The 57366-nt window shown below is 72.0% G+C and carries 53 protein-coding genes (1 of these 53 running past the window's edge); 20 read left to right on the top strand and 33 right to left on the bottom strand.

The features are described 5' to 3' along the window. The 3 genes in view from RB608_RS18575 to RB608_RS18565 are tightly spaced (at most 2 nt apart) and all read right to left on the bottom strand, a layout consistent with a single transcriptional unit that may run on beyond the window. Positions 1-448, bottom strand: the 5' portion of a protein-coding gene (locus RB608_RS18575; protein ID WP_308089535.1) for an ABC transporter ATP-binding protein. Its footprint begins 344 nt before the window's first position; the window shows 448 of its 792 coding nt (coding positions 1-448); the start codon lies at positions 446-448; the stop codon falls past the left edge of the window. Further along, on the bottom strand, positions 445-2451 hold the full coding sequence (locus tag RB608_RS18570) for an ABC transporter permease (RefSeq protein WP_308089534.1): 2007 nt from the start codon (positions 2449-2451) through the stop codon (positions 445-447). Before RB608_RS18570 ends, RB608_RS18575 begins: the two co-directional genes overlap by 4 nt. Positions 2452-2453: 2 nt before the next feature. Further along, on the bottom strand, positions 2454-3941 hold the full coding sequence (locus RB608_RS18565) for an ABC transporter substrate-binding protein (protein WP_308089533.1): 1488 nt from the start codon (positions 3939-3941) through the stop codon (positions 2454-2456). 284 nt (positions 3942-4225) lie between these two features. Here RB608_RS18565 and RB608_RS18560 point away from each other — a divergent pair, with 284 nt between their 5' ends. Continuing rightward, positions 4226-4735, top strand: coding sequence for a DUF6174 domain-containing protein (locus tag RB608_RS18560; RefSeq protein WP_308089532.1), 510 nt, complete (start codon positions 4226-4228; stop codon positions 4733-4735). A 19-nt stretch (positions 4736-4754) separates the two neighbouring features. Here the strand turns inward: RB608_RS18560 and RB608_RS18555 are convergent, their stop codons facing one another. The 4 genes from RB608_RS18555 to RB608_RS18540 all read right to left on the bottom strand — a co-directional run bounded on the left by RB608_RS18555 (position 4755) and on the right by RB608_RS18540 (position 8978). Next, positions 4755-5840, bottom strand: coding sequence for a MaoC family dehydratase (locus RB608_RS18555; RefSeq protein ID WP_308089531.1), 1086 nt, complete (start codon positions 5838-5840; stop codon positions 4755-4757). Further along, entirely contained in the window at positions 5837-7033 is a 1197-nt protein-coding gene (locus tag RB608_RS18550; protein ID WP_308089530.1) for an acyl-CoA dehydrogenase family protein, read from the bottom strand. The genes RB608_RS18555 and RB608_RS18550 overlap by 4 nt, the downstream gene beginning before the upstream one ends. Before the next feature lie 119 nt (positions 7034-7152). Then, positions 7153-8520: a hypothetical protein gene (locus RB608_RS18545; RefSeq protein ID WP_308089529.1), complete on the bottom strand. Its 1368-nt coding sequence runs from the start codon at positions 8518-8520 to the stop codon at positions 7153-7155. Positions 8521-8708: 188 nt separating this feature from the next. Beyond that, a complete protein-coding gene (locus tag RB608_RS18540; protein ID WP_308089528.1) occupies positions 8709-8978 on the bottom strand; it encodes a helix-turn-helix transcriptional regulator in 270 nt (89 codons plus the stop codon). A 112-nt stretch (positions 8979-9090) separates the two neighbouring features. On the opposite strand from RB608_RS18540, the gene RB608_RS18535 reads away from it, so the two are divergent. Then, positions 9091-10155 carry a hypothetical protein gene (locus RB608_RS18535; RefSeq protein ID WP_308089527.1) on the top strand — a complete coding sequence of 355 codons (1065 nt, stop codon included), beginning with the start codon at positions 9091-9093 and terminating at the stop codon, positions 10153-10155. On the opposite strand, the gene RB608_RS18530 is transcribed toward RB608_RS18535, so the two are convergent. From RB608_RS18530 to RB608_RS18500, 7 genes are all read right to left on the bottom strand, one after another. Continuing rightward, complete coding sequence (locus RB608_RS18530) at positions 10156-11238, bottom strand: hypothetical protein (RefSeq protein WP_308089526.1); 1083 nt, start codon at positions 11236-11238, stop codon at positions 10156-10158. Between the two features lie 11 nt (positions 11239-11249). Next, positions 11250-11459: a DUF6752 domain-containing protein gene (locus RB608_RS18525; RefSeq protein ID WP_308089525.1), complete on the bottom strand. Its 210-nt coding sequence runs from the start codon at positions 11457-11459 to the stop codon at positions 11250-11252. A 32-nt stretch (positions 11460-11491) separates the two neighbouring features. Continuing rightward, positions 11492-13033: a hypothetical protein gene (locus RB608_RS18520; RefSeq protein ID WP_308089524.1), complete on the bottom strand. Its 1542-nt coding sequence runs from the start codon at positions 13031-13033 to the stop codon at positions 11492-11494. A 304-nt stretch (positions 13034-13337) separates the two neighbouring features. Continuing rightward, positions 13338-14312, bottom strand: coding sequence for a glycosyltransferase family 2 protein (locus RB608_RS18515; protein WP_308089523.1), 975 nt, complete (start codon positions 14310-14312; stop codon positions 13338-13340). Continuing rightward, positions 14309-15358: a hypothetical protein gene (locus tag RB608_RS18510; RefSeq protein ID WP_308089522.1), complete on the bottom strand. Its 1050-nt coding sequence runs from the start codon at positions 15356-15358 to the stop codon at positions 14309-14311. Before RB608_RS18510 ends, RB608_RS18515 begins: the two co-directional genes overlap by 4 nt. Before the next feature lie 41 nt (positions 15359-15399). Then, positions 15400-16776, bottom strand: a complete 1377-nt coding sequence (locus RB608_RS18505; RefSeq protein ID WP_308089521.1) for a phospholipase D-like domain-containing protein — start codon at positions 16774-16776, stop codon at positions 15400-15402. A 176-nt stretch (positions 16777-16952) separates the two neighbouring features. Then, on the bottom strand, positions 16953-18071 hold the full coding sequence (locus RB608_RS18500) for an endonuclease/exonuclease/phosphatase family protein (RefSeq protein WP_308089520.1): 1119 nt from the start codon (positions 18069-18071) through the stop codon (positions 16953-16955). Between the two features lie 67 nt (positions 18072-18138). On the opposite strand from RB608_RS18500, the gene RB608_RS18495 reads away from it, so the two are divergent. The 6 genes from RB608_RS18495 to RB608_RS18470 are packed head-to-tail and all read left to right on the top strand — an operon-like array spanning position 18139 to position 24096. Then, on the top strand, positions 18139-19146 hold the full coding sequence (locus RB608_RS18495; protein ID WP_308089519.1) for a formylglycine-generating enzyme family protein: 1008 nt from the start codon (positions 18139-18141) through the stop codon (positions 19144-19146). Next, a complete protein-coding gene (locus RB608_RS18490) occupies positions 19143-20696 on the top strand; it encodes a sulfatase (RefSeq protein ID WP_308089518.1) in 1554 nt (517 codons plus the stop codon). The genes RB608_RS18495 and RB608_RS18490 overlap by 4 nt, the downstream gene beginning before the upstream one ends. Positions 20697-20722: 26 nt before the next feature. After that, a complete protein-coding gene (locus RB608_RS18485) occupies positions 20723-21982 on the top strand; it encodes a magnesium transporter MgtE N-terminal domain-containing protein (RefSeq protein WP_308089517.1) in 1260 nt (419 codons plus the stop codon). Beyond that, positions 21979-22512: a DUF1003 domain-containing protein gene (locus RB608_RS18480; RefSeq protein ID WP_392391016.1), complete on the top strand. Its 534-nt coding sequence runs from the start codon at positions 21979-21981 to the stop codon at positions 22510-22512. The genes RB608_RS18485 and RB608_RS18480 overlap by 4 nt, the downstream gene beginning before the upstream one ends. Positions 22513-22562: 50 nt before the next feature. Further along, positions 22563-23708: a P-loop NTPase gene (locus RB608_RS18475; protein ID WP_308089617.1), complete on the top strand. Its 1146-nt coding sequence runs from the start codon at positions 22563-22565 to the stop codon at positions 23706-23708. 40 nt (positions 23709-23748) lie between these two features. After that, positions 23749-24096, top strand: coding sequence for a sec-independent translocase (locus RB608_RS18470; RefSeq protein WP_308089516.1), 348 nt, complete (start codon positions 23749-23751; stop codon positions 24094-24096). Positions 24097-24216: 120 nt separating this feature from the next. Here RB608_RS18470 and RB608_RS18465 read toward each other — a convergent pair whose 3' ends face one another. Continuing rightward, positions 24217-24753, bottom strand: a complete 537-nt coding sequence (locus RB608_RS18465; protein ID WP_308089515.1) for a hypothetical protein — start codon at positions 24751-24753, stop codon at positions 24217-24219. 111 nt (positions 24754-24864) lie between these two features. On the opposite strand from RB608_RS18465, the gene RB608_RS18460 reads away from it, so the two are divergent. The 3 genes from RB608_RS18460 (at position 24865) to RB608_RS18450 (ending at position 26390) form a co-directional block, all read left to right on the top strand. Further along, a complete protein-coding gene (locus RB608_RS18460; protein WP_308089514.1) occupies positions 24865-25542 on the top strand; it encodes a LysM peptidoglycan-binding domain-containing protein in 678 nt (225 codons plus the stop codon). Between the two features lie 48 nt (positions 25543-25590). Then, a complete protein-coding gene (locus tag RB608_RS18455; RefSeq protein WP_308089513.1) occupies positions 25591-26115 on the top strand; it encodes an Rv3235 family protein in 525 nt (174 codons plus the stop codon). Between the two features lie 146 nt (positions 26116-26261). Then, positions 26262-26390: a hypothetical protein gene (locus RB608_RS18450; RefSeq protein WP_308089512.1), complete on the top strand. Its 129-nt coding sequence runs from the start codon at positions 26262-26264 to the stop codon at positions 26388-26390. Here the strand turns inward: RB608_RS18450 and secA are convergent, their stop codons facing one another. The 3 genes from secA to RB608_RS18435 are packed head-to-tail and all read right to left on the bottom strand — an operon-like array spanning position 26391 to position 31081. After that, on the bottom strand, positions 26391-29270 hold the full coding sequence (secA, locus tag RB608_RS18445) for a preprotein translocase subunit SecA (protein ID WP_308089511.1): 2880 nt from the start codon (positions 29268-29270) through the stop codon (positions 26391-26393). It abuts the gene before it with no gap. Positions 29271-29300: 30 nt separating this feature from the next. Then, positions 29301-29732: a DUF4233 domain-containing protein gene (locus RB608_RS18440; RefSeq protein ID WP_308089510.1), complete on the bottom strand. Its 432-nt coding sequence runs from the start codon at positions 29730-29732 to the stop codon at positions 29301-29303. Further along, a complete protein-coding gene (locus RB608_RS18435) occupies positions 29729-31081 on the bottom strand; it encodes a folylpolyglutamate synthase/dihydrofolate synthase family protein (protein WP_308089509.1) in 1353 nt (450 codons plus the stop codon). Before RB608_RS18435 ends, RB608_RS18440 begins: the two co-directional genes overlap by 4 nt. Positions 31082-31176: 95 nt before the next feature. On the opposite strand from RB608_RS18435, the gene RB608_RS18430 reads away from it, so the two are divergent. Both RB608_RS18430 and RB608_RS18425 read left to right on the top strand, forming a co-directional pair. Next, entirely contained in the window at positions 31177-32886 is a 1710-nt protein-coding gene (locus RB608_RS18430; RefSeq protein WP_308089508.1) for a hypothetical protein, read from the top strand. 48 nt (positions 32887-32934) lie between these two features. After that, positions 32935-34125 carry a glycoside hydrolase family 43 protein gene (locus RB608_RS18425; protein ID WP_308089507.1) on the top strand — a complete coding sequence of 397 codons (1191 nt, stop codon included), beginning with the start codon at positions 32935-32937 and terminating at the stop codon, positions 34123-34125. A 23-nt stretch (positions 34126-34148) separates the two neighbouring features. Here RB608_RS18425 and RB608_RS18420 read toward each other — a convergent pair whose 3' ends face one another. From RB608_RS18420 to RB608_RS18400, 5 genes are read right to left on the bottom strand one after another with little or no spacing between them, the layout of a single operon-like run. After that, positions 34149-34862 carry a class I SAM-dependent methyltransferase gene (locus RB608_RS18420; RefSeq protein ID WP_308089506.1) on the bottom strand — a complete coding sequence of 238 codons (714 nt, stop codon included), beginning with the start codon at positions 34860-34862 and terminating at the stop codon, positions 34149-34151. Continuing rightward, positions 34859-35641 (bottom strand): ABC transporter ATP-binding protein, encoded by a 783-nt coding sequence (locus RB608_RS18415; protein ID WP_308089505.1) that lies wholly within the window; start codon positions 35639-35641, stop codon positions 34859-34861. Before RB608_RS18415 ends, RB608_RS18420 begins: the two co-directional genes overlap by 4 nt. Next, entirely contained in the window at positions 35638-36615 is a 978-nt protein-coding gene (locus tag RB608_RS18410; RefSeq protein ID WP_308089504.1) for an ABC transporter substrate-binding protein, read from the bottom strand. The genes RB608_RS18415 and RB608_RS18410 overlap by 4 nt, the downstream gene beginning before the upstream one ends. Before the next feature lie 25 nt (positions 36616-36640). After that, positions 36641-37666: an iron ABC transporter permease gene (locus RB608_RS18405; RefSeq protein ID WP_308089503.1), complete on the bottom strand. Its 1026-nt coding sequence runs from the start codon at positions 37664-37666 to the stop codon at positions 36641-36643. A gap of 51 nt (positions 37667-37717) precedes the next feature. Further along, entirely contained in the window at positions 37718-38620 is a 903-nt protein-coding gene (locus RB608_RS18400) for an alpha/beta hydrolase (protein ID WP_308089502.1), read from the bottom strand. A gap of 45 nt (positions 38621-38665) precedes the next feature. Between RB608_RS18400 and RB608_RS18395 the strand changes: the two genes are divergently transcribed. After that, entirely contained in the window at positions 38666-39010 is a 345-nt protein-coding gene (locus RB608_RS18395; protein WP_308089501.1) for a helix-turn-helix transcriptional regulator, read from the top strand. After that, on the top strand, positions 39003-39575 hold the full coding sequence (locus RB608_RS18390; protein WP_308089500.1) for a hypothetical protein: 573 nt from the start codon (positions 39003-39005) through the stop codon (positions 39573-39575). The genes RB608_RS18395 and RB608_RS18390 overlap by 8 nt, the downstream gene beginning before the upstream one ends. Positions 39576-39597: 22 nt before the next feature. Here RB608_RS18390 and RB608_RS18385 read toward each other — a convergent pair whose 3' ends face one another. Beyond that, positions 39598-40950 (bottom strand): hypothetical protein, encoded by a 1353-nt coding sequence (locus RB608_RS18385; protein WP_308089499.1) that lies wholly within the window; start codon positions 40948-40950, stop codon positions 39598-39600. Positions 40951-41060: 110 nt separating this feature from the next. Between RB608_RS18385 and RB608_RS18380 the strand changes: the two genes are divergently transcribed. Further along, positions 41061-43580, top strand: coding sequence for a tetratricopeptide repeat protein (locus RB608_RS18380; RefSeq protein WP_308089498.1), 2520 nt, complete (start codon positions 41061-41063; stop codon positions 43578-43580). Between the two features lie 30 nt (positions 43581-43610). On the opposite strand, the gene RB608_RS18375 is transcribed toward RB608_RS18380, so the two are convergent. The 7 genes from RB608_RS18375 to RB608_RS18345 all read right to left on the bottom strand — a co-directional run bounded on the left by RB608_RS18375 (position 43611) and on the right by RB608_RS18345 (position 51369). Next, positions 43611-44501 carry a GNAT family N-acetyltransferase gene (locus tag RB608_RS18375; RefSeq protein WP_308089497.1) on the bottom strand — a complete coding sequence of 297 codons (891 nt, stop codon included), beginning with the start codon at positions 44499-44501 and terminating at the stop codon, positions 43611-43613. Position 44502: 1 nt separating this feature from the next. Beyond that, the gene (locus RB608_RS18370; protein WP_308089496.1) at positions 44503-45120 is read right to left on the bottom strand and encodes a LysE family translocator; all 618 of its coding nucleotides are present in this window, start codon (positions 45118-45120) and stop codon (positions 44503-44505) included. Positions 45121-45169: 49 nt separating this feature from the next. Then, entirely contained in the window at positions 45170-46009 is an 840-nt protein-coding gene (locus tag RB608_RS18365; protein ID WP_308089495.1) for a hypothetical protein, read from the bottom strand. A 20-nt stretch (positions 46010-46029) separates the two neighbouring features. Continuing rightward, positions 46030-47820, bottom strand: coding sequence for a methionine--tRNA ligase (gene metG, locus RB608_RS18360; protein ID WP_308089493.1), 1791 nt, complete (start codon positions 47818-47820; stop codon positions 46030-46032). A 35-nt stretch (positions 47821-47855) separates the two neighbouring features. Beyond that, positions 47856-49055: an N-acetylmuramoyl-L-alanine amidase gene (locus RB608_RS18355; RefSeq protein ID WP_308089492.1), complete on the bottom strand. Its 1200-nt coding sequence runs from the start codon at positions 49053-49055 to the stop codon at positions 47856-47858. Positions 49056-49245: 190 nt separating this feature from the next. Further along, positions 49246-49893 (bottom strand): DsbA family protein, encoded by a 648-nt coding sequence (locus RB608_RS18350; protein WP_308089491.1) that lies wholly within the window; start codon positions 49891-49893, stop codon positions 49246-49248. Positions 49894-49953: 60 nt separating this feature from the next. After that, entirely contained in the window at positions 49954-51369 is a 1416-nt protein-coding gene (locus tag RB608_RS18345; RefSeq protein WP_308089490.1) for a CHAP domain-containing protein, read from the bottom strand. A 162-nt stretch (positions 51370-51531) separates the two neighbouring features. Between RB608_RS18345 and pepN the strand changes: the two genes are divergently transcribed. Beyond that, on the top strand, positions 51532-54105 hold the full coding sequence (pepN, locus tag RB608_RS18340; RefSeq protein ID WP_308089488.1) for an aminopeptidase N: 2574 nt from the start codon (positions 51532-51534) through the stop codon (positions 54103-54105). A gap of 130 nt (positions 54106-54235) precedes the next feature. Here the strand turns inward: pepN and RB608_RS18335 are convergent, their stop codons facing one another. Then, positions 54236-54595, bottom strand: coding sequence for a TPM domain-containing protein (locus tag RB608_RS18335; RefSeq protein ID WP_308089487.1), 360 nt, complete (start codon positions 54593-54595; stop codon positions 54236-54238). A gap of 9 nt (positions 54596-54604) precedes the next feature. Next, the gene (locus RB608_RS18330; RefSeq protein ID WP_308089486.1) at positions 54605-54985 is read right to left on the bottom strand and encodes a hypothetical protein; all 381 of its coding nucleotides are present in this window, start codon (positions 54983-54985) and stop codon (positions 54605-54607) included. Between the two features lie 83 nt (positions 54986-55068). On the opposite strand from RB608_RS18330, the gene RB608_RS18325 reads away from it, so the two are divergent. The 3 genes from RB608_RS18325 (at position 55069) to RB608_RS18315 (ending at position 57289) form a co-directional block, all read left to right on the top strand. Next, the gene (locus RB608_RS18325; RefSeq protein ID WP_308089485.1) at positions 55069-56040 is read left to right on the top strand and encodes a mechanosensitive ion channel family protein; all 972 of its coding nucleotides are present in this window, start codon (positions 55069-55071) and stop codon (positions 56038-56040) included. Between the two features lie 19 nt (positions 56041-56059). Further along, entirely contained in the window at positions 56060-56443 is a 384-nt protein-coding gene (locus tag RB608_RS18320) for a globin (protein WP_308089616.1), read from the top strand. A 120-nt stretch (positions 56444-56563) separates the two neighbouring features. Next, positions 56564-57289: a hypothetical protein gene (locus tag RB608_RS18315; RefSeq protein WP_308089483.1), complete on the top strand. Its 726-nt coding sequence runs from the start codon at positions 56564-56566 to the stop codon at positions 57287-57289. Positions 57290-57366: the final 77 nt, after the last annotated feature.

Below are 57366 nucleotides of genomic sequence, written 5' to 3'. Positions count from 1 at the left end.
GCGCGGTCCCGGTCGGGATCGAGTCGGCCCGCTCGTCGGCGTACTCCGCGATGCCGACCCGGTCGAGCAGCACGTCGACGCCGAGCACGCCTCGCCTGCCCCCCAGCCAGGTGAGCGGGCCGCCGTGGATCTCGTGCGCGACCCGGACGTTGTCACGCACCGACAGCGAGCCGAACGCCTCGAGCCGCTGGAACGTGCGCCCCACGCCGTGCCGGGCGCGACGGTGCACCGGCCAGGAGGTGACGTCGCGGTCGCGGTAGCGGACCCGTCCCTTGGTGGGCTTCTGCAGCCCCGTGATCACGTTGAAGCAAGTCGTCTTGCCCGCACCGTTGGGCCCGATCAGGCCGGTGATCACGCCCCGGTCCGCGGTGAAGGATGCCCGGTTGACGGCGGTGACGCCGCCGAACCGGACCACGACGTCGTCGACCTCGAGGAGAGCCATGCTCATCTCACCTTCTCGATGACGATGGTGTCGGAGGCGCCGTGCTCCGGGCGGGCCGGGCTGCCCGGGACGTCGACGAGGGGTACGTCGACCGAGCCGTCCGCGGCCGTCCCCCCGCGGGGCAGCAGCCCCTGCAGCCGCTCGCCCAGCCGGTCCCCCAGACCGGGCGCGATCCGCTCCCGCAGCCAGCGGCCCACCCGGAACAGGTGGTTGGCGATGCCGTTGGGGTCGCGACCGAGGAGCACCGCGCCGAAGCCGATCACCGCGAACAGCAGGCCGGCCATGCTCGGCGACGCGGCCTGGAACTCGGGCAGCAGCATCAGCGCCACGCCGCCGAGCAGGGCGCCGGTGACCGAGGTGGCACCGAAGACGACGGCCAGCAGGAGCACCAGCAGGGACTGGAAGTAGAGGAAGTCGGCGGCACCGACCGTGCCGCGCAGGCCGGCGAAGAGCCCGCCCGCCAGGCCGGCGATGCCCGCCGACAGCGCGAACAGGCCGACCCGGAACCAGCGCATGTCGAGCCCGAGGGTGCCGCAGGCCGACGGGCTGTCGCGCATCGCGATCAGCAGTCGGCCCAGCGCGCCGCGGCGCAGCACGAGCAGGCCCAGCGAGAGCAGCACGAACGCCAGCACCATGAACCAGACGTAGGAGGTGTCCGACCCGATCCGCAGGCCCAGGATCGAGAGCCGCTCGGCGGCCAGGGTGCCGTTGAACTTGAACGCGAAGTCGGCGTTGAAGATCACCTTGTCCATCAGCACCGCGAACGCCATCGTCGACAGCGCCAGGTAGAGGCCGGTCAGCCGCAGCACCGGCAGCGCGACGAGGGCACCGACCGCGGCGGCGATCAGCGCCGACACGAGCAGTCCGAGGAGGTTCGGCTCGTCGAGCTTGGCGTAGGCGAGCGCGCCGACACCGGCGAAGGTGAACTGCGCGAGGGAGACGTGGCCGCCGTACCCGGTCAGCAGGACCAGCGACAGCATCACCATCGCGTACGTCGCCGCGACGCCGATGAGCAGTACCTGGTTGGGCGCGACCACGTTGACGAGCAGCAGGGCGACCAGGAGGAGACCGGCGCCGGCGCCGATCGAGCTCCGCATCGTGGGGACCGGGGCGGTGACGATGCCCTTGACCTGGCCGATCCGCAGCTGCGCCTGCGGCATCAGCACGACGATGGCGAACAGGAAGAGCGCGGGGATCACCGCGCGGAACGAGTTGAGGAAGCCGTCCTTGGGCAGGTAGGCCACCGCGAGCGACTCCAGGATGCCGAGGACCATCGCGCCGGCGAAGGTCATCGGCAGGCTCTTGAGCCGGCCGATCATGGCGGCGGCGTAGGCGTTGATGACGAGCAGGGTGAGGCCGTAGTAGTCGAGCAGCACGACCGGCGCCAGCAGGATGCCGCCGAGCGCCGCGAGCGACATGCCGATCGCCCAGGACAGGGCCGCGACCCGGTCGGGCTTGCCCCCGAACAGCTTGAGCAGCTCCGGGTTGTCGACCGACGCGCGCATCGCCGTACCGATCCGGGTGCGGCCGAGCAGCAGGTAGAGGCCGAAGGCCACCGCGACGGCGCAGATCAGGGTGACCAGCTGATGCGCGGTGACATAGGTGCCGCCGATGTTCCAACTCGTGTCGGGCCAGAACGGCAGCAGCGCGCGCGGCTCCGGCGGCCAGAGATACTGGGCCAGCCCGATCAGACCGACCAGCAGGCCGACCGTGACCACGAGTGCCACGGACACGGGCCCCTCGCCGAGGCCACGGGTCACGAAGCGCTGGATGAACCAGCCGATCGCCGGCGCCACGACGCCGAGCACCAGGATCAGCGACAGCACGGTCGGGATGCCCTGGCGCTGGGTGAAGTCCCAGAACACGAACGACAGGAACATGCCGAACGCGCCGTGGGCGATGTTGAACACCCGGGTGGTGGTGTAGGTCAGCACCAGGCCGCTCGCCATGATCGCGTAAGCCGCGCCCGTGAACAGACCCAGCAGCACGTAGGCGAAGAGGGAGCCCACGATCAGCCTCCGACCCCGGAGTCGACGACGCCACCGCACATGTAGTCGCCCGGCGAGACCTGCTGCCACCGGCCGCCGGTGTACTGGATGACCTTCAGGCACGGCGGCGAGCTCGGCGTCGAGAGGTTCATCGCGGTGTGCGCGCCGTTGCCCGTCCACGCGGTGGTCGCCCGGAACGCGCCGACCAGGGACTCCCGGCTCAGCTTCCCGCCCAGCGAGATCGCCTTCTCCACGAAGAGACGGGCCGCCGACCAGGCGTAGAGCCCGTAGTAGTTGGGGATGGCGCCCGGCTTCACCTGCTGCAGCCAGGACAGGTACAGCTGCACCTCGGCGTTCTTGGTGTTCTCGAAGAGGTCGTTAGCCGCGTAGACATAGGTGCCCTCCGCCGCGGCACCCGCCTGCTGGACGTACCGCTTGTCGTAGATCGTCGGGTCCTGCAGGAAGAAGTCCGGCTTGAAGCCCTGCTGGGCCATGGCCTGCTGCAGCTTCACCGTGTTCTGGTAGGGCCCCTGGTAGGCGACCGCCCGCACGCCCTTGTCCTTCATCTGCTGGACGTACGGCGCGAAGTTGAACTCCGCCACGTCGATGCCCTGCAGGTAGGTGACCTTCCAGCCGGCGCCCTTCTCGTACCCGGCCGCCATGCTCTTGGAGTTGACCGGCGCGGCGCCGGCGTTGATGTAGAGGACGGCGGCGTTCTTGACGGCGTCGGGGAACTTCTGCGCCAGCCACTTCGAGGCCGCGTCCGGGATCAGGTTGGTGCGGATCGAGTAGGCGCCGAAGCACGACTTGCAGGACTGGCGCTCCGGGTTGACGATCGTCGAGCGGATGTCGGGCAGACCGCAGGAGTCGGCCGTGGCCGCGCCGCCGGAGTCGAAGGCCGACATCGAGCCGACCGCCGCGAAGGCCTCGCTGCAGGCCTTGACGTAGGCCTGCTGGTCGGCGCCGGCGTCGGCCCGGCTGTCGAGGTTGACCAGGGACAGCTTGCGGCCGCAGATCGTGTTCTGCGAGTTGAAGTACTCCACATAGGCGCGCGTCGCCTGCTGCGCCGACTCGAAGATGCCGGGCACCGGTCCGGAGATGTCCGAGACGTTCGCCAGCGCGATCGTGCTGTCGGTGATGCCGGTCTGGTTCTTGAAGCCCTCGCAGGAGGCCGCCTTGGTGCCGCCCGTGGGCGAGCCCTTGCCCTTGGACTTGCCCCCGCCGCCGGCCGCGGCGCCGGGGTCGCTGGAGCCACCCCCGGTCGGCGCACCCGGGTCGCCCGCCGCGCCGGGCGCGGGCGCCTCTCCCCCGACCGGTACGTCGCCGGCGGCCGGGGTGTCACCGGCCGGCAGCCCAGCGTCACCGGTCGTGCCGGAGCTGGTCCCCGTCGTACCGTCCTGACCGCTGGCCTTCGCGACGGTCGCGGGGTCGAGTTGGGAACCGCAGGCCGTCAGCGCCACCAGGACCAGGGCGACGCCCGCGGTCCGGCGCAAGCGGGTACGCGTGCTCATCACCACTGGTCAGCCACCTACTCCTGAGTTGACGACCACGTTCGTCACGCCGAGGAGCAGGCGCGGGCGTCGCGCACGTGCGATTCGGGGCATGCGTGCCTCTCGGGGTGAGCACCACAGGTCGCCGGCCCGGGCGGGCCGTAGCAGGTCCAACGACCCGCCTGTGACTCAGGTCACGGCTCGAACTGCAACTTGTTCCAGTTTTGGCCCGCGGGACGCCGTCCCGGCCACGGGCGCCGGGGAACCGATCGGCACCGTGGGACGTCCCAGGCATCATGAGCACCATGCGTTCGACCGCCGCCCTCGCCGCCCTGCTCGTCCCCGTGCTGCTGACCGGCGCCGCCTGCAGCAAGGAGTCCGACCGTGCCGCGGACCGGACGACGGCCTCGGCGAGCCCCAGCGCCGACGCGACCGGCACGACGACCGGTACGACGACCGGCCCGGCCGGCACCGCGTCCTTCCCCACCTACGGTCCGCAGGACTACAGCTACCACCTCGAGGTGCTCTGCTACTGCCCCCAGGTGGGGACGGTCGAGGTCGTCGTCCGCGACGGCGAGGTCACCGAGGCGACCTCTCTCGACGGCCCCACCGCGGGGCGCGCGGCGCCCGACTTCGCCCGGCTCACCATCGACGAGATCATCGCCATGGCCAACGACCCGCAGGTCGCGAAGGCGAAGGTGGACTGGCCGGACGGCCAGGACCACCCCAGCTCGGTCATGCTCGACCGCATCGCCCAGGCCGTCGACGACGAGGTCACCTACACGATCAAGGACGTGGTGGTCGGCACCGACTGACGGTCTCGCCCGGAGCGGCTCAGCGCGGGATGAACGCCCAGTAGTCGAGGTCGAGCAACACGCCCGGGGCGTACTTCCCGTCCTCGCCGCGCAGCGTCATCGACGTGTCACGGCCCTTGGTCGCCACGAGCCGCAGCCGCAGCGCGCCCACGCCGGGGGCAGCGGTCTCGGCCCGGTCGAGGACCTCGGACCAGGCGTAGACCGTGTCTCCCGCAAACGCCGGGGCGGTGTGCGCTCCGGCGTTGATGGCCGCGACCAGCTGGGCGTTGGCGAGTCCGTTGAAGGACAGCGCCCGGGCCATCGAGATGACGTGACCGCCGTACACCAGCCGGTTGCCGTCGGGACGCGCCTCGACGTTGAAGTGCACCTTGGCGGTGTTCTGCCACAACCGGGTGGCCTGCTGGTGCTCGGACTCGGTCAGCGTGACGCCGTCGACGTGGTCGATCCGCTCCCCCACGACATAGTCGTCGAAGCGGTGCGGTTCCCCGGCCGCGGCGAAGTCGTACGCCGAGAAGTCGAGCCCGTCGGGCACCACCAGGTCGGCCGCGGCGACGGCGGGCGCCAGCTCGGGCACCACACTCTCCGGCGCGGGCGCGGCCACGTCACTCGTGTCGCGCTTGTGGACCATCACCCAGCGGGCCCAGTCCAGCGCGACCTCGCCGCGTTGGTTGACGGCGGTCGAGCGGACGTAGACCACGCCGCTCCTGCCGTTGGAGTTCTGCTTGAGCCCGATCACCTCGGAGGTGGTGCTGAGCGTGTCGCCGGGCACCACGGGACGGTGGAAGCGGCACTCGGCGTACCCGAGGTTGGCGACCGCGTTGAGGGAGACGTCGGGGACGGTCTTGCCGAACGCGATGTGGAACGCGATCAGCTCCTCCACCGGGTGCGGGTCCAGGCCGACCGACGCGGCGAAGACCGCCGACGACGGCACCGCGAACCGGGTCGGGTAGATCGAGCCGTAGACGGCCCGGTCGCCCTCGGTCACCGTGCGCGGCGTCGCGTGCCGGATGACCTGCCCGAGCGTGAAGTCCTCGAAGAAGTTGCCCGGGTTCGTCTTGCCGTCGGTCGCTTCGCTCCCCGGCTGCTTCGCATTGCTGACGCTCACTTGAGCTTGTACTCCTTGAGGAGCTGGCGCCCGATGATCATCTTCTGGATGTCGGAGGTGCCCTCGCCGATGAGCATGAACTTGACCTCGCGCATCAGCCGCTCGATCTCGTACTCCTTGGAGTAGCCGTAGCCGCCGTGGATCCGGAAGGAGTCCTCGACGACCTCGTTGGCGTACTCCGAGGCGACCATCTTCGCCATGCCGGCCTCGACGTCCATCCGCCGACCGGTGTCCTTGAGGCGCGCGGCGCGGACCATCATGTTGTGCGCCACCTCGACCTTGGTCGCCATCTCCGCGATCCGGAACAGCACCGCCTGGTGCTCGGCGATGACCTTGCCGAACGTCTTGCGCTGCTGGGCGTAGGCGACACCGAGCTCGAAGCCGCGCCAGGCCAGCCCGCACGCCCGTGCGGCGACGTTGACCCGGCCGACCTCGACGCCGTCCATCATCTGGAAGAAGCCCTTGCCGGGCTCACCGCCGAGGATCTGGTCGGCGCCGATCTGGTGGCCCTCGAGGATGAGCTCGGTCGTCTCGACGCCCTTGTAGCCCATCTTGTCGATCTTGCCGGGCACCGTGACGCCCTGGGCCGTCTCACCGAAGCCGGCCTCCTTCTCGACGAGGAAGGTGGTCATGTTCTTGTAGACGCTCTCGGCGCCCTCGTCGGTCTTGACGAGCAGCGCGACCAGCGTGGAGCTGGCGCCGTTGGTCAGCCACATCTTCTGGCCGGTGATGGAGTACGACCCGTCGTCCTGCTTCGTGGCCTTCGTCGAGACGGCCGACACGTCCGAGCCCAGTCCCGGCTCGGACATCGAGAACGCGCCGCGGACCTCGCCGGTCGCCATCCGCGGCAGGTACTTCTGCTTCTGCTCCTCGGTGCCGTGCTGCATGAGCAGGTAGGCCACGATGAAGTGGGTGTTGATGACGCCCGACACGCTCATCCAGCCGCGGGCGATCTCCTCGACCACGAGCGCGTAGGTCAGCAGGGACTCGCCCAGGCCGCCGAACTCCTCGGGGATGGTCAGGCCGAAGACGCCGAGCTCCTTGAGGCCGTCGACGATCTCCTGCGGGTAGGTGTCGGAGTGCTCGAGCTCCTGGGCCACCGGGATGATCTGCTCGTCCACGAAGACGCGCACGGCCTTCAGGATCTCGGACTGGTCCTCGGAGAGGCCTTCGGTCTGACAAAGCCGGGTCATTCAGCTCCCTTTCGCTGGTCGTGCCGGAGCGCACTGTACCCGCGAACCGACCGCCCAGGACCCCCCGAACGGCGCCCGAGACCGGTGACGTGAGACATGTCACCGGTCTCGGGACCCGCTCAGATGGTGCGTCCCACCGCCGCGAAGAAGCGGATGAACATCTCGTCGTACCCGAGCTGGTCCGAGCGGATCTGGGCGACCGAGCCGGAGCGCTTCTGGTCCTTGGGGAGCCAGGTCCGGTTGAAGTCGATCCGGACGGCGCGGGTGCCGCCGGACGTGCTGGCGAGCACGAGCGCCTTCGGCAGACCGGTCTTGCCCCAGTTCGACTTCCGCTTGGCCCACGACTTGTGCTTCTTCTTCGTCCCGAGCAGCCTGGTCAGCTTCTTGTCGAGCGAGGTGGCCTTGGCGTGCCCCGTGATGATCTGCACCTCGACGCCGCGAGCGCGGGCGTTCACGATCGCCTTGTAGATCCCCTTGCCGATCTTCTTCGACGCGAGGTGGAGCGCCGATCCGGGCGGAGCCTGGTCGATGGCGCTGCGGGCCAGGCGCATCGTGGTTTTGGCGTCGTCCTTGTTGGAGATCCAGCCGGGCGCGAAGGCGCCGGCCCGCTGACCGACGTTGCCGAGGTCGACGACGACCAGATGATGGTCGGAATGGAGTCCGACCGTGGTCAGGTTCGTCACCGGGAGCAGCGGGTCGCCCTGGTAGAGGTAGGCGTGGTCGATGACCGCACCGCTGTCGTGGGTGGCCGGCGCGACGCCGAACAGGTCGAAGACGTTGGACAGCCCCAGGGCCGCGATCTCGTTGCGCGGGTAGGCGGCGGTGCGGAAGTTCACGTTGACGTCGCCGGCCATGAGCACCGGGCCGTGCGCGGAGAGCGTCTGGGCCAGCGCGGCCATCCGCTGGTACGACGGCACGGTCAGGCCCATCGTGTACTTCGTCGCCGGAGCGAAGTGCACGGCGACGACGGAGAGGGTCTTGCCCTCGGCATTGCGCACGGTGACCCAGTTCGCGTAGCGCACGCCCCAATGCACTTTCTGCTTCTTCGACTTCCCCCACACCTCGGAGATGTTGTAGGTGCCGGCCGCGATCTTGGTCCAGCGGGCGGTGTCCCAGACCACCGCCGTCGCCCCGGTGTAGGTGCCCGGCGTGCGCTGGATGGCGTAGCCAGGAGGCGCGAGCATCGCGTCGGGCCGGCTGGAGACCTCGTTGTAGGTGATGAAGTCCGGCAGCTGGGCGAAGACCTGCCCGAGGTCGGAGGCGGTGGCCGAGGCCGACATGCCGGACTTGATGTTGGCCTGCACCAGGCGGATGCCGCTGCCGGTGGCCGGGTCCGTCGTGGCGGCGGCGCTCTCGAGCCCACCCCGTCCGCCTCCGGTGGTGGCCGCGGCGAGGACCAGGAGGGTCGCCAGGACCGCCAGCGCCGTGACCGTCGCCGGTAGGGCACGGGACCATCGGAGCCATCGGAGCGAGCTCTGGGTGCGCATGGGACCTCCCGAATCCGGTGCCGAAAATGCACCGAGTGAACAATTGCCTCAGGAATCACACCAGTAACAACTTCACCATGGCAATACGGTGCGAATAACTACATCGATGTAATTCGACGAATTACATCGATGTCTTTTATCGAACACCACGGCCCCACCTCGGGCCGCACCGTGATCGGGCGTTCCGATCAGGCGTCCGTGCCCGGGTCCCGCACCAGCTCCCACGGCTGGACGCCCAGGGCGTCGGCCAGGCCGTAGAGCGTGCTCAGCCGCAGGTTGATGGGTCGGGCGCCCCTCGGCGGGGCCTCGGCAGCGCGGCCGGCGGCCTCGATCAGCTGCACGTGGTTCTTGGAGCAGCCGGCCCGGCGGGCCAACGCCTCCTGCGACATCGCCCGGTCCTCGCGGAGCCGGCGCACACGCCGTCCGAGCACGCGGGCGTCGCCGTCGTCCCAGGGCACGGTGACATCGTCACCACGAGGCCCTTCAGGAGAACACCAGACAAGTATGTCCTTCTATAGAATGATGTAACTCACTGTTACCCGACGCGTTGATGTCTGTGGGGGGAAGCAAATGGAGTTCGACGAGTTCGTGGTCGCCTACCACCGTGAGCCGGGGCGCTACCCGCGCTACCAGGCCGAGGTCGAGGCGCGCCTGGCCGACGTGCGCCGGATCGCAGCCCAGTGGGGTGAGCTCCTCTACGAGGCGCTGGCGCTGGGCCGCGCGCCACTGCCGCAGGAGTGGAACGCCTACAGCAACCAGTACTGGCAGTGGACCCAGGACAAGCTCGGGGGCGTGAGCGAGTGGGCCACGCAGTGGGTGACGGCCCGGCTGGACGGGCTGTCGGAGTCGGACGCGGAGCCGGAGGAGGTCACCGCCCTCCTGGAGAGCCTGGCCCAGCTCGGCAGCGAGGTGAACTTCCACCGGATGAACGCCAAGGCGCTCCCCTTCTGGGCGTCCCTGCTGTCCGGGCAGGCGAGCCTGGTCGGACGCGAGACCGTGGAGTGGTGCTGCGTCAACCTGGCCAACGAGGCGCTGCTGCTCGCGCAGGCCCGTGACGACCTCATCGACGAGGACCTCTTCTTCGACCCCGACGCCCGGGCCCTGCGTGGGGTGAACACCGGTGCGCTCACCGAGATCGACGCCTACATCGCCCTCCTCGACCTGACCCGGCGCGACCGCCGGCTCCTCGTCCTGCCCGGCCCGCCCCAGTTCGAGCGGTGGGCCCGCTCCGCCAACGCCGACTTCCTCGTGATCGACACCGAGCACCGGCGGATCCGGGGCGTCCAGGTCAAGTCCGTGGTCGAGCGGCAGCAGGCCGCGCGCTACGACCGGGCCCGGATCACGCTGATCGACGGCGCGCGGGACCTGCAGAACAGCCGGGCGGTGCGTACCGACGCACGCCGCTCCGACCGCCACGTCGTGTCCTGGCCCGGCATGATCAGCGCCCACTACCTGCGCGAGCTGAGGCAGGGGCCGCTCACCGACCGGTGGATCGAGCGCCGGCAGCTGATGCAGCTCAAGTTCGCCGCGCGGCACTTCACCGGCACCGTCACCTCGCAGAACAGGTCCGCCTACGCCGTCGTACGGGACCGGGTCGCGCACGACCTCGCGGCCCGCACCGGCGAGCCGGGGTGATCAGCGGCGGCGCAGGGCTCCGAGCAGTCCGCGCCGGCTCGCGGCCGGAGCCGCCGGCCGATCGACGCTCAGGTCGCGGACATCGGTGAGCAGGGACGCGATCAGGTCGGTGGCGACGGCGGCCACCTCGGCGTCGGTCACCGAGTCCGGTGTCCGCCGCGGCGGCAGCTCGGCCGGGATCTCCAGCCGGGCGAGATCCCCCACCACGTCGACGGGGTGGCTGCGCAGGTAGTCGAGAGCGGCCTCGTTGCGGGCCCGGCACTCGGCGACCCGGTCCGGCTGCGGCCAGAACTTCTCGCCCCGGCGCGGCACCAGCCGCTCGTCGGCGAGATAGGTGCGGATGAACATGCCCCGGTCGCGGGCAGGGCCGAGTGCCTTGCCGGCGACCAGGTGCTCGTTGACCCGGCGCAGCACCTCGGCCTCCACCACGCCCATGGACTCGTTGGGGAACGACCGGCTCAGGTCGTAGGCGTCCGCACCCAGACCGAGCAGCCCGGCGAAGCGGTGCCAGATCTCGTCCCGCGGGGCCGAGGTGTCGAGCGGGAGCACGTGGATCCGCTCGTGGGCGACGGCCTCCGACCAGCGCTGGAGGACGAGGTGCAGGTCGAGGGTGCGCCAGTTCCACACGTCGCGGGGATCCTCGGACACCTCCCGGGAGTAGGTGCTCATCGGCGCCGTGCCACGGTTCTTCAGGCTCTCCTGCCAGCTGGCCGTGAACAACCCCAGCAGGTCGCGCGCGGTGATCACGACGTGCATCTCGGCGGGGGCCAGCTGCTCGGCCATCCGGCACGCCTGCTCGGCGCTCGCCGCGGCGAAGAACTCGTGCGTGACCAGCGCGTCGCCGTCGTACGCCGCGATCTCCTCCCGCAGCCGCTCCCAGGCCGTGCGGTGCTCCTCGGACGCCTTGGACAGCCGCGGATCGTCGCGCACGATCCGGCTGCTCCACAGATGATCGAAGCGGCCCAGGCCGGGCAGCAGCACACCGTCCTCGCGCAGCCGGTCCCGGGAGGACCACACGATCGTCTGCAGGTAGGTGGTGGCGGTCTTGGGCAGGCCGATGTGGACGAAGACGCGACGGGCCACGGACCGACTCCCTACAGGCTCTTGTCGAACGCCTCGATCGCCTCGGCGATCCGGGCCTCGTCACGCTGGGCGATGGGGATCAGCAGCTCCTGGACGACGTCGACCAGCTCGGCCATGCGCACGTACTGGCGCTGCAGCTCGACCACCTCGGCCTCGAGGGCCTCGATGCGCAGCCGCTGCGCGCGCACGGTCGCGAACAGGTTCCAGCGATTCTGTGTCATCTCATCCTTCACCACTGCACTCACGACCGGACTCACCACTGGGCGACCACGACGGCCCGGCCGGCGCGGCCCTCGGCGCCGGGCTCGACCTGCGCCGAGAGGACCGATCCGCCGAATCGCCCGATCGACGCGAGGAGGCCGTCGAGTGGAACAGGATACAAACCCTCCGCGCGCTCGCCCTCCCCCGTGGTGAACTCGGCATGCAGCCGGCCGCCACCGCGCAGGGCCATCGCCGCGAACCGCAGCAGGCCCTCGCGGCCACGCTCGGTCGTGGCGTCGAGGACGTGCCGGGCCAGCATGGCGCGCGGTCCGTCCTGGCGCGCGACCCGGGCGCCCTCGGCGAGGACCGAGCGGAGCTGGGTGAGGCTGATCATCCGGACGTCGAGGCGGGCGCCGTCGCGGCCGGCCCTCCGCTCGGCCTTGCGCAGGGTCAGGGGGACGTAGTCGTAGGCGGTCGTCGGGAAGCCCTCGCGGGCCAAGGCGAGCGCGTCGCTCCCCCGCCCGGCCCCGACGTCGAGCACGTGGGTGTCCGGGACCGCGGCGTCGGCCAGCTGCCGGGCCAGGGCGGAGATCGGCCGGTCGACCGGGCCCTTGCGATGGTCCTGGTTGGTCTGCCAGTCGCGGCGGTAGGGAGACAGGCCGCGGAACCAGTTGTCGAGCCGCGCCTTCGTCTCGGCCGAGGTCTCGAACTTGAACGCCGGGTCGGGGACCCGCCAGTGCGGGCCGTACATCGCCTCGAGCAGCCGCTCGGGCTCGGCCGGCGCCGGGAACTCGTGCCCCGCGAGGGTGACCGTGGACAGCGGGAAGATCCACTCCTCACGGAACTCCACGCCCACCTCGCCCATCAGGTAGAGCCTGCCGTCGCCGGCGAAGAAGCCGCCGAACAGGTCCAGCCCGCGCACCGAGCCGTCACTCTCCTCCACGTCGATCCGGAACGCGCCGCCGCTGTAGCGGAAGGTCGCCATCCCCCGCGCGGCCAGCGCCCGCTGGAGCCGGAAGGACTCGCGCACCACATCGACCGGCGAGACGTGCCGGGAGACGTAGCCGAGGTCGGCGTCGGAGTCGTGCCCGAGGAAGTCCTGCTCACGAACCGCGCCGAGCAGGGTGCCGTACGCCGGGAACGCGGCGATCCCCTCCTCCTCGAGGACGGAGATCACCCGATGCATCGCCTCGAGCAGCGGCTCGAGCTGGTCACCGCTGCGCACCGAGAACTCCGGGTGGAAGCGGCCCGACTTGTCGAGCGCGATGGGCAGGCCCTGCTTGTTGACGAACGCGATCCGCTCCGCCCCCGTGCCGAAGGAGGTCTCCGCGTCGTGCAGCACGGTGCCCGCGACGTGGTCGCGGACCCGAAGCCGGGTGGCGCCGTCGAGGAAGCGGAGCATCCGCTCGGGCCATGCGACCCGCCGCTCGCCGGCATGGTCCGGGGCAGCCTCCTCGGTGTCGCGCAGGCACCAGAAGGACCAGATCCGGCGGTCGTCGAACAGGACGTCGAGCGCACGGTCCTCGACGACACCGGAGAGGCCGAGACCCTCCTCGTCGACCGTCGTGACGGCCAGGATCGGCGCGTTGCTCATGGGGGCCAGCCTGTCAGACGGTGTTCGGTCGCCGCCATGCCAGGCCGGGAGCTACGCCGCCCGAGCGCACGGCCGGCAGCGTGGCGGACGGCGGCGCAGCCGCATCGACCGAAGCCCGCGGTCCGAGCGCACGGCCGGCAGCGTGGCGGACAGCGGCGCAGCCGCATCGACCGAAGCCCGCGGTCCGAGCGCACGGCCGGCAGCGTGGCGGACGGCGGCGCAGCCGCATCGACCGAAGCCCGCGGTCCGAGCGCAGCGAGGGCCGGGCGGCGAGGTCGATATCCGACACGCTCGGCCAGACAGTTCAGATCGTGTCCCGGAACTCGTCGGGGATCCGGACGTACGGTGGCCGGACCAGCGCGAGATGCTGACCAGCGCCCGTGGCCCGCCACAGGTCGCCCTCGTTCTGCACGATCGAAGCGAGCTTCTTCGGGCCGGGCCGGAACCTGCCCAGCTCCCCCTGCGCCTCGGCCTGCTCGACCTGCGCCGCCGCCGTCCGCAGGGCCTCGACGATCTCGTCGGTGGGCCGGCTCCAGCTCGACTTCACGGCCCGGCCCTCGACCACCGCCGCCTGGTGACGGTGCTCGGCGAGCAGCTCGAGCTGGCCGACGTCGGCGAACTTGAGGTGGAACATGAACAGCTCGGGATCCGGCGCGAACGGGTGCCGGATGCCGTGGGAGGCGTGCGCCCAGGCGGCGTCGACCCACTTGAGCGCCGGCTTGCACATGAGCGGCGTGAACCGGGCGAACTCGCGCTGCCGCAGCAGCGACGGGGCGTCGAAGTCCAGGGCCGGCTCGACGCCGACCCGGTGGATCACGTTGTAGCCGAGCACGCCGGCGACCTCACTGCCCGCGCGCGCGGCCGCGAAGTGCCGCAGCGTCGCGTGCTTCGCCGGGTCCGCCACGACGAACTCGTCGGCGTCGGCGAGCAGCACCGCGTCGTAGGCGAAGAGCAGGGACGTCGCCAGCCCGCTCACGATGCCCATCCGGGACGGCTCGAAAGGGTACTTGTCGAGGTACGGCAGCCGCAGCACCGTGCAGGGCAGGTCGTCGGTCGAGCCGTCGACACTGTGGTCGTCGACGACGAAGACGTCATCGACCCCCAGCTGGCGCTGGTAGTGCGCGACCCAGTGCCGCAGCACCGGTCCGCTGTCGCGGCTCATCGTGATGACCGCCACCCGGGGCAGCCCGTCTGCCGACGGGCGCCCGGTGGCGGCCGGTGCGGCATCGGCACCAGCATCGGCACCGGGAGCCGTCTCACGGCGCCCCCGCCACTTCACTCCTGGTCTCCCTCGTCCTGTCCGGCCCGGACCTGTGCCCACCGGTCCAGGGCGATGCCCAGGGCGTCGACCGCGGCCCGCAGCACGTCCTCGGTGGGCAGGTCGGCGGGCTGGAGGCCCGGCACCGGCCGCGGGCGGAGGTCGTCGAGGTCGCCGACGACGCGGTGCTTGCCCTTGCGCAGCCGGGTGACCTGCTCCTCGCCCTTCGCGCGGGCCCACGGGTCGTCGTACCCCAGCCGCTGACCGCCGCCCACGCGCAGCGACAGACCGCGCTTGGCCAGCTGGTGCTTGACCTGCCGGTCGTAGAACGGCGGCAGGTCGCCGCGGCCGTCGGGACGCAGGTGCCGGTTGAGCTCCAGCAGCAGCTGAGCGCTGGGCAGGTCGATGCCCGGGTTGCTGCGGACGTCGAGCCCGATGCCGTCGGGGCTGGTGTCCAGCACCTCCGCGAACCGCCGCCACAGCAGGTCTCCCGGTGCCCCCGGGGGCGGCACCGTGACGACGCTGACGGCACCCTTCTGGAGGCTCTTCGCCCACCGGCCGGCGATCGCCGGCACATCCTGGTGGCGCCAGAACCTGTTCGCCACCCCGGACTCGTCCTTGCGGTCGCCGAGAGCGGTCACGAAGTCGGGCCACGCGGTCGTACCGCCGTTCTGCACCGACTCCAGCCACATCGCGGGCACGTTGCGGCCGAGATCGCGGCAGGTGACGACCGCCTCGACCCGGCTCTCCGGGAAGGTCTTGCGGATCCGCTGGATCTGCTCCTCGTCACGAGGGGCGAGGTACTCCATGGACACCACGGCCGTGCCGGGCCACGCCCGGATCTCGTCGACCAGCTGCTGCCAGGGGCCGTCGGACGGCATGGACGGCTGCCCCGGACCGCCGTGGGCGATCAGCTCCTTGACCGCCCGCACCTGTCGGCGCCACCGGCGCCCGGGAAAGAGCACTCCGCGTTCGGCCAGCAGTGTCTTGTTCTCGCCGAGCACGTTCTGCAGGAAGCTGGTCCCCGACTTCATGGTGCCGACGTGCAGCACCACCCGTTGCGCCATCAGTCGAGCGCCATCAGTTGAGCGCCATCAGTTGAGCGCCATCAGTTGAGCTCGGCCTCGAGTTCGTGGAAAGGGTAGTCCTTCGGGCTGAGGTACTCGGTGCCCGGCTTGACCCGGACCACCGGGTCGGGGTCGGCCGAGTTGACGTAGTTGGCCAGGGTGCGCGGTGCGGCGTTGAAGATCATGTCGACCCAGTCGGCGTACTTCGCGGCCATCGGGGCGTCGTCCCAGAAGATCATGTCGTGCTCGTCGGAGAACCAACCGAGCTGGGTCCAGTTCTCACTGCTGGAGAGCACCGCGCTGGCGCCGGGGTTGCCGTCGAGGTTGCCCTCGACCGAGAGGCCCTTGAGGTGGACGTAGCGGTCCTTGAACTTGTTGGCCGTCGCGCCGGTGATGTAGACCATCTGCTTCGCCGGGACGGGCGCCAGGATGTTGCGGATGTTGCCGGACATCATCATGAAGACCACCCGGACGTCGCAGCCCTGGAAGTGGAGCTCGCGGACCTTGCGCGCGATCCGCGCTCCGCGCTCGTCACCCCACACGGCGTTGGCGACCCGGACCTTGGTGCGGCCGTTGGCCGTGTTGGTCGCGCCGTTGCACTGCACCTTGTTGAGGACCCGGAGCGGAGGGTCGACCTGGTCACGGTGCGGGGCGAACATGGTGGTGATGCTGGCGCCCGGGATCGTGGTGCTGGGGACCGTGAACTGCAGGGCCGGGAAGTTCTTGTCCTTCTTGGCCTGCTCCCACATCGTCATCCAGCCGTCGTAGAGGGCCTGGTTCTCGGTGGTCGTGGTCCAGTCGTTGAACTGCTGGACGGCGGCGGCCCCGGTGAAGTTGCCCGAGCCCTGCATCACGATCCAGTTGGTGGCGCCGGAGCGGCTGACCAGCATCATCTTGTTGTGCATCGCGCCGCCCTTGCCGCGGCAGGTGGCGCTGCACGTGCGGATCCAGCTGCGCAGCTCCTTGGGCCGGTCGGCGTTGCCCTTCTTCAGGGCGCGGAGCAGGACACCGTAGGAACGGTGCATCCCCTGCTCGCGGGCCAGACCCCGAGCCATGATGACCTGCACCGACACCCCGCGCTTGTGGGCCGCGATCACCCTGCTCGCGAGGTACGGCGAGTCGAAGTTCCAGCTCATGATGCGGACCGTCTGACCCTCTTCGACGTTCTTGAGGGTCTTGACGATCTTGCGGTGGATCGCGGCGCGCTTGCTCTTGCGGAAGGGGTGGTTGAACGTGATGCCGGGCTTGACGACGAAACCGGGGTTGGGCTTGTTCCGGGCCACGGGCGCGGCCGGCGCCTCCGCGGTCGCGGGCGCCTCGTCGGACACGGCACCCGGTGCGGCGTCGGCCCGGGTCACCCCGGCCTGGCCGGCGACCAGCAGCCCGACCGCGAGGATCAGGGCGGCCAGGGCCGCCACCGCCCGGGTCTGTCCTGCAGCCGACCGCGTCCCCCACACTTTCGCCACGTCCCTGACTCCTGCCCGCTCCACCCGAGATCCGATCGGGCTCCGAACGAGCGCTCCCCTGGGGGAACAGACGGCTCTCGACCCTTTGACGCGGGCACTATACCCGCCTGAGTGCGGCGAAAACCGGCTCACTGCGGCGTGCCGGCCTCTTCCGGTGCTGGGCCCTCGGACTCGCCGCCCTTCTTGGATTTCTTGGACGTGGCCCCGTCGCTGCACTTCTCCGTCTTGATCCCGCCGAGGGTGAAGACCGAACGGACCGGCAGATGGTCGGAGCCGCCCTCGGGCATGACGGAGGAGCTGGTCGCCGTGAGGTCGGGGCCGCCGTACAGGAGGTAGTCGATGCGGGTGCGCGGCCGGCTCGCCGGGTGGGTCGGTCCGCTGCCGCTCCCGGCGACGACGAAGCTGTCGCTGAGGCGCGAGGTGAGGATGCGCTCCGGCCCGGAGCCCGGCCAGGTGTTCATGTCACCGCCGAGGAGCTTCGGCCGCGGGTCGGCGGCCAGCATGCTGGAGATCCGGCTGGCCTGCTGGGTGCGGATGTTGGCCGAGGTGTTGTCGAGGTGTGTGCTGTAGAGACTGACCTCGACGCCCTCGACGTCGATCACGACGTGCAGGAGGCCGCGCGGCTGGGCGCGGCCGATGTTGGGCAGGGGCGTGTTGACGGAGGACACGATCGGGTATTTCGAGACGACCGCGGTGCCGTAGAGCCCGTCGCCGAAGGTCACATTGCGTCCGAACGCGGAGTTCCACCCGCCGAGGCGCTCGGCGAACCACGCGGCCTGGTCGACGCTGCCGGTGCTGCGCCGCCGGTTGTCGACCTCCTGGAGCAGCAGCACCTCGGCGCCGGAGCGCTGCATGACGCCGAGCAGGCGCTCGAGACTGCCGGCGCGGGCCGACTTGATGTTGTAGGCGAGCGCCGTGAGCTCGGTGGTGCCGATCAGCGCCTGGCACACGAGCTGGGCGGACTGCCGCTCGGCCTCCATCGCCAGCGGCGGGACCAGGACCTCGCCGCCCTCGGGCACGACCGGGTCGGCCGCTGTCGCCGGCGGCGGGATCGCCGCCGCGGGCACCCGCTGCCCCTCGTCGGTGACGGGGGCGTCCGGGCTGTCCGGCGGGAAGATCAGCGAGAAGCTGAGGCCGGCGAGGACGACCACGACGGCCACCAGCGTGACCACCATGTCGAGGGAGGAGATGGCGGGGCCCTGGCGCTTGCCCGCGCGCGCGCCGCGACTCTCCTCCTGCTCCTCCACGTCCCGAATGGTAAACGACGCCCCCACCTCACCGGGCCGCTTCGCACGCTGGGGCAGACTGTCGACGATGTCCGATCAGCGTCCCTGTTGCGTCCCCGCCGGCCCCCGGTCCTCCGCGAGGGCCGCGGACGACACCACGACCGACCTCCCGGCGGCGGGATCGCGCGGCGTCGACCGCACCGGGCTCGCGGCGATCCCGGCCGGCCGGACCGCCCTCGGCGACCACTTCGGCGACGGCTACGCGGGCGACGGCGAGGGCCCGGTGCACGAGGTCGAGGTGTCCGCCTTCCAGCTCGGCACGACGACGGTGACCAACCGCGCGTTCGCCGCCTTCGTCGACGCGACCGGCCACCGGACCACGGCCGAGGCCGAGGGCTACTCCGCCGTCTTCCACACCGACGTCGCCGCCGTCGTCGCCGACGTCCTCGGCCACTCCCCCGCAACCCCCTGGTGGATCGGCGTGCGCGGCGCCGACTGGCGGCACCCCGAGGGCCCCCGCTCCGACCTCGGCGGCCGGGACGAGCATCCCGTGGTCCACGTCTCCCACGACGACGCCCGCGCCTTCGCCCGCTGGGCTGGCCGGCGACTGCCCACCGAGGCCGAGTGGGAGTACGCCGCCCGCGGTGGCCTGTCCGGGCGGCGCTACCCCTGGGGCGACGACCTGATGGACGGCGACCGCTGGCAGGTCAACATCTTCCAGGGCAGCTTCCCGGCGGCCAACACCGCCGAGGACGGCTGGACGACGACGGCCCCGGTGACGGCGTACTCCCCCAACGGCTACGGCCTGCACCAGATGGTCGGCAACGTGTGGGAGTGGTGCTCCGACTGGTTCGACCCGACGGCCTACGCGGCCCGCGCACGGCGTGATCCGCGCGGCCCGGCCTCTGGTACGGTCCGCGTGATGCGCGGGGGGTCGTTCCTGTGCCACGACTCGTACTGCAACCGGTACCGGGTCGCCGCCCGCTCGGCGGCACCGCCGGACTCCTCCGCCTCGAACCTCGGCTTCCGTTGCGCGGCCGACACCCCGATCGACACCCCCACCGACGTCCCCGTCACGAAGGAGATCGACGCGTGAGTCGCCCCGGCCGCCTCCGTCTGGCCACCGCCGCCGTCCTGAGCGCGAGCGTGCTCGCCGCCTGCTCCGGCGGCGGGGGCGGTGGGTCGACCGAGCGGCCACCGGCGGTGAAGTACCAGCCCCCGGGCGAGCAGGCAGAGGTCGCCGCACCGACCAAGGTCGACACGGTCCTCGGCCCCGACGCCACGCCTGCCCCGGTGACCTCGCCCGAGCAGCCGAATCTGCTGATGATCACGATGGACGACGCGGCACTCAAGGACATGCAGTTCATGCCGCACCTGCAGGAGGTCGTGGCCGACCAGGGCGTCACGATCGCGAACGGCCTGGCGCCCACGCCCATCTGTGTGCCGGCCCGCGCTTCCCTGCTGACCGGGCAGTACGCCCACAACCATGGTGCGGTCACGGTCGGCGGCGAGGGCGGCGGCTATTCGGCGTTCGAGGACGCCGACACGCTGCCGGTCAGCCTGCAGGACGCCGGCTACGACACAATGATGGTCGGCAAGTACCTCAACGGCTACACCCGGCACGAGGTCGACCACGAGCCGCCGGGCTGGACCGTGTGGCGCCCGACGGTCGACTTCGCGACGTACGACTACGAGCACCCGCAGCTGCTCGTCGACGGGAAGATCAAGAGGTACGACACCTACTCCACGACGCTTCTCAGCGACCAGTCCAACGACCTGATCGAGAATCAGGCCGACAGCGACGATCCGTGGTACCTCTGGGTCAACTACGTCGCCCCGCACCACGGCAGCCCGATCGAGGACGACGATCCCGAGGGGATCTCGACGGCGGTGCCGGAGAAGCGGGACCGCAACACCTTCGAGGACCTCGAGCTCGACACCACGCCCGAGATGTTCGAGGAGGATCCCAGCGACAAGGCCTTGATCCGGGCCGCACGGCAGAAGAGCTCGGAGGAGCGCCGAGCCGGGCTGCGCGAGGAGCGCCAACAGCGGGTCGAGGCGCTCCAGGCCGTCGACCGCGCCATCGCGCGCACCGTCGACACCCTGAAGGAGACCGGGCAGCTCGACAACACCTACGTCGTGGTCACCTCCGACAACGGGTTCATGACCGGCGAGCACAACCTGAACGGCAAGCTCTGGTACTTCCGCGACAGCATCGGCATCCCGATGTTCATCCGCGGCCCCGGCCTGCCGGCCGGCACCACCACGCAGGCCCCAGTGACCAACGCCGACTGGGCGCCGACCTTCGCCGCGCTCGCCGGCACCACGCTCGACCGGGACGCCGACGGCGTGGACGTGCTGCCCTGGCTCGACAGCGACGCCACCCGCCGTGTCATCCCCGTCGCCGGCTGGCCGGTCAAGGGCGGCCTCGAGCCGCTCTACACCGGCGTCATCGTGGGCCCCTGGACCTACGTCCGCGGCCGCAAGGGGCGCGGCGAGCTCTACTACGCGACCAACGACCAGTACCAGCTCTACAACCTCTACCGGGACCCCCGCTACCGGGCCATCCGCAAGGAGCTGCGCGGGCTGTGGCTCGAGACCCGCGACTGTGCCGGCGCGACGTGCCCGCGCACGTTCATGAAGTAGGCGGCTCCACCGGTAGCGTTCGTGCCGTGAGCACCACCCCTTCCCGCGTGTTCGCGGCCAGGCTGGTCGGGCTCCCGATCTTCGACCCCCAGGGCGACCAGGTCGGGAAGGTCCGCGACCTGGTCGTCACGATGCGCACCGAGGGGACCCAGCCGCGGGTGCTCGGGATGGTCGCCGAGGTGTTCGGGCGGCGCCGGATCTTCGTGCCGATGACCCGGGTCACCAACATCGACAGCGGCCACGTCTACACCACGGGCCTCCTCAACATGCGCCGCTTCGAGCAGCGCTCCACCGAGACCCTGGTGATCGGGCAGATGCTCGACCGGACCGTCACCATCAAGGACAGCGGCATCACCGGCACCGTGTACGACGTCGCGATGGAGCCCGCCAGGACCCGCGACTGGGTGCTGAGCCGGGTCGCCGTACGCGAGCCGTCCAAGAGCTTCCGTCGCCGCGGGCAGTCCCACGTCGTCGAGTGGCGCGACGTGGTCGGGCTCACCCGCACCGACGACCGTCAGGGCGCCACCCACCTGGTCGCGGCCCTCAACGAGATGCGGCCCGCCGACGCCGCGAGCATCCTGCACGACCTGCCCCCGGAGCGGCGTACCGCCGTCGCGTTGGCGCTCGACGACGAGCGGCTCGCCGACGTCCTCGAGGAGCTGCCCGAGGACGACCAGGTCGAGATCCTCAAGGGCCTCGACTCCGAGCGCGCGGCCGACGTCCTCGAGGAGATGTCGCCCGACGACGCGGCCGACCTGGTGAGCGACCTGCCGCCGGAGACCGCGGAGATCCTGCTCGGGCTGATGGAGCCCGAGGAGGCCGAGGACGTGCGGCGCCTGATGTCGTACGTCGAGAACACCGCCGGCGCCATGATGACCTCCGAGCCGGTCATCCTCGGCCCGGACGCGACCATCGCCGACGCGCTCGCCCACGTCCGCAACCCCGAGCTCACGCCGGCCCTCGCGGCGCTGGTCTACGTCTGCCGGCCCCCGTTGGAGACGCCCACCGGCAAGCTCCTCGGCGTCGCCCACATCCAGCGGCTGCTCCGCGAGCCGCCGTCGACGCTCGTGGCCGGCGCCCTCGACGACTCGATGGAGTGGCTGCGCCCGGAGGCCGCCATCGACGAGGTCGCGGCCCACCTCGCGACCTACAACCTGGTGGCGGCGCCGGTCGTCGACGAGGACCGTCGCCTGCTGGGCGCGGTCACGGTCGACGACCTGCTCGACCACATGCTGCCGGCCAACTGGCGCGAGCGCGCCCGCGAGCGCGGGAGGGACGCACCGTGAGCGACGCCCGCCGCACCCGGGAGCGGCTGGACACCCCCCGCGAGGAGCGCCGGCAGCTGGTCCGCCGGCCGTCGTACAACGCCGACACCTTCGGCGTCTTCGCCGAGCAGTTCGCCCGGTTCATGGGCACGGCGACCTTCCTCATCTACATGACGCTCTTCGTCGTCGGCTGGGTCTGCTGGAACCTGGTCGCGCCCGCCGACCTGCGCTTCGACGACTACCCGTTCATCTTCCTGACGCTGATGCTGAGCCTCCAGGCGTCGTACGCCGCCCCGCTGATCCTGCTCGCGCAGAACCGCCAGGAGGCCCGCGACCGGGTGATCGCCGAGCAGGACCGCCAGGCCGACGCCCGGGCGCACGCCGACATGGAGTTCCTCGCCCGCGAGGTCGCGTCGCTGCGGATGGCGGTCGGCGAGGTCGCCACCCGCGACTTCCTGCGCTCCGAGCTGCGCAACCTGCTGTCCGACCTCGAGGAGCGTGCGCCGTCTCACGCAGACGGCGCCGACGAGGACGCTCCGGGCGCTCCGTAGACTCCAGGGTTGTGAGCAGTACGACGCAGTCCCCGTCCGTCGAGCAGGTCATGGCCGCGCTCGCCAAGGTCAACGACCCCGAGATCAAGCGCCCGATCACCGAGCTCGGCATGGTCGAGAGCGTCGACATCGCCGCGGGCGACGGTGGTTCCGTCGTCACGGTGAAGGCGCTGCTGACCGTGGCGGGCTGTCCCCTCAAGGACACGATCACCAGCGACGTCACCGCGGCCGTCGCCGCGCTGCCCGGTGTGACCGGCGTGGAGGTCGAGCTCGGCGTGATGAGCGCGGAGCAGCGCTCCGGCCTGCACGAGACCCTGCGCGGCGGCCAGGCACAGCGCGAGATCCCGTTCGCGCAGCCCGGCTCGCTGACGAAGGTGTTCGCCATCGCCTCCGGCAAGGGCGGCGTCGGCAAGTCCTCGGTGACGGTCAACCTGGCTCTCGCGCTGGCCAAGTCGGGACGCAAGGTCGGCCTCGTCGACGCCGACATCTACGGCCACTCGGTGCCCGCGATGCTCGGGGTCGCCGACGCCCGGCCGACCCAGGTCGACGACCTGATCATGCCGGTGCCGACGCCGTCCGGCGTCTCGGTCATCTCGATCGGCATGCTCAAGCCGCGCCGCGACCAGGTCGTCGCCTGGCGCGGCCCGATGCTCGACCGGGCCCTCGTCCAGATGCTCGCGGACGTCTACTGGGGTGACCTCGACGTCCTGCTCCTCGACCTGCCGCCCGGCACCGGCGACGTCGCCATCTCCCTGGGCCAGCATCTGCCGGGTGCCGAGGTCGTCGTGGTGACCACGCCGCAGGAGGCCGCGGCCGAGGTCGCCGAGCGGGCCGGCACGATGGCCTCGATGATGCACCAGCGCGTGGTCGGCGTCGTCGAGAACATGAGCTACCTGCCCTGCCCCCACTGCACCGCCGAGGGCAAGGAGCACCAGCTCGCGATCTTCGGCACCGGCGGCGGCGACCGGGTCGCCGAGACGCTGTCCGAGCGCTTCGGGTACGACGTGCCCGTGCTCGGCCGGATCCCGATCGACATCGCGCTCCGCGAGGGCGGCGACGTCGGCAAGCCGATCGTCGACGCCGACCCCACCGCTCCGGCCGCCGCCACGCTCCAGGCGATCGCGGACCGCCTCGACGGGCGGGGCCGCGGACTGGCCGGCATGCAACTCGGACTCACCCCGACCAGTAAGTTCTGACCCGCACGCTGTCGCGACGCACGGAGGAAGGGGCTGGCGGGTGTTCGGTATCGGTTTCGGCGAGCTCGCCCTGATCGCCTTCCTGGCTGTGCTCGTCTTCGGGCCCGACAAGCTCCCCGATCTGGCCCGCCAGGCCGGCCGGCTGGTCCGCGACCTCCGCAAGTTCGCCAACAACGCCCGTGACGAGCTGCGCTCGGAGCTCGGCCCGGAGTACGCCGACCTCGAGCTCTCCGACCTCGACCCGCGCGCCATCGTCCGCAAGCACATCGCCGAGGCGATGGCCGAGCTCGAGGAGCTCGATGACACCATCCGCAGTGACGACGACTCCGCGCCGGTGCGGCCGCTCGAGCCGGGCGAGCGGCCGCCGTACGACCTCGACGCGACCTGACTCGGCGGAATGACTCGTCAGTAGATCGTGCGGTTTGGGACCAATCCGCGCGAATTCGGCCCCGGGGTATGCAGTCTCTGCCCAATCGAGGGGGTGTCTCGGCGAGGCCCGGAAGCGTTTTCAGCGGTGGGAGCGCGCCGCGGCGAGGGCACTGAACGCGACCAGGAGCGTACGCCGGCCCTCGCCGGCGACCAGCTCGCAGAAGTCGGCGCCGATCCGGTGCAGGACGCCGTCGAGACGACTGCCGTCGCGGAGGTGGAGCAGGCACGGCTCGCGGGCCTCGGCGATCCGGCGCAGGGCCGAGGCCAGGCCGAGGCGGGCGAACGGTGACCAGGCGACGGCGGGGACCGAGCGCGCGGACGCGCCCTCGACGGTGCTGACCGCCGCGAGGGCGACCACCCAGTCGTGATCGCCGGAGGCGAGCAGCAGCCAGCCGTCGGCGACCCGCTCGACCGTGCCGGCCACATTGCCGACACCGAGGACGCCGAGGGTGACCTCGGCGCCGACACTCGCCATCAACCGCCCGGCGAGGCCGACCTGCTGGTACTCCGCGCGGCTGCGGTCGGCCACCTCGAGGTCGCGCTCCGCGGCGAACAGGGCGCCGGCCTGGTCCTCGAGATCGTCGAAGAGCGCGAACAGCTCGTCCTCCCAGCCCATGCGCCCACCCTCGCACGCCGTCCTCCACAGGTTGGCTGCGTAACGGTTGACAACCGAACTTAACGAATTCATCCTGTGTCAAACGGAAGCAAACGTAAAGGTTCTCTCGGGATGGAACTCGTCGCTGCCGGCCGGGTGCGGATGCGCGCCACGTTGCTCTGGCTCACCGTCACCGCCGCGCTCGGCGGTCTTGGCGCACTCGCCGTGCCGCCGGCGCGGCGACTGGCCGCCGCACCCGGGCCGACCTTCGCGGACGTCCTCGTCCAGGCGTGCGCGGTCGCGGTGCTGGCCACCGGGATCATCCTCTGGGCGCTGGTGACCGACGTCGCCGGCAGTGTGCTGCGCTCCGGCGCCGCGCCGCCGGAACGGGTCGTCGGTCCGCTCCGCCGCCTCCTCCTCGCCGCCTGCGGCGTGGTGGCGCTCGCGGGGGTCGCACCGGCCTCCGCCGACAGCTCGACCGACGTACCCACCGGTCCCGAGGCCCCGGGCGGCGCCGCGGCGCTCGACGGCCTCCCCCTGCCCGACCGGCCCCTCGACCGGCCTCTCGACCGGCCCCTCGACCGGCCCCTCGACCGGCCGGCACGAGACGGCGAGCGGGGCCCGGCGGTCGTCGTGGTCCGGCCCGGCGACTCGCTGTGGTCGATCGCCGCCCACCGGCTCGGCCCCGGCGCGTCGGCGACCGAGGTGGCGTCGTACTGGCGGCGAGTGCAGGCGCTCAACGCCCCGGCCCTCGGCTCCGACCCCGATCTCATCCACCCCGGGCAGTCGCTCCGGCTGCCGCCGACCTGACCCGACGACCTGACCCGACGACCTGACCCCGCCCATCCAGGAGGAACCATGTCCGCAGCCCCGCACGAGCTGGCCGGCCTCCGGCTGGCCGTCCCGGTCAGCCCCACCCAAGGCACGCTCGCCCTCGCCCTGCTCCCCCGCCAGTCCCCGCCCCGGACGACGGGACGCGCGGGGCCACGCCCGCCGACCCGGCCGGGTGCGGTCGTCGTCCCCGTCGACCAGCGACTACGGCACGCCATCGAGGAGTGGACCCACCGCTTCGTGCAGGCGGCCGTCGAGATCGTCGGTGGCGACCGGCCCGTCTCCCAGCTGATCCGCTGGACCACCCGGGACGTGTACGCCGACCTCCACCGCCGCGCCCTCCTGGTCGCCCGTGCGGGCGGTCACCAGCCCGGCCTGGCGCGGGTGCAGCCGGTCCGGCCGCGGGTGCGGAGCGTGCACGCCTGCTTCCTCAGCGACGCGATCGTGGAGTGCGGGGTGCACGTGCTCCACGGCGAGCGCTCGCGCGCCGTCGCGGCCAGGTTCGAGCGCCGCGACCAACGCTGGGTCTGCACCGCGCTCGACTTCTCCTGAGTCGACCGCCGGCGATCCAGACTGGTGGTCAAGGAAATGAAACGGCGCCTGGAGTGTCTTCCGAAAGGGTGGCTGCAATGACGACGTACCACGTGACCGCCCGGCCGTGAGAGCACGGCTGGGAGCTTCACATCGACGGCGAGGGCGTGACGCAGGCTCCTTCGCTCGCCACGGCCGAGCGCCGGGTCCGCGACTTCCTCGCGACGGTTCACGTCGGGCGGGTCTTCGACGATGCCGACATCAGCATCGTCGAAGACCCCCGTCTGATCCGTTGATCAGCCGCTGACGCGGGTGGTGTAGCCGGTGGCCCCACCGGGAGCACCGTGGCAGCGCTTGTACTTCTTGCCGGAGCCGCACGGGCACAGGGCGTTGCGACCGATGTCGCCGAACTCGTCGTCGGCGTTGGACGCGGCGCCGCTGCCGCGGACCTCCTCGTGCCCGGTCTCGTCGGGCGCGGAGTAGGTGAGGTTCTGCGGCTGCTTCGGGGCGTCGAGACCCTTGGCGGTGACCTTCGGGGCCTTGAGCTCCGAGGAGATCGACCCCAGGTCGACCTCGCCGCCCGCGCCGACGCCGACCGGCGGCTCGGCGAACGCGCCCTCGTGCATCGGGCCGGCGTGCCGGGTGCCGTCGGCGTGGTAGTGGACCTCGTCGTCGTCGTCCTCGACCTGGACCTCCAGGTTGAAGAGGAAGCCGACGGTCTCCTCCTTGATGCCGTCCATCATGGCGGCGAACATGTCGAAGCCCTCACGCTGGTACTCGACCAGCGGGTCGCGCTGCGAGTAGGCCCGCAGGTAGATGCCCTCGCGCAGGTAGTCCATCTCGTAGAGGTGCTCGCGCCACTTGCGGTCGAGCACGGACAGCAGCACCCGGCGCTCCAGCTCGCGGGCGACATCCTCGCCGACCTCCTCCTCGCGGGCGTCGTACGCCGCGTGGGCGTCGGCCTTGAGGACGTCGATCAGGTGCGCCTTCTCGAGCGCGGCCTGGGTGCCGGCCTCCTCGACCAGGTCCTTCCAGGAGATCGAGACCGGCCAGAACTGCTTGAGGTCGGTCCACAGCTGCTCGAGGTCCCACTGCTCGGCGAACTCGTCGAGCGAGCCGTTGACGAAGCCGGTGACGACGTCGTCGAGGAAGGTGCGGATCTGCTCCTCGAGGTCGACGCCCTCGAGGACCTCGCGGCGCTCGCCGTAGATGACCTTGCGCTGGCGATCCATGACGTCGTCGTACTTGAGGACGTTCTTGCGGGACTCGAAGTTCTGCGACTCGACCTGGCCCTGGGCGCTGGCGATCGCGTTGGTGACCCGCTTGTTCTCGATCGGGACGTCGTCCGGGATCTTGAGCATGAGCAGGACCCGGTCGACCCAGTCGGACTTGAAGAGCCGCATGAGCTCGTCCTGCAGGGACAGGTAGAACCGGCTCTCGCCGGGGTCGCCCTGACGGCCGGAACGACCGCGGAGCTGGTTGTCGATGCGGCGCGACTCGTGGCGCTCGGTGCCGATCACGTAGAGACCGCCGAGATCCCTGACCTCGTCGTGCTCCTTGGCGACCTCCTCGTTGAACCGCTCGAGCATCGCCGGCCAGGCGGCCTCGTACTCCTCGGCGGTCTCGCCCGTCGGCTCGAGTCCCTGCTTGCGCAGTTCCGCGTCGGCGAGGAACTCGACGGAGCCGCCGAGCATGATGTCGGTGCCGCGACCGGCCATGTTGGTCGCGACGGTGACCGCGCCCTTGTGGCCGGCCATGGCGACGATCTTGGCCTCCTCGGCGTGGACCTTCGCGTTGAGGACCGAGTGCGGGACGCCCCGCTTGGTGAGGTTCTGGTGGAGGTACTCGGACTTCTCGACCGACACCGTGCCGACCAGGACCGGCTGGCCCTTCTCGTGGCGCTCGACGATGTCGTCGACCACCGCGTTGTACTTCGCCTCCTCGGTGCGGTAGACGAGGTCGGGCTGGTCCTTGCGCTGCATCGGCTTGTTGGTCGGGATCGAGACCACGCCGAGCTTGTAGATCTTGTCGAACTCGGAGGCCTCGGTGAGGGCCGTACCGGTCATGCCGGAGAGCTTCTCGTAGAGACGGAAGTAGTTCTGCAGGGTGACGGTGGCGAGGGTCTGGTACTCCTCACGGACCTTCACGCCCTCCTTGGCCTCGATGGCCTGGTGGAGACCGTCGTTGTAGCGGCGTCCCGCCAGCATGCGGCCGGTGTGCTCATCGACGATGAGCACCTCGCCCTCCATGACGACGTACTCCTTGTCGTTGCGGAACAGCTCCTTGGCCTTGATGGAGTTGTGCAGGAAGGAGATGAGCGGGGTGTTGGCCGACTCGTAGAGGTTCTCGATGCCGAGATGGTCCTCGACCCGGGTGATGCCGTCCTCGAGGACCGAGATGGTGCGCTTCTTCTCGTCGACCTCGTAGTCGACGTCCTTGGTGAGCTTCTGCGCGATCTTGGCGAACTCGCCGTACCACTTGACCTCGTCCTGGGTCGGACCGCTGATGATCAGCGGGGTCCGCGCCTCGTCGATGAGGATCGAGTCGACCTCGTCGACGACGGCGAAGTTGTGGCCCCGCTGCACGCACTCCTCGAGCGAGGAGGCCATGTTGTCGCGGAGGTAGTCGAAGCCGAGCTCGTTGTTGGTGCCGTAGGTGATGTCGCAGGCGTAGGCCTTGCGGCGCTCGTCGGGGCGCATGCTCGGAAGGATCACGCCGACCGAGAGGCCCAGGAAGTGATGGATCCGGCCCATCATCTCGGACTGGAACTTGGCCAGGTAGTCGTTGACCGTGACGACGTGGACGCCCTTGCCCTCGAGTGCGTTGAGGTACGCCGGCAGCGTCGAGACCAGGGTCTTGCCCTCACCGGTCTTCATCTCGGCGATATTGCCCATGTGCAGCGCGGCGCCGCCCATGACCTGCACGTCGAAGTGACGCTGCCCGATGACCCGGCGCGCGGCCTCGCGGACCGTCGCGAACGCCTCGGGCATGATGTCGTCGAGATCCTCGCCCTCGGACAGGCGCTTGCGGAACTCGTCGGTCATGCCCCGCAGCTCGTCGTCGGACATCGCCTTGAAGTCGTCCTCGATGGCGTTGACGGCCTTCGCGATGCCCTCGAGCTGGCGGAGGATCTTGCCCTCTCCGATGCGGAGGAGCTTGTCGATGATCACTGGCACGCGGTCACTCTACCCAGTGCCCCGAGGCGGTCACGAACCATCTGATCCCCGGCCCTCGTCGTAGGCCGCGAAGGCGGCCGCCCGCTCGTTCTCGATCTTGCGTCCCAGACCGTAGGCGGTCCCCCAGAGCAGGGCGAAGATGCCGCCGACCACGAACATGAGCGGGGCCAGGAAGCCGAGGGCGACGGCGCCGACCTGCAGCGCGTGCCCGAGGACGTACGCCGACTCGCGGCGCAGCATCCCCGCGACCAGCACGCAGAGCACCGCCAGGCCCAGCCCGAGCGGCAGCGCCAGGGCGGGGCGGATGTCGGAGATGCCGATCATCACCGGCGTGGACAGGCCGACCGCGACCGCCTCGAGGCTGAGGACGGCGGCGCACATCCCCCGGCGCGGGGACTTCTCGCGCTCGGGGTCGACCGGCCCGTCCGGAGGCAGTGCCGGAGGGTGCGTCTCCTCGGTCACTTGCGGCCCCCCAGCAGCGTGCGGGCCTCACCCACGGTGACGACCGAGCCGGTGACGAGGACGGCGCCCGAGCTGAGCGCGTCGCTGCCCGTCGCCTCGGCGCGGGCCGCGGCGGCGTCGATGGCGTCGGCGAGCAGGGGGACGACGGTGACGCGGTCGTCGCCGAACACCTCGCGCGCCACGACGGCCAGCCGGTCGGCGGACAGCGCACGGGCCGCGGAGTTCTGGGTCACCACGACGTGCTCGAGGTGGGGCTCGAACGCGGCGAGCAGTCCCTCGGCGTCCTTGTCCCCCATCACGCCGATCACGCCGATGACCGGGTCGAACTGGAAGGAGTCGTCCAGCGCGGCGGCGGCGGCCTCCGCTCCGTGCGGGTTGTGGGCCGCGTCCAGCACGATCGTGGGACTGCGGCGGACGACCTCCAGGCGCCCCGGCGAGGTGATCTCGGCGAAGGCCCCCCGGACAATGTCGTCGCCCAGCGGCTCCTCTCCCCCGACGAACGCCTCGACCGCGGCGAGCGCGGCCGCGGCGTTCTGCGCCTGGTGAGCGCCGTAGAGCGGCAGGAAGAGGTCGTCGTACCGGCCGCGGAGGCCCTGGAGGGTCACGACCTGCCCGCCGACCGCGGGCGCGCGGGACACGACGCCGAACTCCAGGCCCTCGCGGGCGGCGGTGGCGCCGACCTCGGCGATCCGCTCGAGCAGGACGGTGGCGACGGCGGCGGTCTGCTGTGCGAGCACCGCGACCGAGCCGGGCTTGATGATGCCCGCCTTCTCCCGGGCGATCTCGACCGCGGTGTCGCCGAGGTAGTGGGCGTGGTCGACGGCGATCGGCGTCACGACCGCGACGTCGGCGTCGATGACGTTGGTGGCGTCCCAGGACCCACCCATGCCGACCTCGACGACGGCGACGTCGACGGGCGCGTCGGCGAAGGCGGCGTAGGCCATGCCGACGACGGTCTCGAAGAAGCTGAGCGGGTGCTCCCCGGCCCGATCGACCAGATGGGTGTACGGCGCGATGTCGTTGAACGCCCGGACGAACGCCTCGTCGTCCAGCGGCTCCCCGTCGATGCTGATCCGCTCGCTCATCCGCTCGACGTGCGGGCTGGTGAAGCGGCCGGTGCGCAGTTCGAGGGCGCGGAGCAGCGCGTCGATCATCCGCGACGTCGACGTCTTGCCGTTCGTGCCGGTGAGGTGGATCGAGCGGTAGGCGCGCTGCGGATCGCCGAGCAGCTCGGTGAAGGCCCGGATCCGGTCGAGCGAGGGCTCCAGGCGGGTCTCGGGCCATCGGGACAGGAGGGCGTCCTCGGCCTCGGCGAAGGTCTCGGCTGGGCGCGCTACAGGCTCGTTCATGGCGGGGCCGAGTCTAGGGGTGACCCGGCCGCGGACCGGAATGTCCGGGTCGTACCCTGACGCGGCGCGAGCGCCGGCCGCCCGACGATGGCCGGATGCGACGTGCACTGCTGGTCCTGCTGGCCCTGGTCCTGAGCTCCGCGACGGCGCCGGTCCTGGCCGGCCCGGCCCGGGCGACGGCGACCGGCTCCATCACCGGGACGGTGACCGTCCCGGCCGGGTACGACGTGCGCGGCGTCCAGGTCCTCGTCAGCACGACCGCCCACCCGACCGGCTTCACCGCGGGCGCGGGCTCCTGGGTGGGCCCCGACGGCACCTTCGCGCTCACCGGGCTGGCGACGGGCACCTACCACGTCGCGTTCAGCACCTTCTGGTCCGACATGAACCCCTGCAGCTTCGGCCGCGACCGCTGGTGGTCCTCCCCCGGCGTCGCGGCGGGCTCGTGCAACGGCACCACGGTGACCGGCGCCGGCACGATCACCGTCACCGACGGCGCGGCGACGACGCTGGGCACGACGCCGCTGCTCACCGACTTCGCCCTCCACCGGTACGGCGGCCGGGCACTCGCCGCTCCCGGGCGCAGCGTCGCGGGGGTGCAGGTCGAGCTGTGGGGGGCCAGCGACGGCGCCTGGAACCTACCGGGCGACTGGTACCGGCTCGACAGCGTGCCGGTCCGGACCCTGACCGCGGACGGCACCTTCGCCTTCGACCTCCCGACCGTGCCCAACGGGCTGCGGCTCGCGCTGCGGTTCGTCGCGCCGGTCGGCAGCGACTACGTCTTCTCCTTCGCCGACTCCGGTCTCACCGGCGCCACGACCGGCGCGGGAGGGGTGCCGTTCGGCGCCGGTTCGGTCGGACTCACGACGATCCCGCTGGCGGCCGATGCGGACACCGATCTCGGGATCCGCACCCTCAAGACGGCGACGACCCGGGTCAGCGGCGGGGTGACGATCACCGGCACCCCGGAGTGGGGCCGGACCCTGCACGCCCACTCCGACGTCGTGTGGGGCGACGCCGCAGCCGGGACGGTCCTCCAGTGGCTGCGCAACGGCGTGGTCATCGACGGGCTGACCGGGCCCGAGCTGGTCCTCGACGGCCTCGACGACGGCTGGGAGGTCGAGCTGTCGGTGCGGGCGATGCCCGACGGCTTCCACGCCTGGACCGGAGCACCGGTCGACTCGGCGCCGGTGGTGGTCGTCAACACCACGCCGTTCGGCGCGGTGGCACCGAGCCTGTCCGGGACGGCGGCGACGGGTCAGGTGCTGACCGCGTCCGCCGGGCTCTGGCGCCCCTCCGTGGCGACCTACGCCCACACCTACCTGTGGCTGCGCGGTGGCGCGCCGATCGCGGGGGCGACCGGGCCGACGTACCGGGTGACGCCGGCGGACGTCGGCGCCCGGATCGGCGTCGAGGTCACCACGACCCGGCCGGCCGACAGCGGCCCCGGCACGCCCTGGTTCACCGGGCCCGGGGTGGCCCGCTCCGCCGAGACCGCGCCGGTGACCCCGGCGGCGCTGCCGGGAGGCGCCGTCGCGGCCTGGCCGACCCGGAAGCCGGCGAGGGCGAAGGCCCGCGTCGGCAAGCGGGCCCGGGTGTCGCCGCCGGTCCTGTCCGCCGAGGCGCTCGCCCTCGGCGCGCGGGCCGAGCTGCAGTGGTACGCCGGGAAGCGGCTGTTGCCCGGCGCGACCGGTCGCACGCTGAAGGTGCGCCGGGCCCTGCGTGGCAAGGTCGTCTCGGTGCGGGTGAGCGTGACGGCACCCGGCTACATCCCCCAGACCCGGACGATCCGCTTCGGCCGACCCTGAGACCGCTGCCGCCCGGTCCTCTATCGTGGCCGCCCGGAGGAGGCGGGCATGCGCAGCAGGGGCGTCGCGGTCACGGCCGCGCTGGTGGTCGTCGCGCTGGTCGCGGCCGCCTGCGGCTCCGGCGAGGCGTCCCCGCCCGCGGCCGAGGGCACGTCCACCGAGGCACCGCTGATCCCGGAGCCGAGCGCGCTGCCGACGACACTGCCCGGCGACGTGCTGGCCGGCGAGATGCAGGACCTCGCGCAGCTCGCCGAGCGGCTCGCCCAGGAGCTCCCCGCACAGCGCCGGCCCGAGCCGGTGCGGATCGCGGGCAACAGCTCACGGTGGCAGCCGGGGGCGGCGTACCGCGGGGTGTTCGCGGACCCGGACATCGTGCGCCACCAGGGCCGCTGGTACGCCTACGCCACCAACACCTCCCACCTGAGGCTGCCGACGCTCACCTCGCGCGACCTGGTCACCTGGACGCCGCTGGCCACCGGCGGCGGCGGCCGGGTCGACCCGATCGAGATCGCCGGCTGGGTGCGCAGCGGCGACGGGGGGCGCGACCTCTGGGCGCCCGGGGTCGACAGGGTCGGCGACGGCTGGACCGCCGCGTACGCCGCGCCGGCCGGCACCCAGGGCGGGCAGCGGCACAACTGCATCGGGTTGACCCGCGGGCCGTCCCCGGCCGGTCCGTTCCGCCCGGTCGGCGAGCCGATCTGCTACGGCGAGGCGCAGCTCGGCGTCATCGACCCCGACGTGTTCGTCGACGAGCACGGCGTCCCGTGGCTGCTGTGGAAGTTCTCGGGTGTCGTGAACCGTCGCCCGGCCGGGCTGTTCGTCCGTCAGCTCAACCCCGACGGGACCGGCTTCGCCGACGGCTCCCAGACCCGGGAGCTGCTGACTCTCGACCGGGCGTGGGAGGGCGACACGATCGAGAACCCGAGCATGGTGCAGTTCCGGGGAGTCACCTACCTCTTCTACTCCGGCAACTCGTGGGAGCGGGCCGACTACGCGACCGGCTATGCGATCTGCGCCGGGCCCGAGGGTCCGTGCGTGCGCCAGAACGGCGGGGAGCCGCTGCTCTCCACCGCGTCGACCGGACGTCTCGGCCCCGGCGGGGCGAGCGCGTTCGTGGACAAGAGGTCACTGCGGCTCGTCTACCACGCCTGGGACCAGGTCGGCCGCCAGCGACTGCTGCACATCGCCGGCCTGTGGCAGCGCGACGACGGCACCCTCGAGGTCGTCGACGCGGGCTGATCCGACCGATCGTTGGCAGGGACTCAGGTGCGGCGGGCGGTGACGAGGAACTGCAGCTGGACCTCGTGGTCCGGGGCGACACCGAAGCGGCGGTCGAGCTCGAGGATGCTGCGCAGCGGGGTGACGGTGACGTCCTCGAAGCCCGCGGCGGCGATGACGTCGCGGGTGGCGTCGATCGATGTCGCGGCGGCGAGGGGCAGCAGCGCCCGGACGCCGTCGTCGTAGAGCTCGACGAAGTCCGTGGAGGTGTCGCGGTCCAGCCCGGTCGGGAACCAGGTCGAGTCGACGAGCGCCAGCACTCCCCCGGGCCGCAGCACGCGGCGCCAGTTCCCGAGCGCCCGCTCCGGCTCGCGCAGCGTCCACATCAGGTAGCGGTTGGTGATCGCGTCGAACGAGGCGTCGGGGAAGTCCGGCGCGACGGCATCGCCCTGCAGGAACCGAGGGGCGGGCTCGGCCCGGGCGGCATGCGCCTGCGCCCGCGCCAGCATCCCCTCGGACAGGTCGGTGGCGGTGACGTCGTGGCCCAGCCCGGCGAGCAGCAGCGCGACGTACCCGCTGCCCGTGCCGAGGTCGAGGACCGCGGCGGGCGCCGGCGGCAGCGCGGCACCGAAGACCTCGGCCCAGGCCGCGCGGTCGTGGTCACGTCGCTCGGGACGCTGCTGGTAGTCGTCGTACGCCGGCGCGCGGCCGGTCCAGTAGGCGTTGATGCTGTCCTGCGGCAGGGGCCGGGTGGTCATGCGGAGAGCCTCTCGGAGGTGGCGGCGAGCGGGTGGAAGAGCAGTTGCGGATAGCCGGCGGCGTCGGTGCGGGTCACGCCGATGCCGTAGACGCGTTCGAGGAGGTCCGGGTCGAGCACGAGGTCCGGCGGGCCGGCGGCCGCGACCCGGCCACGGTGCAGGAGCACCAGGTCGTCGCAGTAGCGGGCCGCGAGGTTGAGGTCGTGCAGCACGACGACCGCACTGGTCGCGACCTCGCGGACCAGACCGAGCACCTCGTGCTGGTAGCGGATGTCGAGGTGGTTGGTCGGCTCGTCGAGGAGCAGGAAGTCGGCCTCCTGGGCCAGCGCCCGCGCGACCAGGACGCGCTGCCGCTCACCGCCGGACAGGTCGGTGTACGCCCGCGCGGCCAGGTGGGTGGCCCCGACCCGGGCGAGCGCGGCGTCGATCGCCTGCCGGTCGGCGGCGCCCGCGCGCTGGAAGGTGCCCAGCCGCGGCAGCCGGCCCAGGGTGACCATCTCGCGCACCGTCAGCATGGTGTCGGCGTCGGACTCCTGCACGACGACCGCGACCTGCTGCGCGACCTCCCGCGGCCGCAGGGTCGCCAGCGGCCGGCCGCCGATCGTGACCCGCCCGCGGGCGGGCCGCAGCGATCCGTAGAGCATCCGCAGGGCGGTGGTCTTGCCGCTGCCGTTGGGCCCGAGCAGGCCGAGCACGCGGCCCGGCCGGGCCTCGAGCCCGACGCCGTGGAGCACCGGGCGGGCGTCGTACCCGAAGTGCAGGTCCTCGGCGACGATCACGACCCGAACCTCGCCCGGACCTGCTCGAGACCGTCCAGCGCGAGGGGCGTGGGCGGCTCGACGTAGTTGAACAGCAGCGGCATCAGGTTGTCGTCGCGGACCGCGGCGATGCTCTGCGCGCCGGGCAGCGCGGTGACCGCCTGGGCGACCTGGGCCGGGTCGCCGGCACTGTGGAGCAGGATCAGTACGTCGGGGTCGCGACCGATCAGCTCCTCGGGCGTCACCTCGAAGACCCGCTCGTCAGTGTCGGCGAAGACGTTCTCGAAACCGGCGGCCTCGAGGATCGGGTGCGCCATGCTGCGGGTGCCGTAGGCGTAGGTCACGCCGCCGCCGACGGTCGGGTACAGCACCGCGGCGGTACGTCGCTCCGCGGCCGGCTCGGCCGTCAGCGAGGCCACCCGCGCCTCGATCTCCGCGCCGGCCGCCGCGGCCTCCTCGGGCCGGTCGAAGACCTTCCCGTAGGTCGTCATCTGGTCGACGATGTCGTCGAAGCCGGGCTCGTCGAGCCCGGCGGCGCACATCGCGGGCTCCTCGATCAACGGGATCCCGACGTCGCCGAGGGTGTCGCGGCTCAGGTTGTCGACCTCGCCGAGGACCAGGTCGGGCTCCTGGTCGATGACGACCTCCTTCGAGACCAGCAGGTGCCCCGAGGTGTCGGTCTTACCGGTCAGCGCGGGGATGTCCTCGAGCGCGGACCAGGTGGCGTCGTCGTAGTAGTCGCGCGGGTACTCCCCGGCCCGGGCGGTGACCCGGTCGAGGACGCCGAGCGACGCCAGGTAGGGCACCGCCGCACTCTTGAGCAGCACCACCCGCTCGGGGGCGGCGTCGAAGGTGACCTCGGACCCGCAGTTCTCGACGCTCAGCGGATAGGGACCGGAGCCGCCCCCGGCGGACTTCTCGGTCGCGTTCAGGCCGCAGGCGGACAGGGCGAGCACGGAGGCGGTCGCGGTGAGGGCGACGAGGGGACGGCGCATGGGTTCTCCTGGTGGTCGAGCGGGGTCAGGCCGCGGTGGCCTGGAGGCGGCGGACGAGGATGAGCAGGAAGGGGGCGCCGACGACCGCGGTGATGATCCCGATCGGGATCTCCTGCGGGGCGAGCAGCACCCGGGCCAGGACGTCGGCCCAGATCAGGAGGATCGCGCCCATCAGGGCGGCGACCGGGACGGCCCGGGTGTGCGCGGCGCCGACCGCCCGGCGGGCCAGGTGCGGCACCACGAGGCCGACGAAGCCGACGGCACCGGCGGCCGAGACGACGACCGCGACACAGAGCGCGACCAGGACGAGCAGGCCGGTGCGGAACCGCTCCGGGGGTACGCCGAGGGCGAGTGCCGTCTCGTCGCCGACCGCCAGCGCGTCGAGCTGCCGGCCGAGGACGGTCAGCACGGCGACGGCGAGGAGCACGACCACGACCGCGACGGCGAGCGGCTGCCCCCAGGCGGCGAGGGCCAGCGAGCCGAGCAGCCAGAACATCACCGACCGGGCGCCCTCGGCGGAGTCCGAGGCGAAGATGAGGAAGCTGGTCACCGCCTGGAGCGCGTAGCCGACCGCGACCCCCGCGAGCAGGAGGCGGGTGGAGGTCACCCTCCCGGCGGAGCGGGCGACGACGTACACGAGCGTGGACGCCGCGATCGCGCCGACGAACGCGCTCGCCGACAGCATGTGCTCACCGAGGCCGAGGGTGACGCCGAAGAGGATCGCCGCGGCCGCGCCGGTGGAGGCACCGGAGCTGACACCGAGGAGGTAGGGGTCGGCGAGCAGGTTGCGCACCATCGCCTGCAGGGCCATGCCGGAGACCGCGAGTCCGGCGCCGACGACGGCCGCGAGGATCACCCGCGGGAGCCGGACCTCCCAGACGATCGAGTCCCGCGGCGCGCTCCAGGTCTGCTCGCCGGGCAGCAGGAAGAGATGGTGGCCCACGACCTGCACCACGCTCCCGAACGGGACGTGGATCGCACCGAGGGCGGTGCCGGCGACCACGGAGACGAGGAGGACGGCGAGCAGGCCGGCGGTCCAGCGACGCGCCACCCTCCACCTCCTTGTTGCAAAACGTTTGCAACAAGGAACCTACCGCAGCAGTCAGCGAGGGGTGCGGCCGGCCCTGCCGACGTGCATCCGCATCCAGCCCGCGACCTGCCACATCAGCGGCTCGGCCGCGTCGAAGACGTCGGTGTGCCGCCAGAAGCCGTGCACCTGGCCGAGGTAGCGGGTGCCGACCACCTCGACGCCGGCCTCCGCGAGCAGCAGGACCAGGTGCTCCCCCTCGTCGCTCAGCGGATCGTGCTCGGCCGTGACCACCAGCGTCGGCGGCAGCGTCCCGAGCGCGTCGGAGCGCAGCGGCGCGAGGTCCGGGTGCTCGAGGTCGGCCGGCGTGGCGGCGTACTGCTGCCAGTACCAGGCCGCCTCGGCCGGCTCGAAGCCCTCGGGGCCCGTCGCGTAGGAGTCGAAGCCCGCGCTCGGGTCGAGGAACGGGTAGATCAGCGCGACCCCGGCGAACCGGTCGGGGCGGCGCAGTGCCGCCACGAGGGCCAGGTTGCCTCCGGCGCTGTCGCCGTGGATGAAGGCCGGCAGGGCGGCCAGCTCCGGCTGGTCGTCGAGCCAGCGCACCGCCGCGGACAGGTCGTCGGGCGCCGCCGGGAACCGGTGCTCCGGCGGACGGCGGTAGTCGACGCTCAGCACGGCCGTGCCGCTGAGGTTGGCGAACCGCCGGACGGCGGCGTCGTGCACGTCGATGTCGTTGAACACGAACCCGCCGCCGTGGGCGTGCACCACCACGGCGTCGTACCCCTCGGGGAGGTAGAGCCGTGCGGGTACGCCGCCCGCGTCGACGTCGCGCACCTCCGCCACCGCCGGCCGCTCCTGGGCCAGGGCGGCCGCGCGGGCCCGCTCCCGCTCGGCGGCGATGTCGTAGCCGGGACCGTTCACCGGGGGCTGTGCAGCGGCGTTCGCGGCAGCCGCGCGAGCCTGGGGATGGAGGGCCATGCGCTCAGCCTTCCATGTGTACGCTTTTTCGTACATCATGGAGGTATGGCCACCGCCAGCAGCACCGTCGCCCGGATCCTCGAGCAGTCCGGACTGTCCAAGAGCGCGCTCGCGGCGCGATCCGGGGTGAGTCGCTCGATGATCGACAACTACCTCAAGGGGACGACCCAGCCCAGTCTCGCCCAGGCGGCACGCCTGGCCGAGGCCGCCGGGCTGGAACTCGAGGTCACCGTCCGACGCAGGCGGCGCACCGTCCCCGAACAGTTCCTGGCCGTACTCGAGTTCGGCGACCTCTTCCCGCGCAAACCGCCGCGCGAGCTGCCGAACCTGGGGCCGATCTGGCGCGATGTCGCCCGCCGCGCCGCTGGTCCGCGGCTCGCCGATGCCTGACGGCCCCCAGCCCCTCCTCCTGCGCCGACTGCGTGCGGTCCATGAGGCCCTGCGCGACGCCGGCTTCGACCACGCGGTCGGCGGCGCCATCGCGCTGGCCGTGCACGTACTCGAGCCGCGCTTCACCGCGGACATCGATCTCAACGTGATGGCAGACCCCGAGCATCCAGACACCATGCTCGCCTGCCTGCCCGAGGAGATCCGGATCCCCGACGATGCGTGGCGGACCATCGCCCGGGACGGCCAGATCCGACTGATCTGGCCCTCCCCCGACACCCCCGTCGATCTCTTCCTGCCCCAGCATCCGACCTATCACGCACTCGTGGCGGAGCGCGCCGAACCCGTCGACTTCCTCGGCACGGACATCAAGGTGATGACCGCGACCGACCTCATGGTGTTCAAGGTCCTCTTCGACCGCTCGAAGGACTGGGTCGACATCGAGGCGCTCCTGGAGAACGGTGCTGGTGACGTGACCGAGGCGATCGGCTGGCTGACCGAGTTCCTCGGCACCGATCCACGCATCGCGAGGCTGAGCGCCCTCGCGCGGGAGATCCAGCAACGCTAGTGGTGTCACCGAGCCAGGGCGTTCAGCGGGCGCGGGACTTCGCGGCCAGGCACTGCACCCCGGGCGAGGGCGCCGACGCCTTGACCTTGACGAACACCTTGCCGGCGGCGCGCTTGCGCAGCTTCACGGCGAACCTGCCCTTGGCGTTGGCCTTGCCCGCGCCGATCTTGCGGGCCTTGCCCTTGCCCGGCTTGGCGTAGGCGACCACCTTGCCCGCCCGGCAACCGGGCTCCGCGACGATCCGGCCCTTCACCTTGCCACCGACGACGCCGCGGAGCTTGACCTTGCGGGCCACCTGGCGGGGCGGGAACAGGTTCGCGTCGATCGTGATCGCGCCGACCCGGTTGGCGGCCCGGTCGACGAACCAGAGGCGGCCGTCGCCGCCGAACGCGATCTGGGCGGGGTCCCAGGGCGCGATCCGGGCCCGGGAGATCGCCCCGTCGGGTGCGATCCGGCCGATGCCCTCCCGCTCGGCCCACCACAGCGCTCCGTCGGGGCCGAGGACCATCGAGTGCGGCACGGGCTCGACGCCGGGGGCGAGCTTCGGCAGTTCCCAGGACGTGAGCCGGGTGCCGTCGAAGCGGCCGATCGCGCCACCCTCCGAGGACGTGAGGATCTGCCCCGGCGAGTACCCGGTCGCCCACAGCGCGCCGTCGGCACCGAAGGCGAGGGAGGTCGCGTCGTAGTTGGCGTTGGTCCACTGCACGGGATAGGAGCGCTCGGTGCCGCCCTGATCGGGGTGGACGTCATCGACGCGGCGCAGGTGACCGAACGCGTCGCCGTACCACAGCGCGCCGTCGGCGGCGACCGCCATCGGCGTCGGCATGCCGTACGACGTGGGCAGCTGCCACCCGGTCGTCTGGTTCGTACCCGGGTCGACCCACATGCGGAGGACGGCGTCGCTGGGGCCGAGCTTCGTCGACCAGACGCCGCGGTCCCTGGCGGCGGCCAGGTAGCCGCCCTGTCCGAACCCGTAGCTCGCCATCGGCTCGACGGCGCCCGCTGTGGTCGCGCGCCGCAGGCGCGCCGAGGTGTCGGTGAGGAAGTAGAGGTGGCCGTCGTGGGCGGCCACCATGTTCGTCGGCCCCGTCGAGCCGCCCTGCGGCGCGACGGCGAACTCGGTGATGGCGCCGCCGGTCGTGATCCGGCCCAGCTTCCAGCCCTTGCTCTCGGTGAACCACAGGTTGCCGTCGGCTCCCCGGACCAGGGACTCGATCCCCGCGTCGGGAGTCGGCACCGGGTAGGTGGCGATGGTGGGGGCGGCGACCGGCACGCTCGGTGCTGCCTGCTCGGCGTGGGCCGAGCCGGGGGCGAGCGCCGAGGACGCCATCAGCAGTGCTCCCGCGACCGCTACCGCACTCTTCCTGACCCGCACGCTCCACGCTCCTCACGACATCGATGGCGAGGCTCCAGCATTCCCGGCGCGGACCGGGACGGTCCCGGATCCCGAACGTTCCCGAACACGCACCGGGTACCTTCACCCGCGTGACCGTCACCCGCCCGGCCTCGGTCGAGGGCGTGACCTGGACCCTCGACGACGTCGCCGCCGGCCTGCGCGAGCTCCGCGCCGCGGCCGGCAGCCCGTCGTACGCCCGGATCGCCGAGCGGGTCGTCGAGGCCCGCCGGGCCCGCGGCCTGCCGGAGCAGGAGTGCCACGTCGGTCGGGTCACGGTCTACGACTGCTTCCGCGACGGCCGGCGGCGGCTCGACGCCGACCTGGTGGCCGAGATCGTCGCCGCGCTCGGTGGTGACGGTGCGAGCGCCGGCCACTGGCGCCGACGCAGCAGTGCGGCGCAGCATCGTCGCGACGCGGGCATGGTCGGCACCGCGATCGCGCCGGTGCCCACGCCGGAGGAGCCGTCCGTGGACCGGCCCGAGCTGGCCGAGGTGCTCGCCGCCGTCGAGGCAGGCGCCCGGGTGGTGGTCGTCGACGGACTGGCTGGCAGCGGCAAGACCCAGCTGGCGCGCCGGGCGGCCCAGGCCCTGGTCGCGTCCGGGTGGGTCGCCGGCGGACTCCAGGTCGACCTGCGCGGCTTCCACGACGACCTGCCGCCCGTCGCCGCGGAGGCCGCCCTGACGGCCGCGGTCCGCGCCCTCGGGGGCGGTACGGCGCCGGCGGCCCAGCGTGCGCGCCGCCAGCAGTACACCGCGCTGCTCCGCGAGCGGCCGCAGGTCGTCGTCCTCGACGACGCCGCCGACGAGGAGCAGCTGCGTCCGCTCCTGGTCCGGGCCGGCCCGACCGTGCACCTGGTCACGAGCCGCCGCGCGCTGCGGCCCGAGGGCGCCGCTGCGGTCACCCTCGGCTCCTTCAGCCCCGACGAGTCGCTCCGCCTGCTCGGCGCGATCGCCGGTGCCGAGCGGGTCGCCGCGGAGCCGGAGGCGGCCGCCGCGCTCGCCGACGCCACCGGCCACCTCCCCCTCGCCGTCTCGCTGGTCGCGACCCGGGTCGCCGCGCGCGACGACTGGCCGCTGGCCGACCTCGTCGCCGTCGCCGATGCCCGCCGGCGCGGGCTACGCGTCGACGACGCCGTCGCCGCGACCCTCGCCGCCACCTACGGCGCGCTGAGTCCGGCGGCCCAGCGGTTGCTGCGGCTGCTCTGCGCACCGCCGGTCGAGCAGCTCGACGACACCGCCGTCGCGGCCGTCGCCGGCACACCGACCGAGGACACCGACGCCGCGCTCGCCGAGCTGTGGCGACACCACCTCCTGCAGCGCGCCGCGCCGTACCGGCTCCGGATCCACCCTCTGGTGCGCACCTTCGCCCTCGACCGCTCCCACGACGAGGACCGCCCGCGCGAGCGGACCGACGCCCAGCACCGGCTCGCCCACCACCTGCTCGCCCTCGCCTGGGCCGATCACGTCCACCTGCGCGCGGGCAGCGGCCGTCCGCCGCCGCCCGCTCTGGAGCTGCCCGACCTCGACGCCGAGGAGGCGCGTCGCCGCATCGATCGCGAGTCGGACACACTCCTGCTCCTGGCCGGCCTGGCCGACGGTCCGCTGACCCATGTGCTGCCCGACCTCGCCCGGGCGATCGCCTCCCGGCTCGACCTGTGGGGCCGGTACGCCGACGCGCAGGTCCTCCACGAGCGCGCCTGGGCCGTCGCCCGGGCAGCGGGACGACCGGACGCCGTCCTGCGGGCCCGGCTCGACCTCGGCAGCACGCTCGTCCGGCTCGGCGATCTCGCCTCCGGCGGCGAGCATCTCGACGCCGTGCATCCCCGGCTCGAGGAGGCCGGGCTCCGGGTCGAGGCCCGGGAGGCGCTCAACGCCCTCGCCATCATCGCCGCCCAGCAGGGACGGCCCGCCGAAGCGGCCGCGCTGTTCCGGCGCTGCGCCGAGACGGCCGCCGAGACCGGCGACCTGGTCGGCCAGGCGCTCTCCCTCGACAACGTCGCGATCGTCGAGCACCGACTCGGCAACCTCACCGAGGCGGTGCGGCATCACCAGCTCGCGCAGGAGGTCGCCGCCCGGGCCGGCGCCGACGCGCCGCGGGCCTTGAGCCTGGTCAATGTCGCGACGCTCCAGCTGACCCTCGGCGACCCGGCGGCCGCGCTGGCCGCGGCCGAGGAGGGCGTCCGGCTGGCCGAGGCTGTGGGCCACGACCCGGTCCGCGGCTACGGCCTCACCGCAGGGGGCCGGGCGCTGGTCAGTCTCGGTCACCCGCTCGACGGCCTCGCGCGCCACGACACCGCACTCGAGATCGCCCGCCGCTCCGGGGACCGGGTGCTCGAGGCCTCGGCGCTGTGCGGCCTCGCCGTCGGCCGGCTCACGCTCGGCGAGTACGCCGCCGCGCGCGACGGGTTCACGCGGGCCGAGGAGGTCGCGGCCGCGGCCGGTCTGCTGCCCGAGCAGGTCCGGGCCCGGCGCGGCCTCGCCGACACCGCTGCCGCCGCGGGCGACCCAGCGGCGGCCACCACGCACCTGGGCGGGGCGCGTGCGTTGGTCGAGGCGGCGCCGGAAGCCGAGCAGGCGTACCTGCGTGCGTGGCTCGACGGCCCCGGCTGACCGCGCGCCCCGCGCCCGCTCCGGAACGGATCAGTCGATGTCGAGCCGCACCGTGTCGGCGACCGCGACGTACCCGAGTGCCTGGTAGAGCGCGTTGGAGGTCGGGTTCGCCTGGTCGGTGAACAGGATCACCCGGTCGCCACGGCTGCGCAGCAGCCACGAGACCTCGGCGACGGCGGCGGCCGCCCAGCCGCGACCGCGCTCCTCCTTCGGCGTGTAGACCGGCCCGATCCGGCTGACGCCGAAGGCGGCCGGGTTGGCACCGGTCAGGTGCACCGGGCGATCGTCGTCGTCCACCCAGAACCACAGCACGCCCTCGACGAGCTTGCGCCGCACATCCTCGATCGTGAACGAGCCCGCCTCGCCGTCGTGCCCGGCGCAGCGGCCCGCCTGCTCGTCGGCGTCGAAGAAGAACTGCCGTATCCAGACCAGCGCCTGCTCTGCCTCGTCGTCGCGGACCGGCCGCAGGCGCCCCGGCACCGGACGCGGGTCGACCAGGGTGCCCAGTTCGAAGAGCCGGTGGTGCAGCACGTTGGCCACCGTGCGTCCGCCCGCCTCGGCGAGCGCGGCGGCGAAGACGTCCGTCGCCGGGCGCAGCCCGGTGGCACCGCCGACGTCCTCCCCGCGGGCGTGGACCGCGCCGGCCAGGGCGGTGGCGGCGGCGCCGGGCATCGCGAGCAGGTAGACCGGGTACGGCGGGAACGGCGCCGTGCGCATCGCGATGCCCGCGATCTCCCCCTCCGGGTCGGTCACCACGGCGAACCAGCAGTACGGCAGGTCCCCCCGGCCGTGGTCGCGGATCCGGTGGACACTGGTGTTGACGACCGTGCCGGTCACCGGATCCTCGGCGAGACGCTCCCCCGCCCACGCGAGGAACTCCGCGGCGTCCTCGGTAAACCGGACGTCGTGCGCGCCGCCCACCTCAGCGGGACTCGAACGCGAGCCGGCCGGCGACCACCGCGAAGCTCGCCGCGAACGCCTTGCGCATCCGGTCGACCACCTTCGGGCGGGAGAGGACCTGGTCACGCACCGCGGCCGCGCACACGCCGTAGACCGCGAAGACCACGAACGTCATCGCCATGAACACCGCGCTGAGCCCGAGCATCGCCGGGACGGCGCCGGAGCCGGTCGGCACGAACTGCGGCAGGAACGCGAAGAAGAAGATGGTGAGTTTCGGGTTCAGCAGGTTGAGCGTCACCCCGGAGACCAGGACCGCACGGGTCGACCCGGTGCGGGTGCCGTCGGTGTCCTCGTCGACGGTCAGGACACCGCGGTCCCGCCAGGTCGACCAGGCCATGTAGAGCAGGTACGCGACGCCGGCGTACTTGATGGCGGCGAAGGCGACCCCGCTGGCGTGGAGGAGGGCCGCGAGCCCCGTGATCGCCGCGAGCATGTGCGGCACCGTGCCGAGCGTCCCGGCGAAGGCGGCGAGGATGCCCGCCCTGGTGCCGCGGGTGAGGCCGGCTGCGATCGCGTACAGCGCGCCGGTGCCGGGGGTCGCGACGATCACCAGCGAGGTCAGCAGGAACGCGGTGCTCATGCACAGGCAGGCTAGTCGAGTGGTTCGTCCTCCGACGAGAGCATTTTCCTCACGCGGGCCCGAGCTTGTAGTGCAGCCGCATCGCGGTGGCACCCCACATCCGCAGTTCGTGGTCGGTGCGCAGCACCCCTCGCTCGTCGAGGTAGACGTGGAAGGTCTCGTGCACCGGCGCCCGGGAGGCGTGGGTGCGGCCACCGTCCTCGACGAGGACATAGGCGCCGTCGGCACCGAACCGCCCAGGCGGGGAGTCCAGCCGAAGGGAGCCATCGGGAAGGACTCGCGGGCGCAGGAAGACCTGGACGTTGCCGGACTCGAGGGGAAAGGCGACGTGGACCGATGGCCGGGCCGCGCCGGGCAGCGTCCGCGACGAGTAGCAGCCGCTGAAGACGAACTCACCCGTCGCCCGCAGCGTCCGCAGCCAGCCGGCGCCCACCTGCCGTCCGGCGCCGTCACGGATCACCGAGATCCGCGAGTCCATCCCGTGCGCCACATCCAGGGGCCGCATCGGGAGCGCGAGTTGCTCCACCCGCTTGCCGAAGAGTCGCGACACCAGCTCACCTCCGGGCCACGCCCACGGTGCCCAGGAGCTCCACACCTCGACCTGCCAGTCGGACGTGTGCTCGTAGAACGCGCGCACCTGCGGGATCAGGTCGGCCGCCCGGAAGCCGGGGCCGTCGAGCTCGGCCATCGACGGCAACAGCCCGGCGCCGGCGGCCGCCTCGTCGACATACCCGTCGTGGAGGGCCGCCTCGGCACCCAGCCAACCGTCCCGGACCACGGAAGCAGTGCTCGTCGGGGCCCGCAGCCAGCGGTGCTCACCGGACAGGTCGACCGGCCGGCCCAGGGTGCGCCAGAGCTTCCGGGTCCCCAGGTCCAGCAGCGGTGTCACGGTGGTCGCGTCCTACCGGCTCAGCCGTCGAGGCGAGCCAGCTCCTCCTCGACCAGGCTCGGGTCGAGCTTCACGAAGACCGGCGTCGGCTTCGCGACCGGACGGCCCACCTCGACCGGGTGCCGCCGCCACGCGGGGGCGCCGGAGTAGTCGCCGGTGATGATCGGGTAGCCGCGCTCCGCGTCGTCGAGGTCGGCGACGTCCTCGATGACGGGCATGGGCGCGATCGCCCCGGCGCCGCCGAGCGCCCTGTCCACCTCGTTGGCCGAGAAGGGCAGGAACGGGCTGAGCAGCAGGTTGAGGTCGGCGACGCACTGGGCCATGACGTGCAGGACGGTGCCGAGGCGCTCCGGGTCCTCCTTGATCTTCCAGGGCTCGGAGTCGGAGACGTACTTGTTGACGTCGGCCACCGCGCGCATCGCCTCCCCGATGGCCTGCTTCTGGCGGTGCCGGCCGATCAGGTCGCCGACCGTGCCGAAGGCAGCCTCGGTGGTGGCCAGCACGGCCTCGTCCTCGGGCGTCAGGGGGCCCGCGGCCGGGATCTCGCCGAAGTTCTTGGCGATCAGGGTCGCGGTCCGGTTGACGAGATTGCCCCAGCCGGCCACCAGCTCGTCGTTGGTACGACGGACGAACTCGGCCCAGGTGAAGTCGGAGTCTTGGCTCTCGGGCCCCGCGGCCGCCACGAAGTAGCGGAAGGCGTCGGGCTGGTAGCGCGCGAGCAGGTCGCGGACGTAGATGACGACCTTCTTCGAGGAGGAGAACTTCCTGCCCTCCATGGTGAGGAACTCGCTGGAGACGACCTCGGTGGGCAGGTTGAGCTCGCCGTACTGGCGCGGCTGCCCACCGTGCGACCCCTTGCCGGCGTACGCCAGGAGCTCGGCCGGCCAGATCTGGGAGTGGAAGGTGATGTTGTCCTTGCCCATGAAGTAGTAGGACAGCGCCTCCGGGTCGTTCCACCACGCGCGCCACGCGTCGGGGTCGCCGGTGCGCCGGGCCCACTCGATCGAGGCGGACAGGTAGCCGATGACGGCGTCGAACCAGACGTAGAGCTTCTTGGTCGGGTTGTCCTGCCAGCCCTCGAGCGGGACCGCGATGCCCCAGTCGATGTCGCGCGTCATCGCTCGCGGGCGGATCTCCTCGAGGATGTTCTGCGAGAACCGGATGACGTTGGGCCGCCACAGGCCGGTCGCCTCGCGGTCGTCGAGCCAGGCCTGCAGCGCCTCGGCCAGCGCCGGCAGGTCGAGGAAGAAGTGCTGGGTCTCGATGAACTCCGGCGTCTCGCCGTTGATCCGCGAGCGCGGGTTCTTCAGGTCCTGGGGGTCCAGCTGCTTGCCGCAGTTGTCGCACTGGTCGCCGCGCGCGCCGTCGTACCCGCAGTTCGGGCAGGTGCCCTCGATGTAGCGGTCGGGCAGAGTGCGACCGGTGGACGGCGAGATCGCGCCGAAGGTCGTCTGCTCGACGAAGTAGCCGTTCTCGTAGACGCCGAGGAAGAGCTCCTGGACCACGGCGTGGTGGTTGGGCGTGGTGGTGCGGGTGTAGAGGTCGTAGCTGACGCCGAGGCCGACGAGGTCCTCGACGATGAGGCGGTGGTTCTTGTCCGCCAGCTCCTGCGGGGTCATCCCGGCCTCGTCGGCGGCGATGAGGATCGGCGTGCCGTGCTCGTCGGAGCCGGAGACCATGAGGACGTCGTTGCCCGCCATCCGCTGGTACCGGCTGAAGACGTCGGACGGTACGCCGAAGCCGGCCACGTGGCCGATGTGGCGGGGGCCGTTCGCGTAGGGCCAGGCGACAGCGGAGAGGACGTGCGTCATGTCGTGAATCCTAGGGTCGCTCCCGCCGCCGGGCGTCAGCGGCGGGACTTCTTGATGCGCGCGGCGGTGCGGAGCCGGATCTCCGGGAGCGCGGCGTAGAGGAACTGGCCGGGGCACTCGGTGTCGTTGGTGTCGCGGTGGCCGTCGATGACGGGCAGGGTGACCACGGCTCCCTTCGGGTAGAGGTCGCTGCCGTGCGAGAGCACGGGCGTGGTCGCGAGCGGGTCGCGGTGGTACCTCTTGAGCTTCCAGGCCGCGACCTTGGCGACGCCGGCCAGCACCTTCGGTGTCGGGGCGACCTCCTGGTAGGAGCCGAGCACGGCGATGCCGACCGACGTGTGGTTGAACCCGAGGGTGTGCGCGCCGCGGGTGTCGCGGTCGCCGTCCGCGCCGCGGCGGCCGGCCCAGATCCGGCCGAACCGGTCGACGAAGTAGTTGTAGCCGACATCGGACCAGCCGAGCGTCTTGGTGTGGTAGCGATAGATCGCCCGCAGGATGCGCGGGACGTCGCGCCGGCGGTAGTCGTTGCCGGTCGCCGTGTGGTGCACGTGGACCTGCTCGACCGTCTTGACCCGCTTCGGCCTGCCGGTCGCCCACCTCTCCTTGGCGCCCCACGACCTACGGCTGCGGATCTTCGGGCGCAGCGACCGGCCGCGCTTCGGCCGGTCGGCGGGCCCGCCGCCGTCGACGGCGTCGCGGGGGTCGTGACCCGGGTCGACCAGGGTGAGGACCGGGTCCTGGACCGCGCCGGCGATCTCGACCTGGACGCCGTCACTGTCGCCGACCCAGAGCGGCTCGGTGCCCGCGCGGGCCGTCCGGCCCTCGGCGGTGTCGCGGTCCGGCAGGTCGCGCAGCGCCGTGACGTCGCGCCACGGCCCCCAGGCACCGCCCACGTCGCGGACCCGCACCCGGACCTGCCCGGTCCCCGCGGCCCAGGTCACGCCGAGCAGCGCGAACCGGTCGGTGCGCTGTTCGGCCGTGCGCAGCACGGCCCCGCGCCCGGCGACCTGCGGGGCCGCGGTCAGCGGTACGTCGAGGGCCCCGCCGAGTCCGCTGCCGTCGGGACGCAGCCGCAGCCTGGCGGCCGGTCGGGCGGGGGCGGCCGGCGGCCCGGCGGGAGCGGCGCTCGCCGGGCCGACGGGTCCGGCGGCGAGCGCCACCAGCGGGAGCGCCACCGCCGCGGCACCGAGCGTGGCGAGGTCGCGGCGGCGCAGGGACGGGTCCGAGACGGTCATGACCATCGAGCATGCGCCATCGCGGCTGGGAGCGGAAGCGGCTCACCCGCGTGTCGCGCATCCCCACCGTGGCGTCACATCCGCCCCAGGAGCACCACTGGACGGGCATTTCCTGCGCTCGTCGGCCATTGCAACGGCCGACAAGTGCAGGAATCGCCGGTCAACCGGCGATTCCTGCAGCCCCCGCCGCCTACGAGAAGTCGAGGTCCCCGGTGCGGGTGCGCTTGAGCTCGTAGAAGTACGGGAACGACGCGACGGCGACACAGCCGTCCCACAGCCGACCAGCGTCCTCGCCCCGCGGGATCTTGGAGAGCACGGGGCCGAAGAAGGCGGAGCCGTCGATGTGGATCGTCGGCGTGCCGACGTCGTCACCGACCGCGTCCATGCCCTCGTGGTGCGAGCGGGCCACCGCCTCGTCGTACGACGGGTCCGTGGCGGCGTCGACCAGGTCCGCGTCGAGACCGACCTCGGCCAGGACCTCGGCGATCAGCGCGAGCCCGCCGTCGGGCTGCTCGTGGAGCCGGCGGCCGTCGAGGTGGATCCGCTGGCCGAAGGCGTCGTACAGCGGGCGCAGCACCTTGTCGCCGTACCGCTCCTGGGCCGCGATCAGCACCCGGACCGGGCCCCAGGCCGGCGCGAGGATGGTGCGGTACTCCTCCGGGAGGTCCCGATCCTTGTTGAGATAGCCCAGGCTCATGACGTGCCACTGCACCTCGATGTCGCGGACCTGCTCGACCTCGATGATCCAGCGCGAGGTGATCCAGGCGAACGGGCACAGCGGGTCGAACCAGAAGTCGGCGCGGTGGGGCGCCGACGCGGGCGCGGAGTTCTCAGCCATGAACGGCCAACCCGCCGCGACGCGTCGGCATTCCCGCGCGCACGCGGTCCGGGCGGCAGATCACGACACGTCGACGGTGCCGGTGACCTTCGGCGACCGCGGCACCACCGTCGAGCCGAGGTAGCGCACCCGCACCGACTTGGTCCCCCGCGCCATCGGCACCTTGACCTTCACCATCCCGTCCCGGAGCCGGACCTCTCTCTTCCACGAGCCGATCCGGACCAGCACCTTGCCCGTGACCGGCAGCTTCCCCGCTGCCGTCACGCGCACCTTGGCGATGGCCCGTCCCTTCTTCGACTTCGTCTTCAAGGTGACGACCGCCGTACTGGTCACCCGCGGGGTCGCGGGGAGGGTCTCCACATGTGCCTGGAACTGCGGCTTCGCGCCGGTCACCTGGACCGCCACCGACGTACCGACGTCCTCGGCGGCGAGCTGGTACGTCGCCGCGGTGGCGCCCGTGATCGGCGCGCCGTCGCGCAGCCACTGGTAGCTCACCGTCGCGTCCGGCTGGTCGTAGCCGCCGGGCGTCACGCTGAGCACCTGGCCGAGCTCCGGCGTACCGCTCATCGTGGCCGGAGCCGTCGGGTGCACCACGCCGGCGACGACCGGGCCGACGTCGTAGAACGGCGAGACGTAGGTCGTGTAGCCCTCCTGCTTCGCGACCACCCGGAGGCTGATCTGCTTGCCCAGGAGGTCGGCGGTGAGCGGCAGGTTCGGCGTGATGTTGTCGGCGAGCCGGACGCCGTCGGCGAACCAGCGCCACCGGTTCTCCGCGGGCACCGGGGACCAGGAGCCGGCGGTGGCGCTGATGGTCGTGTCCACGACGAGGGGCCCGTTCACGACGGGGGCGCCGGTCTGGGTGAAGACGGGCTCGACCGGCTGCTCCGGGGTCGGCGTCGGCGTCGGCGTGGTCGGGCGGTCCACGAAGTGGATGAACCCGCTCGGCCACCGCCCGCTGGCCCGGGTGATCGAGCGCCAGTGGAAGGTGCCGCCCCACGAGTCCTCGGAGACGATGATCTCGTCCGGCGACACGACCCGCTCGATGTAGGCGAGGTGGCCGGCGGAGCCGGAGCCGTTCGCGTACTTGCCCCACCACGCGATGGCACCGACGTTCGGCGTCTGGTCGGTGATGGAGCTCATGAACTTGCCCCACTCGCTGGCGTTGCCGCTGCCGGTCCACGGCCGCTTGTTGGGCATCCCCGCCCGGATCATCCGGTAGGCGGCGTAGTTGGTGCAGTTGTGACCGGCGTACATCTGCCAGTACATGGTGCCGTTCGCGGCGCCGTACCCGGCGTCGGAGTAGCCCGCGGCGTTGCAGGCGGCATAACCACTGCACAGGTAGGTGGTCCCGGCCGATGGGAGCACCGGGTCCGAGGTCGTGGGGGTCGAGGGACCGGCGAGGACGAGGTACGACGCCAGCAGCGTGCTGGCAGCGGTCGTGGTCCCCCAGCGCGCGGTCCGGCCTGGAGTGCGCATGCCGAACACCATCGGGCACAACCGCCCCATAACGCAACAAAAACCCCGAAAATCTCACCCGTCACTGGCGTGTCGCGTTGACAACAGAGAACTACAGCGTTGTAGTTCGCGCCCCAACTCTCGATTGTCGGACAACTCGGAGCGGGTGCAAGGATGGCTCCCATGCCCGGCACCAACCTCACCCGCGACGAGGCGGCTACCCGCGCCGCCCTCGTCGACGTGACGTCCTACGTGATCGACCTCGACCTCTCCGGCGCTACGCAGGAGGGCGTGGAGACCTTCGGGTCGACCACCACGCTGACCTTCACCTGCCGCCAGCCCGGCTCGGCCACCTTCGCCGACCTGGTCGACGCGACCGTCCACGAGATCACCCTCAACGGCGCGCCGCTCGACCCCGCCACGGCGTACGCCGACAGCCGGATCGCGCTGCCCGACCTCCGGGCCGAGAACGTGCTGGTCGTCCGCGCCGACTGCACCTACTCGCACACCGGCGAGGGCCTGCACCACTTCGTCGACCCGGCCGACGGCAACGTCTACCTCTACTCGCAGTTCGAGGTCCCCGACGCGCGCCGGGTGTTCACCACCTTCGAGCAGCCCGACCTCAAGGCGCCGTTCACGTTCAACGTGACCGCCCCGGCGCACTGGAAGGTCGTCTCCAACGCGGCCACCCCCGAGCCCACCCCGGCCGGCGAGGGCACCGCGCTCTGGGCGTTCCCGGCGACCAAGCCGATGTCGACGTACATCACCGCGATCGTCGCGGGCGACTACTACGAGGTCCAGGACGTCTACGAGGGCGCCCACGGCGCCATCCCGCTGGGCCACTACAGCCGTCAGTCGCTCAAGGAGTACCTCGAGCGCGACCGCGACGAGATCGTCACCCTGACCAAGCAGGGCTTCGCCTTCTTCGAGGAGGCCTTCGGCTACCCCTACCCGTTCGGCAAGTACGACCAGCTCTACGTGCCGGAGTACAACATGGGCGCGATGGAGAACGCCGGCGCGGTGACGCTGCGCGACGAGTACCTCCCCCGCTCGCGCCAGCCGCGCTCGTTCTACGAGTTCCGCGCCTCGGTGATCCTGCACGAGATGGCCCACATGTGGTTCGGCGACCTCGTGACCATGAAGTGGTGGGACGACCTGTGGCTCAACGAGTCGTTCGCCGAGTGGGCCTGCTACCACGCCGAGGCCCTCGCCACGTCGTACGACGACGCGTGGACCGGCTTCACGAACGCCCGCAAGCAGACCGGCTACCGCGCCGACTCGCTGCCCTCGACCCACCCGATCGCGGCCGACAACGTCGACCTGCACGCGGTCGAGGTCAACTTCGACATGATCACCTACGCCAAGGGCGCGGCGGTGCTCAAGCAGCTCGTCGCCTGGGTCGGCCTCGACCCGTTCCTGGCCGGGCTCAAGCAGTACTTCCACGACCACGCCTTCGGCAACACGGAGTTCACCGACCTGCTGACCGCGCTCGAGAAGGCGTCCGGCCGCGAGCTCACCGGCTGGGCCCAGGAGTGGCTGCAGACGGCCGGCACCAACACCCTCTCCCCCGCCTTCGAGCTGGCCGCCGACGGCACCTACGCGTCGTTCGCGGTGCTGCAGGCCGCCCCCCAGGACCACCCGACGCTGCGCCGGCACCGGGTCGGCATCGGCTTCTACAACAGCTCCGACGAGGGTCGTCTGGTGCGCACCGACTACGTCGAGGTCGACGTCGAGGGCGCCCGCACCGAGCTGGCCGAGCTGGTCGGCAGGGCCCAGCCGGAGCTGCTGCTGCTCAACGACCAGGACCTGGCCTTCGCCAAGATCCGCCTCGACGAGCGCTCGCAGGCCACCGCCGTGGCCCGGCTCTCCGACCTCGACGACTCGCTGGCCCGGGCGCTGGTCTGGAGCGCCGCCTGGGACATGACCCGCGACGCCGAGCTCGCCGCCACCGACTTCGTCGAGCTGGTGCTCGGCAATATCGGCCAGGAGACCGACGCCTGGGGCGTCAGCCGGATCCCGGTCTACGCCGCGCAGGCGGTCTCGCTCTACAGCGACCCGGCGCGTCGTACCGAGCTCGCGGCGCGGTGGGAGCAGGGCCTGCGCGGCCTGCTCACGACGGCGGAGCCCGGCACCGACCACCAACTCACCTTCGCGCGGGCCTACGCCGCCGCCGCGTCGAGCGAGGCCGCGGTCGCCGAGCTGGAGGCGCTGCTCGACGGCTCGCTGGCCCTCGAGGGCCTCGCGGTCGACCAGGACCTACGCTGGGCGCTGCTCACCGCCCTGGCCCGCGTCGGCCGGGCCGACGACGCCCGGATCGACACCGAGCTGGCCGGCGACAACACCATCTCCGGCCAGGAGAAGTCCGCCGCCGCCCGCGCCGCCCAGCCCACCGCCGAGGCCAAGGAGCGCGCCTGGACGCAGGCCCTGCTCGACCCGTCGGTGCCCAACGAGACCCAGCGCAGCGTGGTCTTCGCCTTCTGGCAGACCGGGCAGGACGACGTCCTCGCGCCGTACGTCGAGCGCTACCTCGCCGAGGTCGCCGGCGCCTGGGAGCGGCTCGGCTCGCACAAGGCCTCGGTCGCGCTGGAGCACATCTTCCCGCGCCTGATCGCCACCCCGGCGACACTCGCCACGGTCGACGCCTGGCTGGCGGAGCACGCCGCGACGGTCAACCCGGGCGCGGTGCGCTACGTCCGCGAGGGCCGCGCCGACGTCGCCCGGGCGCTCGCCGCCCAGACGACCGACTCCCATCGATAGCGCGACCCGGCGCAGTTTGAGGCCGGAAAGCACGCCGACCCGGCGCAGATTGAATGATCTGATCATTCAATCTGCGCCGGGTCGGCGGCTCGTGCCGTTCAGTCTGCGCCGGGTCGGCGGCTCGTGCCGTTCAGTCCTTGGCGAGCTCGCCCAGCAGCTCGATGCCGCGGGTCAGGCCACCGGCGAAGTCGCCGGACGCGAACGCCTCGGTCATCGCGGCGACGGCCCGGTCCGACTCGTCGTCGGTGAGCCGCTCGCGGGTGTGACCGCCCGTGACGATCTCGACCACCCGCCGCTCGGGGTCGACCATGATCAGGATGCTGCGCGAGGGCAGCACCAGCGTGTTGTGCAGGCTCGTCGCGAAGTCCCGCGGGTCGCCGCTCGCGGAGCCCACGAACACCGAGATCTCGGCACGGCACGCCTGCTCGGCCGTGCGGATGGTGACGTCGAGGGCGGCGCGCTCGGTGGCGCTCAGCGTCGGGGTGCTCATGGCGGCCGGCTACCAGCTGCCGCCGGCGCCGCCGGCCTTGGAGTCCTCGGAGTCGGGGGCGGCCAGCTCACCGGCCGCCTTGCGCGGACCGCCGAGCCACTGGCTCTCGGTCTCGAGCGCGCTGATCCCGAGGTTCTCGCCGCGGGCGAGCGCCGGGGCGACGTAGAGGAGGATAATGACGATGAACACCAGGAGCGGGACGCCGCCGAGGTAGAGCCAGGCGTTGAGGACGTCGATGTCCGGCTTGGGCTCCCAGCTGGCCGCACCGTTGCCCGGGCGCGGCTCCGGGGTGTCGGCCGAGGCGGAGCCCGCTCCGGCGACGACGAGCAGGGCGCTCACCCCGACGAGGGAGCACACGGCGATCAGGCGGCGTACGGCAGTGCTGGTCACGAGGAGGATGCTATCGGCTCCCGATCCCGCGTGGCCCGGTGGTGTCCCCGGCGGTCGTCAGGCGGCTTTGGGACACTGGGCGGATGGAGAGCCCCTGCGCCGATGGAGAGACCGTCTGCGACCTGACCTGGGACGTGACCGGGAACCGCCGCCTGTCCGAGTGGTCCGATGTCCTCATCGGGACCCCGCTCGCCATCATCGGCCTGATCCTGCTCGGCCTGGTGATCCGCTGGCTGCTGCACCGGGTCGTCGGCCGGGTCGCCCGGCGCGCCGAGCGGGGCGTGCTCCCCGAGCGCGTGGAGAGTGCCGTCGCCGCACGCCGCAAGCAGCGGGCGGCCACCATGAGCGGCGTCCTGAAGAGCATCATCACGTTCGTCATCGTCGCGATCGTCGGCACCATGGTGCTCAGCGAGGTCGGGGTCGACATCGCGCCGATCATCGCCAGCGCCGGCATCATAGGCATCGCGCTCGGCTTCGGCGCGCAGTCGCTGGTCAAGGACTTCCTCGCCGGCATCTTCATCTTCATCGAGGACCAGTACGGCGTCGGCGACGTCGTCGACGTGGGCGATGCCAACGGCACGGTCGAGCTGGTCACCCTGCGGATGACGCGGCTGCGCGACATCAACGGCACCGTCTGGTACGTCCCCAACGGGGAGATCGTCCGGGTCGGCAACAAGAGCCAGAACTGGTCGCGCGCGGTCGTCGACATCGGCGTCGGGTACGGCGAGGACCTGGTCCGCGTGCAGCGCGTGCTGCGGGAGGTCGCCCACGACCTGTGGGAGGACGACGAGTTCAGCCACGTGATCATCGAGGAGCCCGAGGTGACCGGCGTCGAGATGCTCACCCCCGACTCGGTGACCGTGCGGGTGATGGTCAAGACCGCTCCGCTCGAGCAGTGGGCCGTGGCGCGGGCGCTGCGGCAGCGGATCAAGGCGCGCTTCGACCACGAGGGCATCGAGATCCCGTTCGCGCAGCGGGTGGTGTGGCACCGCGAGGACCGGCGCCACCTGGACGAGCCGAGCCCCGATCCGGCCGCCGCGGAGCGCGAGGGATGATGGTGGGGTGAGCACCCCCATGAGCGAGGAGACGAGCTTCTACGAGGAGATCGGCGGGTTCGAGACCTTCCGGCGGATCGTGGCGAGGTTCTACGAGGGCGTGGCCACCGACGAGGTGCTCCGTCCGATGTACCCCGAGGAGGATCTCGGCCCCGCGGAGGAGCGCTTCCTGCTCTTCCTCGTGCAGTACTGGGGTGGCCCGACCACCTACTCGGCGAACCGCGGGCATCCGCGGCTGCGGATGCGCCACGCCCCGTTCGAGGTGAACGCCGATGCCCGCGACCGCTGGCTGACGCACTTCCGCGCCGGCCTCGACAGCGTCGACCTCACCCCGGAGCAGGACGCACGCTTCTGGGAGTACGTCACGCACGCCGCCACCTTCATGGTGAACACGCCAGGCTGAGACTGTTCCCGCGCGGATGTAACACTCCGCGCGCCCGGCGACATGTTCCGGTTGAGAGCGGTCCCTTTTCGAGGAGGACCGCGTTCGCCGCCGCATCCCCCCGCACCAGCAGAGCAGGCCATGACCCAACAGCGCCCGACCGAGCGCCTCCGCGTCGACGTACCGACGCTGGAGCCGGACCCGGCGTTCCTCGGCATGCTCACCCACCTCAGTGCGGGCTCGCAGGCGGCGAGTCCCCGATCGACTCGGTCGACCGGACTCCGTGTGGTCGTCGCGACCGGCTTCGTCGCCGTCATCGCGACCGCCACCTGGGCAGCGGGCATCCCCATCGGCGGCGGGAGCCCACACTCCCCCGCCGAGCGCCCCACCCGGATCGGACCGTCCGGTACGACGAGTCCTGGCGACGTCGGAACCCCACACTCCGACGTAGCCACGCCCGGCAGCCCCTTGTCCCCGGGGCTGCCGGGCACCTCCACGTCCTCCTCGGCCGAGCACGCCACCGATCCCGACGGCGCCGGCGGGGGGAGGGACCCAGGCGGTCAGGGCGGCCCCGACTCCAAGGGCGACGGCCAGGACGGCCGGGGGCAGGGCGGCCAGGGCGCCGGGCCGGGCTCGTCCGACGGGTCCCCGGGCAAGGGCAAGGCCAAGGGGCACGACAAGGACAAGGCCCGCGGCAAGGCGAAGGGTCACGACCGGGAGCCCGGACCGGGCGGCCCGCGCGGCTCCGCCGGCTCAGACAGCTCCGACAGCTCAGACAGCTCCGGCGACCGGGGCGGCGCTGACGGTGCGGTGGCGCCGACGGGCGACCAGGACCACGACAGCGACCAGCAGCGACCGACGCACTGATCGGCGGCAAATGTCCCGCTTCCGGCTCGCAGGCGGGACAATGGGACGCGTGGCCCGGGGAGAGGTCCGGACCACGC

Source organism: Nocardioides sp. LHD-245, assembly GCF_030929495.1.
Lineage (GTDB): Bacteria > Actinomycetota > Actinomycetes > Propionibacteriales > Nocardioidaceae > Nocardioides.
Note: the sequence above shows the minus strand (reverse complement) of the source record. Positions and strands in the feature narration are given on the sequence as shown.

Coding starts and splice junctions, on each gene's coding strand:
- RB608_RS18565 (WP_308089533.1), bottom strand. CDS start 3,941: ATGAGCACGCGTACCCGCTTGCGCCGGACCGCGGGCGTCGCCCTGGTC.
- RB608_RS18560 (WP_308089532.1), top strand. CDS start 4,226: ATGCGTTCGACCGCCGCCCTCGCCGCCCTGCTCGTCCCCGTGCTGCTG.
- RB608_RS18550 (WP_308089530.1), bottom strand. CDS start 7,033: ATGACCCGGCTTTGTCAGACCGAAGGCCTCTCCGAGGACCAGTCCGAG.
- RB608_RS18545 (WP_308089529.1), bottom strand. CDS start 8,520: ATGCGCACCCAGAGCTCGCTCCGATGGCTCCGATGGTCCCGTGCCCTA.
- RB608_RS18535 (WP_308089527.1), top strand. CDS start 9,091: ATGGAGTTCGACGAGTTCGTGGTCGCCTACCACCGTGAGCCGGGGCGC.
- RB608_RS18525 (WP_308089525.1), bottom strand. CDS start 11,459: ATGACACAGAATCGCTGGAACCTGTTCGCGACCGTGCGCGCGCAGCGG.
- RB608_RS18520 (WP_308089524.1), bottom strand. CDS start 13,033: ATGAGCAACGCGCCGATCCTGGCCGTCACGACGGTCGACGAGGAGGGT.
- RB608_RS18510 (WP_308089522.1), bottom strand. CDS start 15,358: ATGGCGCAACGGGTGGTGCTGCACGTCGGCACCATGAAGTCGGGGACC.
- RB608_RS18495 (WP_308089519.1), top strand. CDS start 18,139: ATGTCCGATCAGCGTCCCTGTTGCGTCCCCGCCGGCCCCCGGTCCTCC.
- RB608_RS18475 (WP_308089617.1), top strand. CDS start 22,563: ATGGCCGCGCTCGCCAAGGTCAACGACCCCGAGATCAAGCGCCCGATC.
- RB608_RS18465 (WP_308089515.1), bottom strand. CDS start 24,753: ATGGGCTGGGAGGACGAGCTGTTCGCGCTCTTCGACGATCTCGAGGAC.
- RB608_RS18460 (WP_308089514.1), top strand. CDS start 24,865: ATGGAACTCGTCGCTGCCGGCCGGGTGCGGATGCGCGCCACGTTGCTC.
- RB608_RS18455 (WP_308089513.1), top strand. CDS start 25,591: ATGTCCGCAGCCCCGCACGAGCTGGCCGGCCTCCGGCTGGCCGTCCCG.
- RB608_RS18435 (WP_308089509.1), bottom strand. CDS start 31,081: ATGAACGAGCCTGTAGCGCGCCCAGCCGAGACCTTCGCCGAGGCCGAG.
- RB608_RS18430 (WP_308089508.1), top strand. CDS start 31,177: ATGCGACGTGCACTGCTGGTCCTGCTGGCCCTGGTCCTGAGCTCCGCG.
- RB608_RS18425 (WP_308089507.1), top strand. CDS start 32,935: ATGCGCAGCAGGGGCGTCGCGGTCACGGCCGCGCTGGTGGTCGTCGCG.
- RB608_RS18420 (WP_308089506.1), bottom strand. CDS start 34,862: ATGACCACCCGGCCCCTGCCGCAGGACAGCATCAACGCCTACTGGACC.
- RB608_RS18410 (WP_308089504.1), bottom strand. CDS start 36,615: ATGCGCCGTCCCCTCGTCGCCCTCACCGCGACCGCCTCCGTGCTCGCC.
- RB608_RS18400 (WP_308089502.1), bottom strand. CDS start 38,620: ATGGCCCTCCATCCCCAGGCTCGCGCGGCTGCCGCGAACGCCGCTGCA.
- RB608_RS18395 (WP_308089501.1), top strand. CDS start 38,666: ATGGCCACCGCCAGCAGCACCGTCGCCCGGATCCTCGAGCAGTCCGGA.
- RB608_RS18390 (WP_308089500.1), top strand. CDS start 39,003: ATGCCTGACGGCCCCCAGCCCCTCCTCCTGCGCCGACTGCGTGCGGTC.
- RB608_RS18370 (WP_308089496.1), bottom strand. CDS start 45,120: ATGAGCACCGCGTTCCTGCTGACCTCGCTGGTGATCGTCGCGACCCCC.
- metG (WP_308089493.1), bottom strand. CDS start 47,820: ATGACGCACGTCCTCTCCGCTGTCGCCTGGCCCTACGCGAACGGCCCC.
- RB608_RS18355 (WP_308089492.1), bottom strand. CDS start 49,055: ATGACCGTCTCGGACCCGTCCCTGCGCCGCCGCGACCTCGCCACGCTC.
- RB608_RS18350 (WP_308089491.1), bottom strand. CDS start 49,893: ATGGCTGAGAACTCCGCGCCCGCGTCGGCGCCCCACCGCGCCGACTTC.
- RB608_RS18345 (WP_308089490.1), bottom strand. CDS start 51,369: ATGCGCACTCCAGGCCGGACCGCGCGCTGGGGGACCACGACCGCTGCC.
- pepN (WP_308089488.1), top strand. CDS start 51,532: ATGCCCGGCACCAACCTCACCCGCGACGAGGCGGCTACCCGCGCCGCC.
- RB608_RS18335 (WP_308089487.1), bottom strand. CDS start 54,595: ATGAGCACCCCGACGCTGAGCGCCACCGAGCGCGCCGCCCTCGACGTC.
- RB608_RS18325 (WP_308089485.1), top strand. CDS start 55,069: ATGGAGAGCCCCTGCGCCGATGGAGAGACCGTCTGCGACCTGACCTGG.
- RB608_RS18320 (WP_308089616.1), top strand. CDS start 56,060: ATGAGCGAGGAGACGAGCTTCTACGAGGAGATCGGCGGGTTCGAGACC.
- RB608_RS18315 (WP_308089483.1), top strand. CDS start 56,564: ATGACCCAACAGCGCCCGACCGAGCGCCTCCGCGTCGACGTACCGACG.